This is a genomic window from Asticcacaulis biprosthecium C19 (genome assembly GCF_000204015.1).
Lineage (GTDB): Bacteria > Pseudomonadota > Alphaproteobacteria > Caulobacterales > Caulobacteraceae > Asticcacaulis > Asticcacaulis biprosthecius.
Genome location: NZ_GL883079.1, coordinates 128,296 through 173,684 on the forward strand (window position 1 = coordinate 128,296; position 45,389 = coordinate 173,684).

The 45,389-nt window shown below is 61.1% G+C and carries 46 protein-coding genes; 16 read left to right on the forward strand and 30 right to left on the reverse strand.

Features of this window, described 5'->3' with window-relative positions; all coding sequences use genetic code 11:
* Nucleotides 1-58: 58 nt before the first annotated feature.
* Nucleotides 59-1,219, forward strand: a complete 1,161-nt coding sequence (locus ABI_RS15715; protein WP_006274023.1) for a deoxyguanosinetriphosphate triphosphohydrolase — start codon at nucleotides 59-61, stop codon at nucleotides 1,217-1,219.
* Nucleotides 1,220-1,229: 10 nt separating this feature from the next.
* Here the strand turns inward: ABI_RS15715 and ABI_RS15720 are convergent, their stop codons facing one another.
* From ABI_RS15720 to ABI_RS23800, 3 genes are read right to left on the reverse strand one after another with little or no spacing between them, the layout of a single operon-like run.
* Nucleotides 1,230-1,679, reverse strand: a complete 450-nt coding sequence (locus tag ABI_RS15720; RefSeq protein ID WP_040309496.1) for a hypothetical protein — start codon at nucleotides 1,677-1,679, stop codon at nucleotides 1,230-1,232.
* Between the two features lie 21 nt (nucleotides 1,680-1,700).
* Nucleotides 1,701-2,096, reverse strand: coding sequence for a VOC family protein (locus tag ABI_RS15725; protein ID WP_040309497.1), 396 nt, complete (start codon nucleotides 2,094-2,096; stop codon nucleotides 1,701-1,703).
* Nucleotides 2,093-2,962, reverse strand: a complete 870-nt coding sequence (locus tag ABI_RS23800) for a GGDEF domain-containing protein (RefSeq protein ID WP_245531372.1) — start codon at nucleotides 2,960-2,962, stop codon at nucleotides 2,093-2,095. The genes ABI_RS15725 and ABI_RS23800 overlap by 4 nt, the downstream gene beginning before the upstream one ends.
* Nucleotides 2,963-3,223: 261 nt before the next feature.
* On the opposite strand from ABI_RS23800, the gene purE reads away from it, so the two are divergent.
* Genes purE through ABI_RS15750 form a run of 4 tightly spaced genes read left to right on the forward strand, consistent with a single transcriptional unit; the run spans nucleotide 3,224 to nucleotide 5,426 of the window.
* Nucleotides 3,224-3,715 carry a 5-(carboxyamino)imidazole ribonucleotide mutase gene (purE, locus tag ABI_RS15735; RefSeq protein ID WP_006274026.1) on the forward strand — a complete coding sequence of 164 codons (492 nt, stop codon included), beginning with the start codon at nucleotides 3,224-3,226 and terminating at the stop codon, nucleotides 3,713-3,715.
* Nucleotides 3,715-4,800: a 5-(carboxyamino)imidazole ribonucleotide synthase gene (locus tag ABI_RS15740; RefSeq protein WP_006274027.1), complete on the forward strand. Its 1,086-nt coding sequence runs from the start codon at nucleotides 3,715-3,717 to the stop codon at nucleotides 4,798-4,800. The genes purE and ABI_RS15740 overlap by 1 nt, the downstream gene beginning before the upstream one ends.
* On the forward strand, nucleotides 4,800-5,081 hold the full coding sequence (locus tag ABI_RS15745) for a YciI family protein (RefSeq protein ID WP_006274028.1): 282 nt from the start codon (nucleotides 4,800-4,802) through the stop codon (nucleotides 5,079-5,081). Before ABI_RS15740 ends, ABI_RS15745 begins: the two co-directional genes overlap by 1 nt.
* Before the next feature lie 27 nt (nucleotides 5,082-5,108).
* On the forward strand, nucleotides 5,109-5,426 hold the full coding sequence (locus ABI_RS15750) for a ribonuclease E inhibitor RraB (protein WP_040309498.1): 318 nt from the start codon (nucleotides 5,109-5,111) through the stop codon (nucleotides 5,424-5,426).
* Between the two features lie 93 nt (nucleotides 5,427-5,519).
* On the opposite strand, the gene ABI_RS15755 is transcribed toward ABI_RS15750, so the two are convergent.
* Nucleotides 5,520-6,173: a COQ9 family protein gene (locus ABI_RS15755; RefSeq protein ID WP_006274030.1), complete on the reverse strand. Its 654-nt coding sequence runs from the start codon at nucleotides 6,171-6,173 to the stop codon at nucleotides 5,520-5,522.
* 243 nt (nucleotides 6,174-6,416) lie between these two features.
* Between ABI_RS15755 and rpsU the strand changes: the two genes are divergently transcribed.
* From rpsU to ABI_RS15770, 3 genes are all read left to right on the forward strand, one after another.
* A complete protein-coding gene (gene rpsU, locus ABI_RS15760; RefSeq protein WP_006274032.1) occupies nucleotides 6,417-6,668 on the forward strand; it encodes a 30S ribosomal protein S21 in 252 nt (83 codons plus the stop codon).
* Nucleotides 6,669-6,758: 90 nt separating this feature from the next.
* The gene (locus tag ABI_RS15765) at nucleotides 6,759-7,136 is read left to right on the forward strand and encodes an acyl-CoA thioesterase (protein ID WP_006274033.1); all 378 of its coding nucleotides are present in this window, start codon (nucleotides 6,759-6,761) and stop codon (nucleotides 7,134-7,136) included.
* 90 nt (nucleotides 7,137-7,226) lie between these two features.
* A complete protein-coding gene (locus tag ABI_RS15770; RefSeq protein ID WP_006274034.1) occupies nucleotides 7,227-7,724 on the forward strand; it encodes a hypothetical protein in 498 nt (165 codons plus the stop codon).
* Between the two features lie 387 nt (nucleotides 7,725-8,111).
* On the opposite strand, the gene ABI_RS15775 is transcribed toward ABI_RS15770, so the two are convergent.
* The 12 genes from ABI_RS15775 to ABI_RS15825 form a co-directional block, all read right to left on the reverse strand.
* Entirely contained in the window at nucleotides 8,112-8,777 is a 666-nt protein-coding gene (locus ABI_RS15775; protein WP_006274035.1) for a hypothetical protein, read from the reverse strand.
* Nucleotides 8,778-8,783: 6 nt separating this feature from the next.
* Nucleotides 8,784-9,476, reverse strand: coding sequence for a Rossmann-fold NAD(P)-binding domain-containing protein (locus tag ABI_RS15780; RefSeq protein ID WP_006274036.1), 693 nt, complete (start codon nucleotides 9,474-9,476; stop codon nucleotides 8,784-8,786).
* Between the two features lie 104 nt (nucleotides 9,477-9,580).
* Complete coding sequence (locus ABI_RS15785) at nucleotides 9,581-10,012, reverse strand: DUF1801 domain-containing protein (RefSeq protein WP_040309499.1); 432 nt, start codon at nucleotides 10,010-10,012, stop codon at nucleotides 9,581-9,583.
* A complete protein-coding gene (locus ABI_RS15790; RefSeq protein ID WP_006274038.1) occupies nucleotides 9,957-10,733 on the reverse strand; it encodes a hypothetical protein in 777 nt (258 codons plus the stop codon). The genes ABI_RS15785 and ABI_RS15790 overlap by 56 nt, the downstream gene beginning before the upstream one ends.
* Before the next feature lie 30 nt (nucleotides 10,734-10,763).
* Nucleotides 10,764-10,925 carry a hypothetical protein gene (locus ABI_RS24550; protein ID WP_006274039.1) on the reverse strand — a complete coding sequence of 54 codons (162 nt, stop codon included), beginning with the start codon at nucleotides 10,923-10,925 and terminating at the stop codon, nucleotides 10,764-10,766.
* Between the two features lie 23 nt (nucleotides 10,926-10,948).
* Entirely contained in the window at nucleotides 10,949-12,358 is a 1,410-nt protein-coding gene (locus ABI_RS15795; RefSeq protein WP_006274040.1) for an NAD(P)(+) transhydrogenase (Re/Si-specific) subunit beta, read from the reverse strand.
* A gap of 2 nt (nucleotides 12,359-12,360) precedes the next feature.
* Entirely contained in the window at nucleotides 12,361-12,690 is a 330-nt protein-coding gene (locus ABI_RS15800; RefSeq protein WP_006274041.1) for a proton-translocating transhydrogenase family protein, read from the reverse strand.
* A gap of 40 nt (nucleotides 12,691-12,730) precedes the next feature.
* Nucleotides 12,731-13,864 (reverse strand): Re/Si-specific NAD(P)(+) transhydrogenase subunit alpha, encoded by a 1,134-nt coding sequence (locus ABI_RS15805; protein ID WP_006274042.1) that lies wholly within the window; start codon nucleotides 13,862-13,864, stop codon nucleotides 12,731-12,733.
* Nucleotides 13,865-14,104: 240 nt separating this feature from the next.
* Complete coding sequence (locus ABI_RS15810; protein WP_006274043.1) at nucleotides 14,105-14,359, reverse strand: aa3-type cytochrome c oxidase subunit IV; 255 nt, start codon at nucleotides 14,357-14,359, stop codon at nucleotides 14,105-14,107.
* Nucleotides 14,360-14,587: 228 nt separating this feature from the next.
* Nucleotides 14,588-15,559: a bifunctional helix-turn-helix transcriptional regulator/GNAT family N-acetyltransferase gene (locus ABI_RS15815; protein ID WP_083811535.1), complete on the reverse strand. Its 972-nt coding sequence runs from the start codon at nucleotides 15,557-15,559 to the stop codon at nucleotides 14,588-14,590.
* A gap of 64 nt (nucleotides 15,560-15,623) precedes the next feature.
* The gene (locus ABI_RS15820; protein ID WP_040309501.1) at nucleotides 15,624-16,886 is read right to left on the reverse strand and encodes a Xaa-Pro dipeptidase; all 1,263 of its coding nucleotides are present in this window, start codon (nucleotides 16,884-16,886) and stop codon (nucleotides 15,624-15,626) included.
* Nucleotides 16,887-16,945: 59 nt separating this feature from the next.
* Nucleotides 16,946-18,733, reverse strand: a complete 1,788-nt coding sequence (locus tag ABI_RS15825; protein WP_040309638.1) for a M3 family oligoendopeptidase — start codon at nucleotides 18,731-18,733, stop codon at nucleotides 16,946-16,948.
* A gap of 237 nt (nucleotides 18,734-18,970) precedes the next feature.
* On the opposite strand from ABI_RS15825, the gene ABI_RS15830 reads away from it, so the two are divergent.
* Together ABI_RS15830 and ABI_RS15835 are read left to right on the forward strand one after the other, a co-directional pair.
* On the forward strand, nucleotides 18,971-20,422 hold the full coding sequence (locus ABI_RS15830; protein ID WP_006274047.1) for a sigma-54-dependent transcriptional regulator: 1,452 nt from the start codon (nucleotides 18,971-18,973) through the stop codon (nucleotides 20,420-20,422).
* Between the two features lie 91 nt (nucleotides 20,423-20,513).
* The gene (locus tag ABI_RS15835) at nucleotides 20,514-21,572 is read left to right on the forward strand and encodes a hypothetical protein (protein WP_006274048.1); all 1,059 of its coding nucleotides are present in this window, start codon (nucleotides 20,514-20,516) and stop codon (nucleotides 21,570-21,572) included.
* Here the strand turns inward: ABI_RS15835 and ABI_RS15840 are convergent.
* The 6 genes from ABI_RS15840 to kdpF all read right to left on the reverse strand — a co-directional run bounded on the left by ABI_RS15840 (nucleotide 21,569) and on the right by kdpF (nucleotide 29,554).
* The gene (locus ABI_RS15840; protein ID WP_006274049.1) at nucleotides 21,569-22,246 is read right to left on the reverse strand and encodes a response regulator; all 678 of its coding nucleotides are present in this window, start codon (nucleotides 22,244-22,246) and stop codon (nucleotides 21,569-21,571) included. The two genes, ABI_RS15835 and ABI_RS15840, sit on opposite strands and share 4 nt — an antisense overlap.
* 82 nt (nucleotides 22,247-22,328) lie before the next feature.
* Nucleotides 22,329-25,019 carry a DUF4118 domain-containing protein gene (locus ABI_RS15845; protein WP_040309502.1) on the reverse strand — a complete coding sequence of 897 codons (2,691 nt, stop codon included), beginning with the start codon at nucleotides 25,017-25,019 and terminating at the stop codon, nucleotides 22,329-22,331.
* Nucleotides 25,016-25,582: a potassium-transporting ATPase subunit KdpC gene (kdpC, locus tag ABI_RS15850; RefSeq protein ID WP_006274051.1), complete on the reverse strand. Its 567-nt coding sequence runs from the start codon at nucleotides 25,580-25,582 to the stop codon at nucleotides 25,016-25,018. Before kdpC ends, ABI_RS15845 begins: the two co-directional genes overlap by 4 nt.
* 9 nt (nucleotides 25,583-25,591) lie before the next feature.
* The gene (kdpB, locus tag ABI_RS15855) at nucleotides 25,592-27,655 is read right to left on the reverse strand and encodes a potassium-transporting ATPase subunit KdpB (protein ID WP_040309503.1); all 2,064 of its coding nucleotides are present in this window, start codon (nucleotides 27,653-27,655) and stop codon (nucleotides 25,592-25,594) included.
* Between the two features lie 5 nt (nucleotides 27,656-27,660).
* Nucleotides 27,661-29,388 carry a potassium-transporting ATPase subunit KdpA gene (gene kdpA, locus ABI_RS15860; protein ID WP_211211182.1) on the reverse strand — a complete coding sequence of 576 codons (1,728 nt, stop codon included), beginning with the start codon at nucleotides 29,386-29,388 and terminating at the stop codon, nucleotides 27,661-27,663.
* A 73-nt stretch (nucleotides 29,389-29,461) separates the two neighbouring features.
* Nucleotides 29,462-29,554 carry a K(+)-transporting ATPase subunit F gene (kdpF, locus tag ABI_RS15865; RefSeq protein WP_023452306.1) on the reverse strand — a complete coding sequence of 31 codons (93 nt, stop codon included), beginning with the start codon at nucleotides 29,552-29,554 and terminating at the stop codon, nucleotides 29,462-29,464.
* A gap of 369 nt (nucleotides 29,555-29,923) precedes the next feature.
* On the opposite strand from kdpF, the gene ABI_RS15875 reads away from it, so the two are divergent.
* Entirely contained in the window at nucleotides 29,924-32,119 is a 2,196-nt protein-coding gene (locus tag ABI_RS15875; RefSeq protein ID WP_157138960.1) for a calcium-binding protein, read from the forward strand.
* Nucleotides 32,120-32,277: 158 nt separating this feature from the next.
* Here ABI_RS15875 and ABI_RS15880 read toward each other — a convergent pair whose 3' ends face one another.
* A complete protein-coding gene (locus ABI_RS15880) occupies nucleotides 32,278-33,531 on the reverse strand; it encodes an MFS transporter (RefSeq protein ID WP_006274056.1) in 1,254 nt (417 codons plus the stop codon).
* 378 nt (nucleotides 33,532-33,909) lie between these two features.
* Between ABI_RS15880 and ABI_RS15885 the strand changes: the two genes are divergently transcribed.
* Nucleotides 33,910-35,037 (forward strand): lactonase family protein, encoded by a 1,128-nt coding sequence (locus ABI_RS15885; protein ID WP_050808326.1) that lies wholly within the window; start codon nucleotides 33,910-33,912, stop codon nucleotides 35,035-35,037.
* Here ABI_RS15885 and ABI_RS15890 read toward each other — a convergent pair.
* The 7 genes from ABI_RS15890 to ykgO form a co-directional block, all read right to left on the reverse strand.
* Nucleotides 35,021-37,375, reverse strand: coding sequence for a GH36-type glycosyl hydrolase domain-containing protein (locus ABI_RS15890; RefSeq protein ID WP_006274057.1), 2,355 nt, complete (start codon nucleotides 37,373-37,375; stop codon nucleotides 35,021-35,023). The two genes, ABI_RS15885 and ABI_RS15890, sit on opposite strands and share 17 nt — an antisense overlap.
* Nucleotides 37,376-37,378: 3 nt before the next feature.
* On the reverse strand, nucleotides 37,379-38,743 hold the full coding sequence (locus tag ABI_RS15895; RefSeq protein WP_006274058.1) for an MFS transporter: 1,365 nt from the start codon (nucleotides 38,741-38,743) through the stop codon (nucleotides 37,379-37,381).
* Nucleotides 38,744-38,812: 69 nt separating this feature from the next.
* On the reverse strand, nucleotides 38,813-39,787 hold the full coding sequence (locus tag ABI_RS15900; RefSeq protein WP_083811536.1) for a glycoside hydrolase family 71/99 protein: 975 nt from the start codon (nucleotides 39,785-39,787) through the stop codon (nucleotides 38,813-38,815).
* Nucleotides 39,780-40,172 carry a hypothetical protein gene (locus ABI_RS15905; protein WP_006274060.1) on the reverse strand — a complete coding sequence of 131 codons (393 nt, stop codon included), beginning with the start codon at nucleotides 40,170-40,172 and terminating at the stop codon, nucleotides 39,780-39,782. Before ABI_RS15905 ends, ABI_RS15900 begins: the two co-directional genes overlap by 8 nt.
* A 506-nt stretch (nucleotides 40,173-40,678) precedes the next feature.
* On the reverse strand, nucleotides 40,679-40,951 hold the full coding sequence (gene gapR / locus ABI_RS15910) for a nucleoid-associated protein GapR (protein ID WP_006274061.1): 273 nt from the start codon (nucleotides 40,949-40,951) through the stop codon (nucleotides 40,679-40,681).
* A 102-nt stretch (nucleotides 40,952-41,053) separates the two neighbouring features.
* On the reverse strand, nucleotides 41,054-41,656 hold the full coding sequence (locus tag ABI_RS15915) for an HAD family hydrolase (protein WP_006274062.1): 603 nt from the start codon (nucleotides 41,654-41,656) through the stop codon (nucleotides 41,054-41,056).
* 85 nt (nucleotides 41,657-41,741) lie between these two features.
* Nucleotides 41,742-41,867 carry a type B 50S ribosomal protein L36 gene (ykgO, locus tag ABI_RS15920; RefSeq protein WP_006274063.1) on the reverse strand — a complete coding sequence of 42 codons (126 nt, stop codon included), beginning with the start codon at nucleotides 41,865-41,867 and terminating at the stop codon, nucleotides 41,742-41,744.
* Nucleotides 41,868-42,250: 383 nt separating this feature from the next.
* Between ykgO and ABI_RS15925 the strand changes: the two genes are divergently transcribed.
* From ABI_RS15925 to ABI_RS25740, 4 genes are all read left to right on the forward strand, one after another.
* Complete coding sequence (locus tag ABI_RS15925) at nucleotides 42,251-43,609, forward strand: lytic murein transglycosylase (protein WP_006274064.1); 1,359 nt, start codon at nucleotides 42,251-42,253, stop codon at nucleotides 43,607-43,609.
* 104 nt (nucleotides 43,610-43,713) lie between these two features.
* A complete protein-coding gene (motA, locus tag ABI_RS15930; protein ID WP_006274065.1) occupies nucleotides 43,714-44,586 on the forward strand; it encodes a flagellar motor stator protein MotA in 873 nt (290 codons plus the stop codon).
* A 308-nt stretch (nucleotides 44,587-44,894) separates the two neighbouring features.
* Nucleotides 44,895-45,086 carry a hypothetical protein gene (locus ABI_RS15935; RefSeq protein WP_006274067.1) on the forward strand — a complete coding sequence of 64 codons (192 nt, stop codon included), beginning with the start codon at nucleotides 44,895-44,897 and terminating at the stop codon, nucleotides 45,084-45,086.
* Nucleotides 45,087-45,171: 85 nt separating this feature from the next.
* Nucleotides 45,172-45,389, forward strand: a 218-nt coding sequence (locus tag ABI_RS25740) for a hypothetical protein (protein ID WP_040309505.1), incomplete at its 3' end; no start/stop codon positions are given.

Consider the following 45,389-nt stretch of genomic DNA (forward strand, 5'->3'; position numbering starts at 1 on the left):
CTCTATCCGAAAAGTGCGTCACACTTTTTGGGGTGCGCTCTGACGAAAGACGCGCCTGATGAGCCTGGCACCTTACGCCGAAGACGTCACCAAGAGCCTCGGCCGGCTTAACCCGCAGCCTGAAAGCCCGAGCCGTACAGCCTTTGCGCGCGACCGCGACCGCATCATCCATTCGACGGCTTTCCGCCGGCTGAAGGGCAAGACCCAGGTCTTCGTCGCCAACGAAGGCGACTATTTCCGGACACGTCTGACACACTCGCTGGAGGTGGCGCAGATCGCCCGCTCGCTGGCCCATTCGATGAAGCTGAATGAGGATCTGGCCGAGACGATCGCCCTGTCGCACGACCTGGGCCATCCGCCGTTCGGTCATGCCGGCGAGGATGAGTTGCACAAATGCATGGAGCCGTGGGGCGGGTTCGACCACAATGTCCAGACCTTCCGGGTGATCACCAAGCTGGAGACGCGCTATCCAGGCTTCGACGGGTTGAACCTGACCTGGGAGACGCTTGAAGGCATCATCAAACACAACGGGCCGGTCGGGCATCATATGGCGGAGCCGTCGTGGAAGGCGATCGTCGACTTTAACGAGCAATGGGATTTACGGCCGGACACGTTCGCGTCCATGGAAGCCCAGGTGGCGGCGATTTCGGACGATATTGCGTACAACAATCACGATGTTGACGATGGTTTGCGGGCGGATCTGTTTACCATAGCCGACTTGCTGGAGGTCCCGTTGATTGGGCCCGCCTTGCGGTCGGTGCAGAAGGACTGGCCGAATATCGACAACCGGATGCTGCGGCTGGAAGGCGTGCGGCGGATGATTGGCACGATGATCGAAGACGTCGAGGGCGAGACGGCGCGGCGGTTGGCGGCGGACGGGATTCAAACGGCGGAGGATGCGCGCCTTGCGAAGCGTCAGATGGTGGCGTTTTCGAAAGGCGTGTTCGATGATCTCACGCGGTTGCGGGCGTTTTTGTACGAGCGGATGTACAAGCATTACAAACTGAACCGGACGCGGTCGCATGCCCGCCGGACACTGAGTGAGATGTTTTTCCTGTTCATGAACGAGCCGGATACGCTGCCGACCGAATGGTTCCAGGTTGTCTGCGCTAAGGATTCCGAAACGGCGCGGGCTCGGGTGATTTGTGATTATATCGCCGGCATGACGGATGCTTTCGCCATCGAGGAACATCGGAGGCTGTTCAGCTTTATCGGCTGAAATACATGCGTCAAGTTTGTTTGAAACTCTCGTCTCTTCGTTGGTGATTGTCGAATATAATTCGGATGAATTTTCCGGTTCTTCTGTCAACAGATGCCGTAATGAGCGTCAAAGGAGATACCTGTCCCCTTTGCCCTGCCATTCCGGCTAGCTGAGGCAGTCCATAAAAGGCGTTTTTATCGTCTTTAAACTCAATTACCCATTTGCCGCCGAGATGCTTTCGGAACACTTGTCCTACGTACCTGGCTGCTCCGTCTAGCAACGCGGCTTCTGTCATGGGTCTGGTGTCCTCAATTTTCGCGTATCTGGCCAGAACGAAAGCCTCAACCGCTATTAACGATTCAGGCGAAAAGTCGAGGAGCGTAGAATTGGTTTGCGGTACGGTTTTTTGGAACCTTTCGATAGCGTCGTCCATGTCCATCAACCAGAATTCAAACTGATCGTGCTTATCGAAAGACATAATTATTCTTCTCATTTTTTTTTATGGATTGGCGGGCTCCAGCAGATCCCACAAATTCCCGAAACGGTCACGGAACACACAGACCTTGCCGTAAGGCTCCACCCGCGGCGCTTCGCGAAACTCGACCCCAGCCGCCGCATAAGCCGCATAGTCCCGGTCGAAATCGTCGGTAAACAGCACTAGGAACACCCGGCCGCCGGTCTGATCCCCTATACGCGCCGTCTGTTCTGGACCCGATGCCCGGGCCAGCAGCAAGCGCGTCTCCGAAGACCCCGGCGGGGCCACCAGCACCCAACGCTTCCCGCTGCCAAGGTCGCTGTCCTCGATCAGATCGAATCCCAGATCGCCGCAGTAGTGCGCGATCGCCAGATCATACTCCGGCACCAGCACCGACAAGGCCGCTATATGCTGTTTCAACGGGCCGACTTCTTGACCAGGAACATGGCCGCATCGGCCTCGCTCAGCCACGCCTCGGCCGTCGGCTGGCCGGCATAGGCGCGGACCCCGAACGAACCGCCGGTCTTCAGATAGAGGCCATTGTAGGCGAACGTGCCCATCATCAGCTCGGCTTCCAGCTTCATCGCCTTCACCCGCGACGACTTCAGATCCGCCCGCCGCAGCAGAATGGCGAACTCGTCCCCGCCGATACGCGCGACAGCGTCACCCTCGCGGACGCTGGCCTTCAACGTCTCCGCCACATAGATCAGCGCCGCGTCGCCAGCGCCATGGCCGTAGGCGTCATTGATCGCCTTGAAGCTGTCCATGTCGAGATAAATCAGGCACGCCTCTTCGCCATAGCGCTTGCAATCGGCCATGGCACGGTGAACCTCATTCAGGAAGGCGCGCCGATTCAGGGTTGGGGTCAGGACATCGTTGTCGGCCTGGTCCCGGGCGGATTGCAAGGCCAGGGTCCGCTGATGCAGTTGCTCGCGCAGCCGCTCATTCTCCATCATCAGCGACTCGATCAGAGCCTGAGCCGAGGCCGGCCATTCATTCTGCTCCGGTTCGACGCCTTGAACCACGACAGGTTCGACATGCAGGGCTGCCTCCAGCCGGGCAAACGAGGCCGCGATCGCGTCCTCAGGGCGCAGCCTGGGCGTCTCGTCCGTCACGCTCAGGGCATGGCGCACGGGTTCAGCCGGCGTGGGATCATTGGCCGCCATCACATCGTCGGCCGTCTGTGTCTCGAAATACTGGGCCAGCAGACTCTGCATCGACGCCGTGGTGGCGCGTCGAATAGGCTCATGATCCTGCGCGGGCAGGGGCGGTTGCTGATCTGGCATCATAAGACATAAAGGAAGGTTTTGGTGGGACGGGAGGTGTAAGAATGCGAGCTCTTACCGGCCCGTCGTAGGCTCTCATGAAAGCATACCCGCAGCCGCGGCGCAATGCGTTCGGCTGCGCAAATTCTGTTGATTTGAAGATCTGAAAAATCAAGCCACAGTAAGGTGGTTAACCCCCCATGAGCGGTTTCAAATCGGGGCTTGCAGACAGGGCCTTTTCACCTATATACGGCCCTTTTTGAGAGCCTGGAAAGGATCCCCATGGCCGCCTCCGTACCCGTCGCCATTATCATGGGGTCGCGATCCGACTGGAACGTGATGAAGGCTGCAGCCGCAGCGCTCGACTCTTTAGGAGTCGCTTATGACGCGAAAGTGGTGTCGGCACACCGCACGCCCCAGCGCATGGTCGACTTTGCAACCGGTGCCAAGGCCGCGGGCTACAAGGTGATCATCGCCGGCGCCGGCGGCGCGGCCCATCTCCCCGGGATGACGGCATCCATGACCACCCTCCCGGTGCTGGGCGTTCCTGTACCACTGAAGGAAGGCCTGAAAGGCATAGATTCGCTGCTCAGTATCGTCCAGATGCCGGGCGGTGTCCCCGTCGGCACCCTGGCGGTCGGTGAGGCCGGCGCCAAGAATGCCGGTCTGCTGGCGGCGCAGATCCTGGCACTCAATGATCCGGAACTGGCTGAGCGCATCGAAGCCTTGCGCGCCGCCCAGACCGACAGCGTTCCCGATACGGTGGAAGACTGATGCAGGCTCTCGGCTTAGGGGCGACGATCGGTATTCTGGGTGACGGCCAACTGGGCCGGATGCTGAGCCAGGCGGCGTCGCGCCTGGGATTCAAGGTGGTCATCTTCGGTCCGGACGCGGAATCGCCCGCAGCCCAGGTGTCGCTGGCTTCCAAGGTTGCCGCCTATACCGACGAAGCCGTGCTGGCCCGCCTGGCCGAACGCTGTGACGTCATCACCTTCGAATTCGAGAACGTCCCGGCGTCGAGCCTGGACTATCTGGTCGGTCTGGGCGCCACGGTGGCGCCGTCGTCGAAGGCGTTGCGCATCACCCAGGATCGCGTGCTGGAAAAGAGCTTTGCCCGTGAGCAGGGTATCGGCACGGTCGATTTCCGCGCCATCGACAGCCTGGAGGACTTTCAGGCGGCCGTCGCTGAACTGGGCCCGCCGTCGCTGCTCAAGACCCGCCGCGAAGGCTATGACGGTAAGGGCCAGGTGTGGATCAAATCGGCCGACGATATCGCCGCGGCGTTTGACAGCCTGAATGGCCGGCCCTCGATCCTGGAAGCCCGGGCGGATTTCACACAGGAAATCTCGGTGGTGGCGGCGCGCGGATGGGACGGGGCGGTCTCGACCTTCCCGATCGGCGAGAATCACCATGTCGGCGGTATCCTGTCGACCACCCTGGCGCCCGCCCAGATCGCCGCAGCGACGGTTGCCGAGGCGCACGCCATTGCCCGCAAGGTGCTGGAAGGGCTTGACTATGTCGGCGTTCTGGCCGTGGAATTGTTCGTTTTGCCGACCGGCAAAGTGCTGCTGAACGAGATTGCGCCGCGGGTTCACAATTCCGGCCACTGGACCCAGGACGGCTGCCTTTGCGACCAGTTCGAACAGCATATCCGTGCCGTCGCCGGCTGGCCGCTGGGGGATAGCTCGGCGCGCTGTACGGTAGAGATGACCAATCTGTTGGGGGCGGACATACTCGACTGGCGGCGCCTGTCAGCGGAAGCCCGCGCAAGACTGTATGTTTACGGCAAGGACTTTTCCGTGAAGGAAGGGCCGCGCCCCGGCCGCAAGATGGGCCATATCAACCGGATCAAGAGCTGATGATTATCGTACTTCTGACCTACAAGGTGTCCACTGAAGAGTTGGATACATCCATCGACGCCCACCGCGACTGGCTGATGGCCAGCATCGAGGCCGGCCGTTTGCTGGCGGCGGGTCGCAAGGTGCCGCGCACCGGCGGCATGCTGCTGGCGCGCGGCGATCTGGACCAGGTCAAGACCTGGGCCGCGACCGATCCTTTTGCGGTCAATGGTCTGGCTGACTATGACTTTACCGAGGTCGCCGTGACCCTGACGGCGGATGGCCTGGACGGGTTGAAATAGACGTTTTCGTTTGGTTGTTGGGCAGTGATGTCAATCTTTGATGAAAATGCCGAGATCTTACGTAGGATAGCATCCCAGGGTGTCGATCTCACCATTCCGCGCTCAATTGACTTTGCGCACGCTTTCGCAAGCTCCGAGTCAGCCGAAGCATTCGCGCGAGATGTTAGGGCACAAGGGTTTGATGTGATCGTCGCTATGGCGGGAGAAAACGACAAGACACCTTGGGATGCCGTCGCAAGCAAATACATGATCCCGACCTGCGAAAACATCACTGAAGCGGAACGTGAGTTGGGCGCTATATCCCGAACCTACGGCGGATTTCCGGATGGTTGGGGGTTCTTTTGATCTCGGCGGGATATGACTTTACCGAGTCAGCCGTGGCCGGAACGATCACGCCGAGCAATTGCTACACAACGGCAAACAGGATGCGCACCACTGTCACAGAGGCGCTTCGTGGCCGAAGCGCAAGCGACCCAGGGTCTGGGCCAGGTCCAGCACGACCTCTTCCGGCTTGGCCGGCAAGTTGGCCTTGAACTTTTCGTAGGCCATGACCGATTCGATATTACGGCGGATCTGGTCCAACTGCGCGTCGCGGCCCTGGCTCAACCGTGTCATCAGCGCCGTCGACAAAATGCCGCAGACGATGATCCGCTTGGAATAGTGATTCTCGTCCAGCGCCTTGTCACCGGCCAGACGCCAGATGCTGTCGGCTGTGGCCCACAATAGACGGTGGAACAGGGCGGCATGGTGGGGCAGGGCGAAAAAGCCCATCAAACGCCGGGCAAGTCGTTCGTCCGTGGCCGCCGCATCGAGCCGCAAATTGAGCAGGTGAGCGATCTTCTCGCGAATCTTAAGGCCGTCGACAACGGCATCGTCCAGAGCCGCGTCGTGACCGCGCCACAGAATGGCAGCGATATCCGAAGCGCCATTGGGCGCGATCAGGTCGCGCAAGCCTTCGTCCATGTTCAGCGCCTGGGCGCCGGCCTCAACACTGCCACGGTTCAGGCCCATATCCGGCACGAAAGGCGCCACCGCCTGGGCCAGGCGGTATTCGGCTTCCTTGAGGTCTGAGAAGGGTGTGTGTGCGCTCATCGTGTCAGGATAGTCCCTGTCTCCCACCGCGCCAAGGGGTGGAAATGTCGCAGGCGGGGCGAAATCCCGGAAAAACGCCGGCGAAACTCCCTTTTAACGTAAGCTTCGTATGGACATGCCCCAGGCTCTGATGTATGGGCATGCGACCTTCCCGCAGACCGCCCGGTTTGCGGGCTTAACTTTTTATTCGACTGAACCGGCAGGTTCCCCAGGTTGGGGCGGCCACGATCTCAGTCCCGAACTGTGAATGGAGAGAGACCTCTGGTACAGATTTTCGTCCGTGACAACAACGTCGATCAGGCTCTGAAGGCGCTGAAGAAGAAGATGCAACGTGAAGGCTCCTTCCGTGAAATGAAGCGTCACGTGCATTATGAAAAGCCCTCCGAGAAGCGCGCTCGCCAACAGGCGGAAGCCGTGCGCCGCGCCCGTAAGTTGGCTCGCAAGCGCATCCAGCGTGAAGGCGGTATCACCGCGGCCCGTCCGGCCAAGCCCTAAGTCACGGCTTACCAGGTCTTTCTGTCTTGAAAGCCAGTTTAAAAAGGCGTTGAAGGATAACCTTCGACGCCTTTTTCATGTGGATTCGCAATGGATACTCCCGACCCCGCCGACATCGCCATCCTGACTACCGCCATGCCAGCCGACACCAATCCGTCGGGAGACATCTTCGGTGGCTGGCTGATGGCCCAGATGGACCTGGCGGCCGGCAATGTTGCCGCGCGAACCTCACGCGGCCGCGTCGCCACCATTGCGGTCGACGGCATGATCTTCCTCACTCCTGTCAAGGTCGGCGACGAGGTCAGCGTCTACGCGAAAATCCTGTCGGTGGGGCGCACCTCAATGAAGCTGAAGGTCAAGGCCTACCGCCGCCTGCGTGACAGCGACACCCGGATTCCGGTGACCGAAGCGACCTTCACCTTCGTCGCCATTGACGCCAATGGACGGCCACGGCCGGTCGAAGCATGATCCCCCTTTCGCGTGCCTAAAATTGTGTTAAGAATGCGTCAAACTCCCTGCGTGGGAGATAAGGCGACAACAAGCCCCGGGGTAGCATACATGGTGAAATCGACCTTCTTCAGCCGTTTCCAGGAATGGCTTTCCGAGTGGGACGAAACCAAGACCCGTCAGGTACTGGTCGTTGTTTTGGCCGTTCTTGTCGGACTTCTGGTCGGACTGATCATCGATACCGCCATGCGGCTGCTGGGGGATTTCACCTTTCCGCCGCCCCCCGTGCTCAACATGGCTGATGAGGCGCAACTCAAGGAGTTGTACGCGACAATGCCGGCCGAAGCCTTTGCCATCAAGGTGTTCTCCTGGGCCTTGGGTACACTGGCCGGCGGCTATACAGCCGTCCGTGTTGCCAAGATGGGGCAATTCCCCGCCTGGATCGTGGGTATTCTGCTGTATGCCGGTTACCTGATCGGCATGGTGGGCCTGCCGGTCCCGCTTTGGGTGCACATTGTCTGCCCGCTGCTGGTGGCGGCCTGCGCCTACGGTGCCGGCTGGCTGGGGATGTACATAACCGTCCAAAAAGAAATCAAAGCCCAAGCTTGAGCCACGCTGGTGGGCTGCAACCCGCCGTCTGGCTGCGATGCGGTGCTCACGTACAAGCGTACGCTCCGCTCCGCGTCTCGCCAGCCAGCGTCTTTCGCCTCACCATCGTGGCTCAGCTATGGCGTGTCTTTACTGGTGGGCTGCAAACCGTCATCTTCTTGCGATACGGTGCTCACGTACAACGTTTTTGGTTGTGCTAACGCTTCGCTCGTTGAGCACGAAACGCTCCGCTCCGTTTCTCAGAAGCCAACGGGTTTCGCCTCACGATAAGCGCTCAGGTTAAAGCGCTTCCCTAGTTGAGCACGAAGAACTCCGCTCCGCGTCTCGCCAGCCGGCGCGTTTCGCCTCACCATCGCGGCTCAGCTTAAGTGCGCTCATTCTACAGAGTTATTTGGCTTTCGGGACGATGTACATGGCCGTGGGGGCGCGGTCGAGATTGATCCGCGTGGCATCGGGGATATCGGCCGGGAAGAAGCAGGGGGCCTTCGTCTTGCCCGAGGTTTGTAGTTTCAGGTTCACGGTCTTGCCCGCCTTGGTTGCCACCGTACCGCTTTGGGCGCCTTCGAAACACACTGCCTTGTAGTCAGGGACGGCCAGGCTCATCAAACCCGCCGCCCTTTTGGCGCCATCGTGGGCCTGTTTTACGGCCGCGGCCAGGGGGCTTGCCTCCATCGACGCCGAAGGCGCCACATTGGGCATCAGCCGGATATCGATGCCGATCTTGCCATCCTTCGGGCCGGTCAGGGCAATTTCGCGCTTCCCTTTAAGGTCAGCAGCGGTTGGCAATGGCAGGACCCGACCATTGGTCGCAATATTTAGCGGCCGATCGCCGGCCTGGCTTTTCATAACCAGAGAGACACTGTTCCTGTCGACGCCATCGAACAGAAGGAAATAGCCCATCGTGAAATGATCACGCTGATTGGCTTGCAGGTCATAATAGGCTTTCAGAAACGGAAACAGCTTTTCCGCCGGAACGTTTTTTGTTTCTGCCAGCGCCGCCGTTGCCAGCAGTACGAAAGGAAGTGCCGCCGCCGCGGCCTTTGCAAATGTCATGGTAACCTATTTCGGAGGGGTGTCGAACAGGGCGGTGGAAGCCGCTTTTGTAAGGGTGATACGGGTAGCGCCGGGGAATTGCGACGGCACGAAATACGGCGTTCCGGCCGGATATTCCCCGCCCGCGGCCGTTTTGGGCATTGGTTTCTTCTGGTCGCCGACCTCGACCGTGCCGTCGCCGCCACCGACAAAGTAGACGCGGTCCAGCTTCTTCAGGGCCAGCGCCATGGCGCCGGCAATCTTGCCCATGGCGGCATTACCCTGCTTGATGCCGAGCGCCAGGCCGGCAGCATCGTAGGACTTGCCGGCCGCCTGGGTCGAATGCACCTTGATCTTGGGACCAATGGTGCAGGTCTGGGGCATGTTCATGGTGATGGTGGCGCCGGCGTTCAGCTGATCGCGGGTCGGCAAGGGCGTGATGCGGCCGTCACCGGCGATACGCAGGGGCGTCGTCTTGCCACCAGCGTTCAGAGTGGCCGTCACCTTGGAGGTGTCGCAGTTCTTGATGCGCAGGTTATAATAGACATTGACCTGGCTGCGTTCACCGGCCGGCAGGTTCAGGAACTTTTGCAGACCGGGCAGGGCTTCGGACGCCTTGCCGGTCTGACTGATCATGTTCTGCGCCATGGCGGGCGCAGCAGACAGCAACACCGCGGCCGACACAGCCATCGAGGCCGTTTTGACAAGATTACGCAGCACCTTTGGATCCCTCGATCATCGCCCCGACAAGAGCGTTGTATGTAACATAGTGGGGTGATTGTGCCAAATTGTGGCTGAACGGCGGGTGAATGACGGCCGGTCCATCAAGCCTTGTAACGAAGTTTGGCCGTTTCATAGCTCCATTTGATCAGGGTTTTGAGCTTGTCCAGGTTAAGGTCGGACAGCCTGTTGAAATAGAGACACGCCACGCTGGTCTTGAACCTGCCCAGCCCCTCCAACAGATCCGGACGGTCGGAAAATCCCGCCATGAGATAGACGGTCATCTGCGCCTTGCGCGGAGAAAAACCGGCCAACGGCCAGTCGGACGCTTGTTTCTTGCCGTTGATCGACGTGTAGCGGTCGAAGCCGATGATAGCGTCACCCCACATGACGGGCTGTTGGCCCGTGATGTCTACATGCAGATCGAGCAGAGCCAGGCTATCGGCGCGCCGGTTCTCAGGCGCTATGGCCGTGATGTAATCAATAGCGCTGGCGTCGGTGGGTTTGGTTTTCGGCTCGTTCTTGGAGTCTGGCATGGGCTACCTCAAGAGGTTTGGGCGCCGGCAGGAACAGTTCGCTGATAGCGGCGCGCCGGGCAGGATCCAGTTGTTCCATATAACCGGCCATGCAGTCCATATAGCTGTGGTCGGAATGCCATTCCGAAATGAACCGTTTGACGCCGCGGTGTTCCAGATCACGCTGGAGGCCCTGAATCGCGGCGTACCACACCCTGGCTTGAGGCGCGGATGTCAGGCCCGTGGCCAGGTTAACCGTCTGGCCGCCCGAAAATTCCACGACATAGTCGACAGCGTAGGTGTTGGCGCTTTGGTTGCATGAGACCTGTATCGATGTTGCTTCGCCAAGGTCGAAGCTCCGGTAGATAGGGCTCAACTGGCTGGGCGCGCGGGTGACGATCCGGTCGCGATAAAGGGCTGTGCCACCGGTCAGGTCCAGGGCGAGGGCGCAGACGATCAGAGCTGCAGCGAAGACGGTATGTGTCTTCATCCAGGCGTTGCTGTGCGCCAACCGGGTAAATCGGATCAGAGCCAGGAACACCGCCGCATACATTGCGAGGGCGAGCGCGCTGTACAACGACAGGCTCGGCCACCAGAGCAACGGATCTGCTGGCAGGGTGCGGGGGAAGACGGAAAGTTGGCCCAGGACATGAAACGGTCCCACCAACAGATAGGCGGCATAAAGCGCGAGGACGATCCAGAATCCCCAAATGGTGAAGAACTGTCGCGGTTGAGTTGCCATCGCCGTTTCCCTGCAGGAAACGGACCATGTTCAGTCTTCGGGGAAATGGTCGTCCTCGTAGGCGGCGACCAGGTCCAGAAGGGCCTGCAGTTCATCGCCTTCGGGCGAGCCGGGAGGCGCACCGGTGAGCGTATCAAGCCGCCTAAGGGCGTCCTGGTACTCTGACTCTGTCCGTAGGAATTCGTACTGCATGTTGTGGCGTCCAGGGCGCTTTTCTAAAGCCCTTTGACGATGCCCTCGACCATCTTCTTGGCGTCGGCGAAAAGCATCATCGTATTGTCGCGGAAGAACAGCTCATTTTCGACACCGGCATAGCCGGCGGCCATGCCGCGCTTGACGAACAGAACCGTGCGGGCCTTTTCGACGTCCAGGATCGGCATGCCGTAGATGGCCGAGGTCGGGTCGGTCTTGGCGGCAGGGTTGGTGACGTCGTTGGCGCCGATGACGAAGGCGACGTCGGCGGTGGCGAACTCGCTGTTGATGTCTTCCAGCTCGAAGACCTCATCGTAAGGGACGTTGGCCTCGGCCAGCAGCACGTTCATGTGACCCGGCATGCGTCCGGCGACGGGGTGGATGGCGTACTTCACCTCAACGCCTTCTTCCTTCAGCTTGTCGGCCATTTCGCGCAGGGCGTGCTGGGCCTGGGCCACGGCCATGCCATAGCCCGGCACGATGATCACCTTGGAGGCATTCTTCATGATGAAGGCGGCGTCTTCGGCCGAGCCCGTCTTCACCGGGCGGGCTTCGACCTTGCCACCGGCAACGGCGGCTGTATCGCCGCCGAAGCCACCCATGATGACGCTGAAGAAGTTGCGGTTCATCGCCTTGCACATGATGTAGCTCAGGATCGCACCCGACGAACCGACGAGGGCGCCGGTGATGATCAGGGCGATGTTCTCCAGCGTGAAGCCCAGGGCGGCGGCTGCCCAGCCGGAATAGGAGTTCAGCATCGAGACGACGACGGGCATGTCGGCGCCGCCAATGGGGATGATCAGGGTTATGCCCAGGATCAAGGCCAGGGCGAAGATGCCCCAGAAGGCCCAGCTCGCGCGGCCGTCAGTGGCGATCATGATGCCGATCAGGACGACGATCCCAACGCCGAGGGCGATGTTGAGGAGGTGGCGGGCCGGCAGGATAATGGGGGCGCCGGACATATTGCCGTTCAGCTTGGCGAACGCAATGACCGAACCGGTAAAGGTGATGGCACCGATGGCGCATCCCAGGGCCAGTTCGATGATCGACTGCAGCTTGATCCCGTCCAGACCGTTGTCGATGTGGAAGGCGCGCGGGGCATAGAGGGCGCCGATGGCGACCATACAGGCGGCCATGCCGACCAGGGAGTGGAAGGCGGCGACCAGTTGCGGCATGGCCGTCATGGAGACTTTGCGCGCCACGACGGTGCCGATCGTGCCGCCGGCGGCGATGCCGACCAGGATCAGGACGATGGTCACCGGATCGAGGGCATTGTTGATCAACAGGGCGATTAGGGTGACACCGACAGCGATGGCCATACCGACCATGCCGTACAGATTGCCCTGACGCGAAGTTTCAGGTGACGACAGGCCGCGCAGGGCCAGGATGAAAAGAACGCCGGAAACGAGGTAGGCGAGAGTAATGAGTTCCATGATTAGTGCGCTCCCCCTTCAATTTTCTTTTCTTTTTTCTTGTACATGGCCAGCATCCGTCGGGTGACCATGAAGCCGCCGAAGATGTTGACGGCGGCCAGGGCCGAGGCGATGGCGCCTGCGCCCTTGGCGATCCAGGTATTGATGTCGGCGCCGGCTGGGCCTGCGGCCTGCGACGCCGCGGCGATCAGGGCGCCGACGATGATGACCGAGGATATGGCGTTGGTGACGGCCATCAGCGGTGTGTGAAGGGCCGGTGTGACGCTCCACACGACGTAGTAACCGACGAAGATGGCCAGAACGAAGATGGCGAAGTGAAATACGGTTTCCATGGCTTATCCTTTGCCCTGACGCGTTGCTGCGTGAGGGCAGTTACCCCTTGAGATTCGGATGGACGACGGCGCCGTCCCGGGTGACCAGCGACGCCTTGAGGATATCGTCCTCGTAGTCGGGCGCCAGATTGCCTTCCTTGTCGATCAAGAGACCAACAAAGGCCTGCAGGTTCCGGGCGTACAGGGCCGAGGCATCGGCCGCGATCGTGGCGGCAATGTTGGAGAAGCCGATGATCCTGACGCCGTTGACGTCGACGACCTGATCCGCGATGCAGCCCTCGACATTGCCCCCCTGGGGCGCGGCGAGGTCGATGATGACCGAGCCGGGCTTCATGGAAGCCACCTGTTCTTTCGTCACCAGGATCGGCGCGGCGCGGCCGGGAATCAGCGCCGTGGTGATGACGATGTCCTGCTTGCCGATATGGGTGGTGATCAGTTCGGCCTGCTTGGCCTTGTATTCCGCCGACATTTCCTTGGCGTAACCGCCGGCGGTCTGAGCGTTCTTGAACTCTTCGTCCTCGACGGCGATGAACTTGCCGCCCAGGGACTCAACCTGTTCCTTGGTGGCCGGGCGGACGTCCGTGGCCGTCACCACGGCGCCCAGGCGACGGGCGGTGGCGATGGCCTGGAGACCGGCGACGCCGACACCCATGATGAAGGCCTTGGCGGGAGCGACCGTGCCGGCGGCCGTCATCATCATCGGAAAGGCCTTGCCGAAGGCGGCGGCGGCTTCGATGACGGCGCGGTAGCCGGCCAGGTTGGCCTGGGACGACAGCACGTCCATGACTTGGGCGCGGGTGATGCGCGGGACAAATTCCATGGCGTAGCCATTGGCATTCGCCGCGGCGAGGCCGTTCAGAGCGTCCTTGTCGCGATAGCCGTCAAGTTGGGCGATCACCGAAGCGCCGGGCTTCAGCGCGGCGATTTCGGAGGCCTGGGGCGGGCGCACCTTCAGGACGATATCGGCGCCTTCGAGTGTTTCGGCAGTGGTACCGGTGAGCGTCGCGCCGGCAGCGGTATAGGCCTCGTCGCTGATCGAAGCGCTGAGGCCAGCGCCGCTTTGGACGCGGACCGTCTGGCCGGCGCCTGTCCATTTCTTCACCGTATCCGGCGTTGCGGCGACCCGCGTCTCACCGGCGTGCGATTCCTTGAGAATTGCGATGGTAACAGCCAACTTGTTTTCCCTTATATGGCAAGGCGGTACGCAAGATTACCCGCAGCGACTCTGAAGGCCGCTTAACTGAATTATGGCTTGTTATGGGCAAACGCAGCGGGAGTCAAAGGACGGTTGCGTGATATATCGTGCCGGTTGGCGTTACCGTTGCTAAACTGGCGGCATTCTCTGGCTGAAGCACGCAAAAAGCCGGAACGAAGGCTGTCGTTCCGGCTTTGGCATTGTGAGCGCAAATGGCGCTTAGTGGGCCGGGTCGGCCTTCTTCTTTAGCAGGAACCAGCCGACGACGGCGACGACGACAGCCGAAACGCCAGCTGCGATCAGGCCCAGCTTGGTGCAGGTCAGGATGATGATAAAGGTAAGGAAAACGGCGAGGTTCAGGCTGCCCCACTTGGTGAGGGCTGCGAACAGGCCATAGGTGCCGCGGTGCTGATGGATATCCATTTCGCCGCGGACATAGTCGCTGTGGCTGTCGTGATCGTGATGGTCGGCCATGAGGGTCCTCGAAACATATGCATAATCAGCAGATTCTCTTCGCTCTTACAAAAGCGCAAGGCTTTGGTCAATCAGGCTAGTGTCGTGATTTCGAAGTTCGCCAGCTTCGATATCAGCCAAGAGCGCGAACTTCGAAATCTCAACGACACTAAAATGATAAGTTGCTGGTGTCCTTTTGATTCTGAAATTCGCATAGAGCTTGATATCGGACAGGGGCGAATTTCAGAATCAGGACACCAGGACCTTTTCCAGCGAGATGTCGGAGCGCTGATACAGTTCGTGCAGTCCCGTGGCGCTGTCGACATAGCCCAGTTTGCGATAGGTCGGCACGGCGTGCGGTAGTTTCACCGATGAGACCAGGTAGAGCTTGGTGAGGCCCAGTGACCGGGCATGGTCCTCCACGGCGGCGACCAGGGCAGTGCCGATGCCCTTGCCCTGGAACACCGTTGACACCGCCATTTTGGCCAGTTCGTACATATCGTCCGAGCGTTTGACCAGGGCACAGGTACCGACGATCTGGCCATGGACGGCGGCCATATAGATGGCGCCGCCGGGGGCGATGATCAGGCCAACCGGGTCGGCAAACATCTGGCGATCGACGGGCTCGACGGTGAAATAGTGTTCCAGCCATTCGGTGTTCAATGCTTCGAAATAGCGTTGATTGTCAGGCATGGCCGGGTCGTAGGGGCGGATTTCGAGCCCTTCCAGAAGACGATCGCGCTTCAGAACAGTTTTCAGTCCCCGTGGAATGGCGCGGTCGTCGACGGCTTCCTCAAGACGGGCCAGCAGTTGTAGCGTTTGGTCGGCGGTCTCGCCAGGAAAGGCGGTTTCAAGGGCCTGGCGCAGGACGAACCAGGCTGGCTCCAGCCGGGTGTGCAGGACCTGGCCCGAGGCGGTGAGGGTGACCTGTTTGATCCGCCCGTCGGTCGGTGCCGGGGTGAGTTCGATCAGTCCGGCTTCGACCAGTTGTTTGCAGAAGGCGTTGACGGCGGCATGCGACACGCCGAGTTGCTGCGACAAGGCCATCATGCCGATACCGGGCTGCTTGTGGACCGTGCGGAAGAGGGGGAACCAGCGCGGTTCAAAGTCGAGCTTGTGCTCGTCGTAGAAGGCCTTGACGGTGGCCATCATGTTTTCGCTAAGCACGCGGAACCGTGTGCCAAGGGCGAGGATACCGAGGTCTTGCAGGGCTTGTGTCATGAAGTACGTAATATGTTACGTAAATTATCACGTCAAGCGACGCCGCAGAATTCTGTAGCCGTGGCTATTCCTTCCTTACGACCTCGCCGCCCTTCATGACAAAGACCGGCTTTTCCAGCACGGTCACGTCGCTGAGCGGATCGCCGACAACGCCGACCAGGTCGCCATAGTGGCCGGGCTTCAGGCTGCCGACATCGCTCTCCCAGCCCAGGGCCTGCGAAGCTGTGACCGTGGCTGACTGGATGGCCTGCAAGGGTGTCGCGCCATAGCGCACCATGATGGCGAACTGTTTGGCGTTGTCGCCGTGCGGATAAATACCGGCATCGGTGCCGTAGATCATCTTGACGCCGGCTTTCAGGGCCTTTTTGAAGTTCTGGCGCTGGGCTTCGGCCAGTTCCAGATCCTTGCGCAGATTGTCCGGCAGGACGCCGTTCTTCGCGCCTTCGGCCTGGGTGTAGTCGGTGTTGTAGATGTCCATCGACAGGTAGGTGCCGTGCTGGATGGCCAGTTTGATGCCTTCGTCGTCAATCAGAGAGGCGTGTTCGATCGTGTCGACTCCACCGATGATGGCCGCCTTGATGCCCTCAAAACCATGGGCATGGGCGGCGACGCGCAGGCCGTCCATATGGGCTTCCGTGGTGATGGCGGAGATCTCAGCGACGCTCAGCTGCTGGGCACCCGACGACTTGCCGCGCGAGAAGACACCGGCGGTGGCGCAGATCTTGATCACCGTGGCGCCATATTTGCGCAGGGTGCGGACCGCTTTGATGCCTTCGGCCGGGCTGTCGGAATTGAACGGTTCCTTGGCGTTGAACGAGGCAGGAAAATAGGTGTCATCGCAATGGCCGCCGGTGGCGCCAAAGGCAAAGCCGGCCGTGTCCATGCGCGGGCCCGGGACATAGCCGGCGTCGATGCCTTCGCGCAGGCCGACATCGTTCCATTCATAGGAACCCACATTGCGGATGGTGGTGAAGCCGGCATTGAGCGTCTTTTCGGCATTGGCGACGGCGACCGTCATCCAGAAGCGATCGGAGAACTGCAGATAGGTATAACCGCTGAACCGCGGATCGGCGTCGATATGGACGTGCATGTCGATCAGGCCGGGCAGCAGTGTGACGCCGGGCAGGTCGACACGCTCGGCGCCGGCCGGGATGGCGACACCGGAGCCGGCAGCCGTAATACGACCGTCGGTGATAACGACCACAGGTTTGGAGATGACCTTGCCGGTCTCGACCTCGATCATGCGGTCTGCCGTGACCGCGATGGTCTTGGCATGGACGCCGGTGGCGGCGAGGGCCATAGCAGCGGCAACAACAAGGATTTTCATGATCCGGCTCCTGATGATTCAGGTCACCGGATCACAAATTCGTCCGCAGGGCAAGTTAACTAAAGCAGAGCTTCGAAACCGTCGATCAGCCCTTCCAGGCGGGCACAGCCCATCTTCCAGAAGGCCTTGTCGCGCGGGTTCATGCCGAAGGGGGCCAGGGCCTCGGTGTAGGCTTTGGTGCCGCCGCCCGACAAAAGCGTCTTGTACAGCGGCGTGAACCCTTGCGGATCCTGGCGGCGCTTTTCCATCAGGGCCGAGACCAACAGGTCGCCGAAGGCATAGGCATAGACATAGAAGGGCGCGTGGACGAAGTGGCTGACATAGGCCCACCAGTATTCGTAGCCGTCATTGAGCTTGATCGCCGGGCCCAGGGACTCGCCCATGACCTCCAACCAGATGGCATTGATCTGGGGAACGGAGACTTCGCCGTCCAGACGGGTGGCGTGGAAACGCTCTTCGAAGCGGTGGAAGGCAATCTGGCGAATAACGCTGTTCAGGCAGTCTTCGATCTTGCCGGCCAGCAGCGCCTTCTTGTCCTCGGCCGAGGCGTCGGCGACCAGGTGTTCGAACACCAGGCCTTCGGCAAAGATTGACGCCGTTTCGGCCAGGGTCAGGGGCGTGTCGGCCAGGATGGAGCCCAGGGGCTGGCACAGAGTCTGATGGACGGCATGACCCAGTTCGTGGGCCAGGGTCAGGACTTCACGGCGGTCGCCGGTGAAGTTCAGCATGACATAGGGGTGACGATTGGCGGTTACCGGGTGGGCGTAGGCGCCCGACGACTTGCCTGGCCGCGGGGCGGCGTCGATCCATGGCCTGTCGAAGAAGACCTGGGCGCGATCGGCGAACTCGATTCCCATCTGACGGAAGCTGTCGAGTACGATCTTTTTCGACTCGTCCCAGCCGTACTTTTTCTGCACCTCCTGGGTCAGAGGTGCGTTGCGGTCCCAGAAGTCGAGTTGCTTCTTGCCGAGGATCCTGGCCTTTAGCTTGTAATAACGGTGCGACAGGGCGGTATAGGATTCCGCCACGGCATCGGCCATGGCGTCGACAGCGTCCTTGTCGACCTCGTTGGCCAGGTGGCGTGAGGCCGCGGGGGCTTCGTATTTGCGCCAACGGTCTTCGACTTGCTTTTCGAAAGCGAGCGTATTGAGTGCCAGGGCCAGGACCGGAGCATTCTCTTTCAGGGCTTCGGTCAGGCCGCCGGCCGCGGCCTTGCGAACCGCCGGTTGCGGTGACGACAGGCGGGTCAGGGCTTCGTTCAGGGTCAGCTGTTCTTTTCCGACCTTGGCGCGCAGCCGCGTCAGGGTTTCGTCGAATAGCCGTGTCCACTGGCCGACGGCCGGGGCGCGTTCCAGCATCAGCCGTTCCAGTTCGGCGGACAGTTCGTGGGGCCGCGAAGCGCGGATACGGCGCAGCCACGGCCGCCACTTCTGGGCCTTGTCAACGGCCTTCAGCGCCTGTTCGATCTCCCAGTCGTCCAGCTTGTTCAATTCGAGACTGAGGTACAGGCTGTCGGATGAGATCATCGACGCCTGCGCGCCCAGGTCCGATTGCAGCTTGGCGATCTGCGGGTTTTCGCGGTCGATGGTCGAGGCTAGGGTGGCGTAGGCAAGGGCGCCGCCCATATCGTCCATGGCCTTTTCGTACAGGGAGGCTGCCTGGTCGATCAGCAGGCCCAGGCGTTCCGGGTTGCCGCGCGCCGACAGGAAAGAGCCCTGCAGCTTGGCCAGTTCCTTGATGTGGCCTTCGCCGGACGCGAAGTCCTGGGCGATCTTCGGATCTTCCGGTCCGGTGTAGAGGTCGGTGAGGTCCCAGACGGGAAGGGCGGAATCGAGGTTGGTCGGCATCTGTGTCATGCATCGGGCATAGCCAAAACCGCGTATGAAATCGAGAAGGAATTTCTTGCCGCTGTGGATGAAGGCTGTCTCACTTTTTGGCTTCGCCTCGCTGGGGATAAGCGTCCGGAAACGGGACATTAACCCTCTCCTTCAATCCGATGTTCAACCTCTTTGGCTACAACTGTCTCAAAACAAACGTACCTCGCCTTCGCGGGGCGCGTCTCAAAACGAGATGGTGTGCTGAAAATGGCCAAGACGATCCTGATCTGTGACGACGATCCGACGCAACGCCGCCTGATCCAGGCCGTGCTCGAACGCGAAGGCTTCATGGTCATGCACGCCGAGAACGGCGCTCAGGCCTATGATCGCCTGACGACCCTGCCGGGGATTGACGCTGTCATTCTCGACCTGGTCATGCCGGGCCAGTCGGGTATCGATACGCTAAAAGAGGTCCGTGCTGCCGGCATCCGTACCCCGGTCGTGGTGCTTACGGCGTCAGGCGGGATCGACACGGTGGTCAAGGCCATGCAGGCTGGCGCCCAGGACTTCTTTATCAAGCCGGCGTCACCCGAGCGCATCCTCGTTTCGGTCCGCAATGCCCTGCAGATGGGCGACATGGCCGCCGAAGTCACGCGCCTCAAAAAGCACGTCGGCAACCGGATTTCGTTCGACGACCTGATCGGCACCTCGGGCACCATGCAGATGGTCCGCCGCCTGGGTGAACGCGCCGCCAAGTCGTCGATTCCCGTCTTGATCCTGGGCGAAAGCGGCGTCGGCAAGGAACTGATCGCCCGTGCCATCCAGGGCTCGTCGGAGCGCGCCGGCAAGCCGTTCGTCGCCGTCAACTGCGGCGCCCTGCCGGAGAACCTGGTCGAATCCATTCTGTTCGGTCACGAAAAAGGCTCGTTCACGGGCGCGTCGGACAAGCATCTGGGCAAGTTCCAGGAAGCCAATGGCGGTACCCTGTTCCTCGATGAGGTCGGTGAACTGCCGCTGGACATGCAGGTCAAGCTGCTGCGCGCGCTGCAGGAAGGCGAGATCGATCCGGTCGGCTCCAAGCGTCCGGTCAAGGTCGATGTCCGCATCATCTCGGCGACAAACCGCAACCTGTCCGACCAGGTCAAGACCGGCCAGTTCCGCGAAGATCTGTTCTATCGCCTCAATGTCTTCCCGGTCGAAGCCCCTTCCTTGCGCGAACGCCGCGAGGATATCCCGGCCTTGATCGAGCACTTTATTCGCCGTTTCAATGTCGAAGAAGGCAAGCGTGTCACAGGCGTCTCAAGTGAGGCTCTGCAACTGCTGTGCGCCTACGACTGGCCGGGCAATGTCCGCCAGTTGGAAAACACCGTCTACCGCGCCATCGTCCTGGCCGACAACCCGTACCTGCAGGCCTTCGACTTCCCGGCGATCAGCGGCCAGGCCATGCCGATGCCGGCAGCCGAAGCCCCGCGTCTGGGCATGGTGGAAGCCCACCATGAGGCGATCAATGCCTTGCCGGACGCCCCGGTGCGGATCCTGGATGCGGCCGGTCACCTGCGCAAGCTGGAAGACATCGAACGCGACCTGATCGAGCATGCCATCGGCGTCTATGCCGGCCATATGTCGGAAGTGGCCAGGCGCTTAGGGATTGGCCGCTCGACCTTGTACCGCAAGGTTCGTGACTGTGGGCTGGAAGGCCTCGTCAAGGAAACGGGCTGAGTTCGCGACGCGGTTCCTAACCGCGGCGGCTGCTCCCCGGTAGCGCCCACACGCGATTGCGATTATGGTGTGGGCTGAGGGGGATGCCATCATGCATTATTTAAAATCTGTAACGCTCCTGGGCCTGGTAATGGCCATGGTTCTGGCCGGGCCTGCCGTGGCCAAGGGCCAGCCGAACTGGTTGCGCGAGGCGACTCCGGCGCAACGCGGTCAGGCAGAGATGTCTATTCGCGACATTGCCTTTCGTAACGGCCTGGGCGACGACGCGATCATTGCTCTGGTGACCATGGTAGACGCCCCGGCCGGGACGTCGCCGCAAGACCGGATTGCTGGAGCCTCCGGCCTGATCGACCACGCCCGCCACATCCGTAACATGCTCCACAGTCAGATTTCTGGCTTCTCCTATAAGCAGGACAAGGCGGTCGTCGCGGGATTGGGAAAGGTGCTCAAGGCTTTCAATCAAGGTCGTTTCGACAAGGCTGTCGCATATCTCGACGATCTCGTTCCAGTTGACGGGCGACCGACGATCGTGCCCGATCCGGAATGGCGGTTCCTGATCCAGATTCGCATGTCGATCGCCACCCTTATCGGCGACTACGACACGGCAATTTCCGGATTGCAGGCCGCACGCCGGGTTCGTGCCGACGCTGATCGTCCGCTGCGCTACTATCTCGCCTCGCTGGAAGCTGGCACTTGGTACAATAAGGGGCGGACGGACCGGACGGCGCTGCTGAAGTCGATCCAGCTCTATACCGATGAGGTTCTGCCGCTGGCGCCGCGCGATACGGCACCGCAGGATTGGGCGGCGACGCAAATGGCGCTGTGCATCGGCGGGCGCGTGCTGGGAAAAAGCGAAGACGGAACGGAGTCGCTCGACCATGCCATTGTGGCCTGTGATCGAGCGCTCGAGGTTGTGAAGCGCGAGGGGCAGTTGTTCGTGTGGGGCGAGCTTCAGGCGAACCTAGCCGAGGCGTGGGAGGCGCGTATGCAGCGCCAGATAGACCCCGTGGCGCGGAAGCAAGATGCCGCCAAGGCTTTGGAGCATTTCCGGCTGGCGCACCAGGCGTTCGGCCCGGAAAAGCACCGCCGCGATGGCTATGTCGTGGACCGGATTGACGCCTTGGAAGACTGGCAGAACGCAAACCCCTAGTCGGCGAAGCGATAGCCGATACCGGGTTCCGTCAGGATAAAGCGCGGGCTCAAGGGATCGTCCTTCAGCTTCTCGCGCAGATGCTGGGTGTGGATGCGCAGGTAGTGGTTCTGCTCGGTCGAGCGCCGGCCCCAGACGGCGTTCAGAAGCTGGGCGTGGGTCAAGACCTTGCCAGGGTGCTGGATCAGCGCGGTCAGCAGGCGGTACTCGATCGGCGTCAGGTGGACATCCTCGCCGTCCAGCCACACCCGTCGCGCCGACAGGTCCAGCCGCAAACCGTTGCGCTCGAAGATCTCCATCCTGGGGCCGGCGTCGCGGGCAGCGTGACGCAGGGCCACCTTGATCCGGGCCAGCAGTTCGCGCGGTGCAAACGGCTTGGTCAGGTAATCGTCGGCGCCGCTTTCCAGCGCCTCGATCTTGTCGGCCTCCTGCTCGCGCGCGGACAAAACGATGATCGGCACCTGCGACCATTCCCGCACCGCACGAATAAAGTCCTGACCGTCCTGGTCCGGCAGGCCGAGGTCGAGCAGGACCAGGTCCGGTTGGTTCAAGGTCAGGTTCTGCACGCCTTCCTTCGCTGTGGCGGCTTCCAGGACAGCATAGTCCTGAGCCGTCAAGGTGGCGCGCAGGTAACGGCGGATATCGCCTTCGTCTTCGATGATCAGGATTTTCATACGGTTGGTTTAGACTCTTAAGGAAGGGCCCCGCCCGGCGCTTCGCGCCACCCTCGCCGTAAACGGGGTGGGCAAAGAATGGTTAAGCCGATCGGCCAATGGTATTAGCCACCGGAAGGGTAAAGATAAAGCTGGCGCCGCCGGTGGGGTTGTTTTTGGCATAGATCAGCCCGCCATGGGCTTCGACAATGCCCTTACAGATGGCCAGGCCCAATCCCGTTCCGGAATTGCCGCGGTCGGATTTCAGATCGTTGTCGGTGTGAAACTTGTCGAAGACCTGGTCTTCCGTGCCCGGTTTCAGGCCCGGACCGTCGTCACTGATGCGCACGCGGACGCGGTCGGCGTCGGTTTCGAAGTTCAGGGTGATGATACCGTCTGCGGTGGTGTGGGCGATGGCGTTTTCGAGCAGGTTGATCAGGACCTGTTCGATCAGGGCACCGTCGATCGTCACCATGGGCAGTTGGCCGGCGGTGACGGTTCGGATCTGGCGGGCGCCCTTCTGCGCCTCGATGCGCTGGATGGCGGCACCGGCGATTTCCTGGATCAGATAGGGTTCGAAATTCAGCTTGAGCTGGCCCGATGTGATGGCCGCCATGCGCAACAGGTTGGAGACGAACTTCTGCAAGCGGGTCAGTTGCCCCCACAGGGCCGTCAGTTCGTCGACCGCCTCGCGCGGCAGCTTCTTGCGCATCTTCAGCAAGGACGACACCGCCCCGCCCATGACCGTGAGGGGCGTTTTCAGGTCGTGCGACAACGAGGCCAGCAAGACGTTGCGCAGCTTTTCGTTCTCGCTTTCGACGCGGGAGGCCTCGGCGTCCGCCCCCTGACGCGCGCGTTGGAAGGCGCCGGCGATCAGCGAGGCCACGGTCTCGAAAACCAGTTGTTCGGCGCTGGTAAACTGGCGAACGCGATCGCGCGGCGTCAGGGACAGCACACCGAGGTCAGCCGCTTCGGCCGTCAAGGGCAGGTAAAGTCCGCTGGCCGAGGGCAGGGTGTCGGTATGGCGCCCGGCAATCTGATGATTGTGCATCACCCAGTGCAGGACGCCCAGTTCGCGCGGATCGTCCTCCGCCGGGCCGGTGACCTGGCGGCCGCCGCTCCACAGGCGAACCTCGACGTCGAAGGCCGGCTCCAGGCAGCGGGCGGCGACGGTGGCCATGGCCTCGACTCCGCGCGCCGCCGACAGGTGTCGCGACAGGTCGTACAAAAGCCGGGTCTCGGTTTCACCCTGGCGCGCCAGGCGCACATGCAACGATAACCGCGCTGTCAGCGAGCCGACGATCAGCGAGGTCGCCAACATGACGGCGAAGGTCACGGCATAGCTGATATTGTCGAAGGTGAAGCTGTAATAGGGTTCGATATAGAACCAGTTGAACGTCGCGACCGACAGGACCGACGCCAGGACGGCGGGGCCGATGCCGAAGCGCGCCGCCACGATCACCACGCCGGTCATGTACAGCATGATGAAGCTGTCGGGATCGATCAGGTGGCGGAAGGGCAGCCCCATCAAGGTGCACACCGCCACCGCCAGCACCGCCATAAGGTGGTCGCGAGGGCGGGCGACCAGGGCGGACCATCGCGGGGGCTCGCGTTCGACGGTGGGGTCCGCTACGGCGTCGGCGTTCAGCGTGGTGATTTCCAGTCCCGCGGCCTGGGCGATCAGCTTCTGGGACAGGCCCTGTTGACCCGTGGCGCGCCGCCACCACGGTTGGCGGCTGTGGCCCAGGACCAGGCGGGTAAAGCCGTTCCTGCCGGCATAGTCGAGGATGGTGGCGGCTGCCGCGCCCGCGTTTAGTCGCACGACCCGCCCGCCGAGCTTTTCAGCCAGGCGCAGATTGTGTTCCACCCGCAACCGCGCCTTGGGCGACAGGGTCTCATGCCGGTCGGTTTGAAGGTACAGGGCGAACCAGGGCGCGCGCGAGCGGTCGGCCATGCGTTTGGTATGGCGGATCAGGCGCGACGACAGCGAATCCGCGCCCACCAGGACCAGGATCTTGTCACCGGTTGCCACCTCGCTTTGGCCGTGCGCAGCGTTGAGTTGGTCGTTTTGGGCGTCGACCCGCTCGGCGGCGCGACGCAGGGCGATTTCACGCAGGCGGCCGAGATTGGCTTTCTTGAAAAAGTTGTCGGCGGCGCGTTGGTGGGCGCCATCGGCGACATAGACCTTGCCGGCGGCCAGGCGTTGCAGCAGTTCGTCCGGTGGGATGTCGATCAGGGCGATCTCATCGGCCGCGTCGAACACCGTGTCGGGGACAGTTTCCTTGACCCAGACGCCGGTCAGCTTGGCGACCACATCGTTTAGGCTTTCCAAGTGCTGGACATTGAGCGTGGTAAAGACGTCGATGCCGTTGTCGAGCAATTCCTCGACGTCCTGCCAGCGCTTGGGGTGGCGTGAACCGGGGGCATTGGTGTGGGCGTATTCATCGACCAGGATCAGGGAGGGGCGGCGCGCCAGAGCAGCATCGAGGTCGAACTCGGTGACCTGGACGCCGCGATGATCGATGACCTTGCACGGCAGAACCGGCAGGCCTTCGATCAGAGCCAGGGTTTCCGGCCGGCCATGGTGTTCGACGATGCCGATCTCGACGTCTCGGCCGTCCTTGTGCAGGCGGCGGGCTTCGCTCAGCATGGCGAAGGTCTTGCCAACCCCGGCCGAGGCGCCGAAGAAGATTTTCAAGCGTCCGCGCGCGTCTTCGCCCCCGTCACTGGTGACGAGGGCGAGGAGCTTGTCGGGGTCGGGGCGCCCCTCGTTATGTTTAGTGTCAGGGTTCACTTCTGCTTGCCGTCGAGTCGGAGATTGACCTGTAACACATTGACGCGCGGTTCGCCGAGAAGGCCCAGGGTCGGTTGTTCGGTGGAGGCTTCGATCGCCGAACGGACCTTGGCCTCGGACAGTCCGCGTGCCTGGGCGATGCGGGGGACCTGAAGGTCGGCCGCCGCCGGGCTGATATGCGGGTCGAGGCCTGAGCCCGAGGCGGTGATCAGGTCGACCGGGACGGGGCCTGAGACGCCCATGGCCTCGCGTCGGGCGGTTGCCGCTTCGATCAGGGCGGGGTTGTTGACGCCGTAGTTGGAACCCGACGAGGCACCGGCATTGAAGGGCGCTGGTCCCGTGGCGGAAAGGCGGCCCCACAGATACTGCGGCTGGGTGAAGTTCTGGCCGATGAGGGACGAGCCGATCACGGTATTGCCGTTGCGGATCAGGGAGCCTTCTGCCTGACTGTGGAAGGCGGTCTGGGTGATGGCCAGGGTGGCCAGGGGATAGGCGCCACCGAACAGCAGGGTGAAGAAGGCCAGCGAGGCGAGGGTGGGTTGGATGTGTTTGAGGAGGGACATTTTGAGATCCTAAACCAGACCGACCATGGTCAGGCCCATGTCGATGATTTTGATGCCGATAAAGGGCGTGACGATCCCACCCAAGCCGTAGATCAGGGCGTGGCGCGTCAACAGGGTCGAAGCCGGTTCGGCGCGGTACTTGACGCCTTTCAGGGCCAGCGGGATCAAGGCGATGATGATCAGGGCGTTGAAGATGACCGCCGCCAAAATTGCGCTCTGGGGCGACGACAGGCCCATGATGTTCAGCAGGCCGAGCGCCGGGAAGGTGGTGGCGAAGGCAGCCGGGATGATGGCGAAATACTTGGCCAGGTCGTTGGCGATGCTGAAGGTGGTCAGGGCGCCGCGCGTCATCAGCAGTTGCTTTCCGATTTCAACGATCTCGATCAGCTTGGTCGGATCGGAGTCGAGATCGACCATGTTGCCGGCTTCCTTGGCCGCCTGGGTGCCGGAGTTCATCGCCACCGCAACGTCGGACTGGGCCAGGGCCGGGGCGTCGTTGGTGCCGTCGCCGACCATGGCGACCATTTCGCCGCCTTCCTGCATTTTGCGGATATATTTCAGCTTGGTCTCCGGCGTGGCCTGGGCGACGAAGTCGTCAACCCCGGCTTCAGAGGCAATGGCCGCGGCGGTCAGCGGGTTGTCGCCGGTGATCATCACGCTCTTGATGCCCATGCGGCGCAGTTCGGCCAGGCGCGCCTTGATGTCCGGCTTGACGATATCCTTGAGGTGGATGACGCCCAGGACCTTGGGGCCTTCGGCGACCATCAGCGGCGTGCCGCCCTTGCGGGCGATGTCGTCGATGGCGGTCTTGGCTTCCGGGGGAACCAACCCGCCCTTGAGGTTGATCAGGCCGGAAATGGCGTCACCGGCGCCCTTCATGATGTGGCGTTCATTGATGACCACACCCGAAACGCGCTGTTCCGCCGAGAAGGGGATAAAGGTGGCCTCGACGTCTTCGGCTTTGCGTTCGGGCAAACCGAACTGGCCGCGCGCCAGGGCGACGATGGAGCGGCCTTCCGGGGTTTCATCGGCCAGGGATGACAGTTCCGCAGCCTCAGCCAGTTGCTGGGCGCTGACATTGAGCACCGGCACGAATTCTACGGCCTGGCGGTTGCCGAAGGTGATGGTGCCGGTCTTGTCGAGCAACAGGACATTGATGTCGCCGGCGGCTTCGACGGCACGGCCCGAGGTGGCGATGACATTAGCGCGGATCAGCCGCTGCATGCCGGAAATGCCGATGGCCGACAACAGCCCGCCGATGGTGGTCGGGATCAGGCAGACCAGCAGGGCGATCAGAACCGTAATTGTGATCACCGAACCGGAACCCGCCCGCTCGACGCTGAACAGCGAGAAGGGCAGGAGGGTGGCTGTGGCCAGAAGGAAGACCAGGGTCAGGGCCGCCAGCAGGATCGACAGGGCGATCTCGTTCGGCGTCTTCTGGCGCTTGGCCGATTCGACCAGGCCGATCATCTTGTCGAGGAAGCTTTCGCCCGGATCGGCGGTGACCCGGACGATGACCCAGTCGCTGAGGACGCGGGTGCCACCGGTGACGGCGTCGCGGTCGCCGCCGGATTCGCGGATCACCGGCGCCGACTCGCCGGTAATGGCGCTTTCGTCGACGCTGGCGATACCTTCGATGACCTGGCCGTCGGCGGGGACGACGTCGCCGGCCTCGATCCGGACGACGTCGCCCTTGCGCAGGGAGGTGGCCGCGACGACAGTCTGGTTTTTCGACTTGTCCAGTTTTTTGGCCGGGACGTCGCGGCGGGCCTTTTTCAGGCTGTCGGCCTGGGCCTTGCCGCGGCCTTCGGCCATGGCTTCAGCGAAGTTGGCGAACAGGAGGGTGAACCACAGCCAGAAACAGATCAGGCCGACGAACCACACCGGTTGACCACCGCCGATGATATTACCGGGATCGGCCAGCATGACGGTCAAGATGACGGTGGTGATCACCGACCCGACCCAGACGAGGAACATGACCGGATTGCGGACCTGATAACGCGGGTCAAGGCGCGCAAAAGCCTGGAGAACGGCTGACATCAAGTCGGATTTGGATTTTACTGTCGTGGACATGGAGATCAGCCCTTGATCATGTTGAGGTGTTCGATGACCGGACCCAGGGCGAGCGCCGGGGCATAGGTCAGGACGCCGACCAGGACGATGGTTCCGATCAGGACGACGACGAACAGGGGGGTATGGGTGGGCAGGGTGCCGGCTGAGGCCGGTACGGTTTTCTTGGCGGCTAAGGAACCGGCGATGGCCAGGACCGGCAGCAGGACGAAGAATCGCCCGAACAGCATGCAAAGACCCAGCAGGCTGTTGTAGAAGGGGTTGTTGGCGCCGAGGCCGGCAAAGGCCGAACCGTTGTTATTGGCCGCCGAGGTGAAGGCATAGAGGGCCTCCGAGAAACCCTGCGGGCCAGGATTGTACAGGCCCGCCTGGCCCGGGGCGGTCAGGACGGCGGCCGCGGTGCAGATCAGGACCGGGGCGGATGGGAACAGGACGGCGATCGAGGCCATCTTGATCTCAAAGGCGCCGATCTTTTTGCCGAGATATTCCGGCGAGCGTCCGACCATCAGCCCGGCGATAAACACCGTGAGAATGACGAAGATCAGCATGCCGTAGAGGCCGGAACCGGCCCCGCCATAGATGACTTCGCCGAACTTCATCAGCAGCATGGGGATGGCGCCGCCCAGCGGAGTGAAGCTGTCGTGCATGGAATTGACGCTGCCGTTGGACGCGGCGGTGGTGGCGGCGGCCCAGATGGCGGAGTTGGCTATGCCGAAGCGGGTTTCCTTGCCTTCCATATTGCCGCCTGCTGCATCGGCGCCGGCAGCGATCAGGTGGGGATTGCCCGCCTGTTCCAGGCCGATGCAGGCGATGGTCATGGGTACAAAGACAAGAGTCATGGCGGCGAAGATGGCAATGCCCTGGCGTTTGTCGCCGATCATGCGGCCAAAGGTGAAGCACAGGGCGGCCGGGATGATCAGGATGGAGATCATCTCGATGAAGTTGCTGAACGGGGTCGGGTTCTCGAACGGGTGAGACGAGTTGGTATTGAAGAAACCGCCACCGTTGGTGCCCAGCATCTTGATGGCTTCCTGCGACGCCACGGGGCCCAGCGCAATCGTCTGGTCGGCGCCTTCCAAGGTCTTGGCGACGACGTAAGGTTCCAGGGTCTGGATGACGCCCTGCGAGGCCAGCAGGACGGCAAGGATCAAGGACAGGGGCAGCAGGATGTAGAGATTGACCCGGACCATATCGACCCAGAAATTGCCGAGTTTGTCGGTGGCCAATCTATCACTGGAGTGACGCGACAGGCCGCGGATGAGGGCGGTCAGGACGGCGATGCCGACGGCGGCAGAGACGAAGTTTTGCACCGTCAGGCCGGCCATCTGGCTGAAATAGCTCAGGGTGGTTTCACCGCCATAGGATTGCCAGTTGGTGTTAGTGACGAAGCTGACCGCCGTGTTGAAGGCCAGATCCGGCGTCAGACCGGGCAGGTTCTGCGGGTTGGGTGGGATCGAACCCTGCGCCAGCAGCAGGCTGAATAGCAGGATAAAGCCGCCGAGGGAGAACAGGATGACGGCGGTGGCGTAGTCCTTCCAGGTCATTTCTTGTTCTGGGCGGACATTGCAGGCGCCGTAGATCAGCTTTTCGACCGGGGCGAGGATGGGGGTGAGCAGGTTGCGCTCGCCCGACAGGACGCGCGCCATGTAGAGGCCCAGCGGCACGGCCACAGCCGTGAGCACAAGCATGTAAAGCGCAAGCTGTAGCCAGCTTGCGGGTGTGATACCGAACAGCATGCCGGTAGCTCCTTAAGCCTCATGCCAAAAAGTGGATGGCCGCTTTTTGGATAAACATGAGGCGTTGCTAAGATTAGGGGAAAAGTTCGGGTTTGATCAGGGCGACGATCAGGTAGCCAGCGAGGCCCAGAGTGATGATGCCGGCGGCGATGTAGAGGGCAGTCATGATCCCTCCCTCAGGCTGTCAGCAAAGGCGACGAAAGCCAGGCACAGGCCGAAGAAGCCTGCCCCGGCCAGAAGATAGACGATGGCCATATGGGCCCTCCGTTCGATCAATGGGAACGGTGGGTGGTTTAGGCGCGATCGCATATGGCCGGCGTATAGATGCGAAAAGTGCGCGTATAGATTCCGTATAGGCCGTGATCGGCGGACACCGTTGGTGCTGCGAAGTGCAATCGATGTCGTTGCGGGTTATGGCTTCACGCCTGGATGACATTGCCGTCATAAGGCGGACTTGCGGTAGCCGCGCTCTGTGATCCTGTTTAGATTCGCCGCCAGCGATAAGAACAGTGGAAACGACCCAAAGGAACTGACCATGACCAAAGCGTTCAACCGGTTCAGTGCGTTCGCAGGCGGGATCAACCAGGCCATCTATTACGGCACCATCGCCAATGACACCTATGTAGGCACCTCCGACAACGACCAGGCCGACGGAAATAGCGGTGACGATTACCTCGACGGCGCCGGCGGCAATGATTTTCTCGTCGGGGAGCGTTACTGGGAGCTTGTCGGCAACGACACCCTGATCGGCGGGGACGGCAACGATAATCTGAGCAGCCTGGGCGGGATCGACGTTCTGGATGGCGGCGCCGGCATCGACTTCGTCGAGTATGTCCAGACCTATGCGACCGTGTCCTATCTGTTCGATGTCACGGCCATGGCGACGACGACCGGCGTGACCCTGGCGGACGGCACCATAATTCGCAACGTCGAGCGCGCGCATTTCGACGCGGGGCTGGGCAATGACACCTTTATCGGCGGTTCCGGAAGTGACACTTTTTTAGGCGGTGGCGGCAACGATCTGGCGACCGGCGGTTCCGGCGAAACCTATCTGTCGGGCGGCGCCGGCAATGATACGCTATCGGGCGGCGGCGGCGTGGACCGGCTGAGCGGCAACGAGGGCAATGACAGCATCACCGGTGGCACGCACAACGATTTCCTGCATGGCGATTGGGGCAATGACACGCTGTTTGGCAATACGGGCAACGACCGCCTGGAAGGCAGTGATGGCGACGATCTGTTGAACGATACCTCCGGCGCCAACATCCTGCAGGGTCATTCCGGCAATGACACCATCACTGCAGGTAACGGCAATGACAGCATCTGGGGCAACGCCGGTGCCGACTTGATCGAGGCCGCTGGTGGAAACGACACTATTTATGATGACGACAGTGTTTCCACGCGTGGGAATGACACCATCAGTGCGGGTGGTGGCGACGATATCGTCAGCCTCTGGGGCGGCGCGGATGCGATCGATGCCGGCGCAGGCCAGGACAGTTTCACGCTGTGGTATGGCGGGCTGAGCGATGATTTCCTGATCGATGTATCCCAGGCGCACACCAGTGCCGGCTCGATCTTCTCGACCGGTACGGTGATCCGCAATGCCGAATTCTTCAAAATCTATACCGGTAGTGGCGACGACACCCTGGTCGGGACGGCCCATGACGATGTGATCGAAACCGGCTCAGGCGATGACTCGATCACCGGCGGCGATGGCAACGACAGCATAACCGGTGGGTTGGGCTATGACTTTATTGATGGCGGCGCCGGGAACGACACGATCTGGGTGGCGCAGCCCGATATCTCGGAAGGCGATACCCTGTACGGCGGCGATGGAAATGACGCACTCTACGGCACGCGGACCGGCGACGATGTCCTGATGGGCGGGGCGGGGAATGACTCGATCTACGGCCATTTCGGCAATGACACGGTCTCCTATGCCGACGCCACGGCTGGGGTGACGGTCGATCTAAATCTGGCGACGCAGGCGACGGGTGGCAGCGGGACGGACTGGCTCGACGATATCGAGAACCTGATTGGCTCGGAGTTAAACGATAACCTCTTGGGTGACGGCGCTGATGGGGTGATGCAAGGCCTCGGCGGCAATGACACGGTGGCGGGCAGTTCCGGCCACGACACGATCAGCGGCGATGATGGCAATGATAACCTGTCGGGTGGAACGGGTAACGACGTGCTTATGGCCGGTGACGGTGACGACCTGATCCAGGCGGGGGCCGGTGATGACTCGATCGACGGCGGGCTGGGTTTGGATACGATGAGCTACTCCACCGCCACGGCGGCGGTCACGGTCGACCTGGCGCTGGCGGTGTCACAGGCGACCGGCGGGGCGGGGTCGGATATGTTGCAAGCGATCGAAGGGCTCATCGGGTCCGGTCACAATGACACGCTGTCGGGGGATGGTGGTGACAACAACCTGGATGGGCGTGCCGGCAATGACATCCTGAATGGCGGTGCAGGCAAGGATATCCTGAGCGGGAAGGCAGGGCTGGATATCTTCCTGTTCGGAATCGGCAGTGGGCTGGACGTGATCAACGATTTCAGCGCGACCGATGGCGACCTGATCAATGTCAATGCCTATACCGGCGGGGTGGCCAGTCCGGGAGCGGTTACTCAGACAGGCTCCAGTGTCACCATCGACCTGGGTGGGGGGAATGCGATCACCGTTTTCAACGCCAGCCAGGCCGATGTGCTCAGTCATATGGTGTGGTAAGAGACTGCTTGCAAATTCGCCAGGCTGGCCTGCAAAGTGCTGTTTTCTGCGCTTCCGGTGCTCACGTACTTGAGTATGCTCCGCTCCGGTTCTCGAAACCAGCCCTTTTCGGCTCAGCCTTGAAGGCAAGCCTGACCCATTTTCAAAGCAGTCTCTCGTCAGACTTCGGTCTTGATGCCGCCGACGATCTCGGCCTGGACGCGGATGACCTTGTCAGCCTTCAGATCGTAGAAGCCGATAATGATAGCGCCGAGCGCCGCCATGCCCGCCGGAACCAGACCGATCAGGATCCGGATATGGTCCAGCAATTCGGTTGAGGCCTCGGTATTGGCGGTGTAGCCCTGCGCTGTCAGGGCCCAGGCGATCAGGGCGACGGCCACGGCGGCGCCGATCTTGCGCGCCACCATGATCATCGAAAAGGTCATGGCGGTGGCGCTTTTGCCCGTGCGCCAGGCGTTGAAGTCGGCGACGTCGGCGTACATGGCCATAGTGATGGCCCAGATCGGACCAAGGGCCAGGCCGCTTATCAGTTGGCAGAAAAGAATCATGCCCAGTTGATCGTTCGGCGCGAGGTAAAGGCCTAGGCTGGAGGCGGCGACGATGCCCAGCATGATGGCGATCAGGCTGGGGCGGCTTAGCCAGCGCGTCAGGGTCGAGGTGGTGGCGGCGCCGGCGGCGAGGCCCAGGCCGAACAACATGGTGAAGCCGGTCACCAGGTCAGGATCGCCGACATAGTATTTGATGTAGTAGGGCGCGACGCCTGTATGCAGGGCAAACGCTACCATCTGGACGAACCCGAGCCCGAACAGGGCAAGCCACGGCCGGCAAGTGAACAGGTCGCCGACGTCGCGCAACGGATTGGCGTGCGGCGCCGACTGGGGCGTAAAGCGTTCGTGGGTATTGAGGAACAGGTTGATGAAGACGCCGGCGGCCAGGACACCGAAGATGGTCATGGCGAACTGCCAGCCCAGGGCCTCCTGTCCAGGGCCGGTAAAGCCGACCAGTTTCGGCGTCAGCCAGGTCAGGAAGACCATGGCCAGGAAGCCACCGCCGAAGCGAGCGCTCATCAGGTATTCGCGCTGGCTGGAATCGGGGGTGAGGGCGCCCGACATGGCGTTATAGGGCACCATTATGGCGGTGTAGATCAGGTTCAGCAGGCAGAAGCTGACATAGACGGCGGGTAGGCGGGTGTCTTCGGTGAAGCTGGCCGTCGAAAATGCCAAAACGCCCGCGGCTGCCAGGGGCAGGGACAACCAGAGGAACCACGGGCGATAGCGGCCATAGGCTGTGCGGGTGCGGTCAGCAATGGCAGCGAAAACGGGATCGGCGATGGCGCTGGTGATGCGCATGGCGACCAGAAGGCCACCAACCGCCGCGGCGCTGAGGCCCACAACGTCGGTGAGATACAGCATCAAAAAAAGCTGTCATCGGCGCCCAGTAAAGGTTAAAGCCGATATCGCCCAGGCTGTAGCTCACGGTTTCGACGGTGCCGACCCGCTGATAGGCCGCAACGTCAGCCCTGGAAGATGCAACTTTCGCCATGTTTGTTTCACCCACTCCGATTGGGGAGTATGGCGGAATTATGTGAGGAAACCGTAAAACCAGCGCCGTAAAACGCGAGTTATGACGTTTTTTGCTTCGAAAAATCATAGGTTTACCAAATTGATCGCCCGTGAAGGTTGTGCAAACAGTTGGGGCGATGTTTGTAAAACCGAAATGGCGGTGAGAAATTGCTGGCGAGCCCGCACCAAGGTGGCTACGACTATCGCCAAAGATTGAAAGGAAAGCTGATGACGACGTCCATTTTGAACCGCCGTACGCTGATGGTCAGTGCCCTGGCGATTGCCACCGCACCAGCTTGCGCGCAGACAAAGGAAGGCGCCGCTGCTGCGGGTAATTTGAACCTGTTTGTCGGCACCTATAATGGCGACGATGCCAAGGGCGTCTATCCGCTGACGTACAGCGCTTCGGCGGATTCCTGGACGGTTGGCCAACCGGCGCCTCAGGTTGAGAATGTCTCATTCGGTGCCTACAGCCCGAAGTTCAAGCGGCATTATCTGCTCAACGAAAAGGACGACGGCAAGGTCGGCGCCTGGACCGTGGCGGAGGGTGTGTGGACGCTGACCAGCGAACAGTCGGCGGAAGGTTCGTCGCCATGCTACGCCGCCCTGTCGAAGGACGAAAGCGTCCTGGCCGTGGCCAATTACGGCGGCGGCAATGTCGTGGTCTATCCCTTGAGCGACAAGGGCGAATTGCTGGCGCCGATGGCCAACCGCAAGAATGCTGGTTCGGGGCCCAACAAGGACCGCCAGGAAGGCCCGCACGCCCACTGGGTGCAGTTCTCGCCGGACCAGAAGCACATTTACAGCGTCGATCTCGGCACCGATCAGGTCCTGGCCTACGCTTTCGACGGCAAGACGGTTGGTGAACCGGTCGTGGCCTTCCAGGCACCGCCGGGTTCGGGGCCGCGCCACCTGGCTTTCCACCCCAACGGCGAGGTTGCCTTGCTGGTCACCGAGCTCAACAACCTGTTGATCAGCTTGAAGAAAAATTCTGATGGCAGCTTTACCCAACTCCAACAGGCTCCGCTGTTGCCGGCGGATTTTGCCGGCAAGAGCCAGGCCGCGCATATCGCCGTTAATGCTGCCGGCACGCGCGTCTATGCCTCCAACCGCGGCCATCACAGCATCACCGTGTTCGAAACTGACGGCTCTGGCGCGTTGAAGCTGCTGCAGATCGCGCCGACTCTCGGAGACTGGCCGCGCTTCTTTGCCCTCTATGAAGCCCAGAAGCGCGTTATCGTCGCGCATCAGCGCAGCAACGATATCGTTGTCTTCACGCTCAATGATGACGGTACCTTGACACCGAAGGACCAGAAGATCGCCGTGCCGCGGCCGGTCTTTATCGGCGCGGCGTAACCACTTCGATTTTATAGGTTTTTCCGGCCTCAAAACCGCTGACCAGATCGCCATCAACCGTTGCTGTCGGGCAGGTGACGGTGGTCTTGGCGGCGGTGTCGTGGCTGCGGATGTCGATGTCGAAAACGGCGCCGCGGAAGCACCGGGTGATGCGCGCCTGCGGCCACTGCGACGGCAGTTGCGGCGAGATGCGAAGGCCCTCGCGGCAGCCCTTGAGGCCGAAAAGGCCTTCGATGACGCTGCGATAGATCCAGGACGCCGTGCCGGTGTTGAACAGGTGCGACGAGCGGCCAGACGCATCTGGAAACTGGCGGTGGGCACCGCGATAGTAGTTGGGCACGAAGACAGGCATTTGACCGCGGCGCAGATAGTCGGCTTCGTCCGGTCCGACCAGCATTTTGCGTAACAGTTCGAAGGCCTTGTCGCCTTCGCCGACCTGGTAGAGGCTGTAGATGTAAAAGGCGGCGGCGTGGTTGTAGACCGAGCCGTTTTCGGCGACGCCGGGGAACTTCTGGGTCAGCCGGCCGACGTCTTCGCGCATGTGGGTGTAGGCGGGCGCGATCATCTCAACGCCGTAGGGCGTCTCAAGCTGTTCTTCGATCGCCTTGATCATCAAGGTTTTTTTGCCGTTGCCCGCAAGCCCGGCCATAAGCGCGAAGCTTTGCGGGTTGAGATAGATGCGGCCTTCTCCGTCAGCCTTGACGCCGAAGATGACGCCGTCATCGGTGATGCCGCGGCCGTACCAGTCGCCGTCCCACAGATGGGTATTGGCGGCGTCGCGAAACTGCTCAATGGCGGCTTCGAATAAGGTCGGATCGCGACCGTCGCGGGTGAGGATCTGCGCCCACAGCTTCAGGCCATAGGCGGTGGCAATGGTCAGCCAGCCCGAGACGCCCTTGCCCTTCCAGCCGACCATGTTCATCGGGTCGTTCCAGTCGCCCTGCTCGATGAAGCTGAGGCCGCGTTGGTCGACCTTTTCGATCAACCATTGCATAGCCCAGGAAACCCGGTCGCGGACGGTTTTGGACTGGCCGGTTTCCTGGTCGGTCACGGTTTCGTCGAGGACGGCATAGTCGCCGGTTTCGTCGAGATAGGCTTCCAGCAGCATGGGCAGCCAGACGCAGTGATCGGTGTGCGGAACCTGGTTGATATATTTCAGTTCGGCGCCGTCATAGAGGGTGATGCCGTCAGGCATGGATCCATTGGCATGCTGTTGCGACAAGGCTTTGAGCAGTGTGGCGCGGGAGGATTCTGGTCGGACATAGACATTACCCAGTGCGTCCTGAAGGAAGTTTCGCGTCTGCGGATCTGTGGTCAGGCGGTTGGTGTCGCCGTGGTAATAGACCTGGCGTGGCAGCCAGGTATTGACGAAGTATGTAAGGTGATTGTCGCCAAAATCAATATTGATCGATCCGCGGCCTTGCGCCATGTAGGCGGCATACTCTGTTCGGGCGCGTTCGAAGCCTTCGGCCGACAGCCAGGTGTCTTTGACCCGCTGAATCTCGGCATGATCGAACGCCGGCCCGAACAAGAAGCGATGGGTAACCGTTTCGCCCGGCGACAGGTCGTGATCGAATTGTAGGGCGGCGATCGGATTTTCGTAACGCGAGATGCCATTTGCCAGTCGATCCGCGATCAGGGCGTCGGGATGGTGAAGACCGCCTTCGCCTTCAAACGGCCGCTGACGGGTCTCAAACGCCACCGGTGTCTGTTCGCTTAGGAGGAAGACCTTGTCCTTCAGGTCCTTGTTCTTGAAATAGTCGGCGACCTTTTGATAGGGCGTGACGCAATCGCCGACGATGGCATTCAGGCCGGGATCGTATGCGGCCGACTGGCTCATCCAACTCATCAGCCCCAGGGGAAAGGCCGGGTAAAGGCTCAGACGACGCGGTGCTTCACCGTTGATCAGCCGCAGTTCCCACAGTTCGACGGCTTCGTCGACCGGCAGGCTAAGTTCGAGTTCCAGCCGCAGACCGTTCTGTTCCAGGACCCAACCGATGCTTTCGGGCTTTGCCTCGAAGGCGAACCGGTCCCAGGCGCTGCGGACCGGTTCATAAGGCGCCGAACGCAGATCGCCGCTGTCACGGTCCTTCAGGTAGAAGAAGCGGCCGGGGTGGTGGGCGTAGGTGCCCTGTTCCGGGAGCATGAAGTGCTTCTGTTCCAGGATTTGGGCGCGGGCGTATTTGGACGGTTCCGGCTGCATAAACTGGGCGGTGGCGTAGCCGCGGGCGTTCATATGGATCATCATCCGCTTGTTCCACAGGTAACCTGCGGCCAAGGGGAGGGCGGTCGGGCTGTTGAGACGGCACAGCCGGGCTTCGAAATCGATCAGGGACATGGATTAGTTTTGGGCTTTGCGCGCGTCCAGGTCGGCCTGGATGGTTTTCAGCCTGGTATCGTCGAGATTATAGAAAAAGAGGACGGCGACGGAGATGAAGGCGACAGCGCCGGGAACGAAGCTCATCAGCAGGACGATGCCTTCTTGCGATGCGCCGGTCTGGGCCTGTTTGGCGACGTAGCCCATGGAGGCGAGAACCCAGCCGATGACGGCCGAAGCCAGGGCGGCGCCCATCTTTTGCGAGAAAGTAGCGGCGGCAAAGGTCATGCCGGTGGCGCGGCGGCCGGTCTTGTGCTCGTTGTAGTCGGCTGCATCGGCATACATGGAGAAGGTCAGCGGCGATTTCGGGCCCAGGCACAGGCCGATGGCCGCCTGCAGCCCGTACATCAGGACAATATCGCCCTTCGGTACGAAATAGAAGGCGCAGGACAGTATGCCGACCAGGGTCATAAGGATGATCAGCAGCCGTTTCTTGTCGATAAACCGCGTCAGAACGGGGGTAAGTAGCGAACCGAGCGCCAGGGCCATGCCGTAGACGGTCAGGAAGGTGGCGGCATCTGCGTCGCTGCCGCCGGCAAAGTATTTGATATAGTAGATGCTGGCGCCAGCACGGGTGCTGATGGTGACCATGATGATCAGGGCCAGGATGAACAGGATCACCCACGGGCGGTTCTGCATCAGGTCGCCGATGTCCTTGAACGGGCTAACCTTTTCTTCCGAGCCGGGCTGGATACGCTCACGCGTCACCACGGCCAGGACGGCAAACAGGAAACAGGCCAGCAGTCCATACAGCCCCATTGTGGCCGGCCAGCCGTCGACGACGCCCTGCTTGTCGAACCAGGCGACGAATTTCAGGGTGAAATAGTTGACGAAGGTGGTGCCCAGGAAGCCGCCGACGAAACGGAAGCTGTTGATCTGGGTGCGGATCTGCGGATCGTTGGTTATCACCGCCGACAGGGCGCCATAAGGTATGTTGGCGACCGAATAGAGCGCTCCCAGGGTGCCGAAGGTCAGGGCGGCATAGACCAGTTTCGCGTTCAGCGACAGGTCAGGGGTGATGAAGGTGATGACCCCGAACAGGGCCAGCGGCAGGCTGCCCCACAACAGCCAGGGACGGAAGCGGCCCCATTTCGATTTCGTGCGATCGGCGATGGCGCCCATGACCGGGTCGACGCAGGCGTCGATCAGCTTGACCACCAGAAGCATGGTGCCGGCGGTGGCGGGGGCCAGACCGAAACTGTCGGTATAGAAGTACAGCAGGAAGGACGAAATCGTGGCCCAATAGAGGTTGAACCCAAAATCGCCGAAGCCATAGGTAATGCGTTCCAGCCACGAAGGCTTGCCGCCGCGTTGCGTCGTTTGTGTCATCTTCCCAACCGTATTGTTTTCTTCGTTGGGAAAGGTGTTAGCAGCCGAACGCTGTTTTGGCCAGCGCTGTCACCTCAAAAAGCGTGCGCTCTTTTGCCGGCAGGTGAGCAGTTCGCGGTCGCCATTACGTTGTGAGGGTTCGATTTCCGATCCTTCGTGCCATTCGTTGAACGACACAATCAGGATCCAGTCGGGATCGGCGGCGATGGCGGCGTCCCACAAGGCGCGGAACAGCTTGCCGTTGTCACGGGCGACGACCGGGCGGGGTTTGGGGCGGTCGGGGACGAGCCGGTCGTCGAACCCGGGCAGGATGGTGGCGGTCTTGACCTTGAGGCCCGCCTGGTAGCCGATCCAGCCGCTATAGAACTGACGCTGCCACAGCCATTCGAAATCATGTTTTTGACTGAGGTAGAAGGCCATGTCGTAGATGTGGACGCCGTCGACATGGGGGGCGCGTTCAGCGATTTGATTGCGGCCATTCCCGGTCGTGATAAAGGCCAGGGCCTTCGGTGCTTTGGTTTCGATGAGTTTCCGGGCGCGTTTCCAGCCGTCCAGGCCAATCGTCTGCAGGACGCGGTCGTAGAGGAAAACCACCTTTCGGCCGTCCAGAGTCAACCATTGTTTATGGCCGGTGTGCTTGGCGTGGAGATACAGGACCTGCTCGGCCAAGGCTTCGGGCGTCGTGGCATTCTCGACATAGGCACAGACCTTGAGGTCGGTCTTGGTGGCCGCATCAAGCAGCTTAGGCAATTGTTGATCAGTCGGATCGCCCGGTCCCCACCACGAGGCGATGAAACCGGTGATGCCGTTGGTTTTCGCCTGCTGGACATGGCGGGCGATGACAACGTCGTCCTGGCTGTCATAGGGGCCCGTGACCGGCGTGTTGGGTGAGCCGGGATTTTGCCAGTGGGCCTGGGGGTCTTTGGTGCGGTACCAGCCGTAATAGAAGGCCAGGACCTCTTTTCTCGATCGCGTTGCGGCCACAGCGCGCAGCGGCGCGAGCACCAGGGCCGACATGGCCGTAAGCAGACTACGCCTAAGCATCAGGTTTGGCCTTTCGCGCCTTCTTGCGGATTTCGTTGAGCTTTACGCCCTGTCGCAGGGACAGGGTGCCGTTCATCGCGCCCTTGTCGGGATCGGCGAAGGCCCGGCCATAGGTTTTGACGCGTTCGGCGACGCCTTCGATGAAGTCGCTTTCCCAGGGCGACAATTCGACGCCGGAGGTGGCGGCGTCGTGTCGGGCCTTTTCCAGGGCGCGCAGGGTCGCGTTTTGCAGGGACTTTTGCTGGGCCTTGCGTTGTTCGGCCGGCGAGGGCGGGGCGGTCTTCATCCCGCCACCCTGCTTCATGCCTGAGGTCTTCAGGGCCGTGTTGGTCTGAAACGCCTTGGTGCGCTGGAGCGGCTTTCCGGGTTTGGAGGTGAAGGCCATGGCAGGGATTTGAGCATCCCGTGACGAGGCGTCAAGTCTGGATTGCATTGGGCCGGTGGAATTAAACCACGGAAGGCACGGAAACGCCGCTACGCGGCGGCACGGAAAACACTGAAACGTGGCGCTGATCGGCGCGAAGCGCATTCCTTATGATGCACGCATTGAAGCGCTTTGCGCCGTCGGTGTTGACACCCTGAATTCCGTTTTTTCAGTGTCGCCGCGCAGCGGCCTCCGTGTGGTCCGTGTTCCCATTCTTTGTTCCAGAGAACTCCCAACCCGTCGGCCCGCCGCTGACATTTGAGGGGAACACGGACAACACTGAAGCGCCGCTTTGGCGGCGTGCTCGGAAGTCACGGAATTCAAGGCTGCAATTCTGCCGGCGCATGAACTTATGCACCAGGCGAGGAAGGCGCTTCGCGCGGGAGGTACAGACACCGGAATTCCGTTTCTTTCCGCTTTTTTCTGGGGGTTCCGTCGTTTGATTCCACAAACGGCCGACGAATATCTTACATCCCGATGGCGGACATGTAGAGGTCCAGAATCGCTTCTTCCTCGTCGCGCTTGGCCTTGTCCTTCTTGCGGATCGATACGACCTTGCGCAGGATCTTGACGTCGAAGCCTTCGCCCTTGGCTTCGGCATAGACTTCCTTGATGTCGTTGGCGATCACAGCCTTGTCTTCTTCCAGACGCTCAATCCGCTCGATAATGGTGCGCAGGCGTGTCTGGGCGGCGCCGGAGATCACGTCGTTGGAGGTAATGGAGGCGGCATCATCGGCCATGGTCGTAATCCTGATACAAAAAAGGGATGGGCTTAACCATAGCCAAGGTGATTCGCGACCTCAACGCCCAGTTTGCTGGCAGGGCCGATCGCCTGTGGATAGTTATAGGATGCCGGCCGCTACCAGGGCCGGACGCAGGGCCTTCGGATCCTGGAAGAGATGGGTGAGGAAGCCCATGTTTCGGGCGGCATCAATATTGACGCTGCTGTCGTCTATGAAAAAGATATCCGCCGCTGGCAGGCCCAGCCGCTGCAGGGTGATGTCGTAGATGGCCGGATCGGGCTTGATCACCCCCTCTACACCGGAAATGATGATGTCGCGGAAATAACCAAAGACAGGGCTTTTCGAGAAGACCATGGCCGATTTTTCGACAGGCATGTTCGTCAGGGCATATAAAGGCACGCCCTTTTGGTGCAGATCTTCGATCGTGGCGACGGATTCGGGTACCAGATCGCCCAGCATCTCTTCGAAACGTTCGTCGAAGGCCTGGATTTCCGCTGCATAGGACGGGTGGGCCAGCAAGCGTTCCTTGCGGTTCTCGGCAAAGGTCACACCGGCATCGTGGGCGGCGTGCCACGACATTGGCACCACGGTTTCCAGCACGAAGGCGCGGCGGACCGGGTCGGCGACCATCTTGTTGTAGAGATTGGAGGCATGCCAGGTGATGATGACATTGCCGATATCGAACAGAACCGCCTTAACCATAATTCTCATCCGGGCGTGAAAAAACGCTTGAAATCCAGGGACTTCAAGCGTTCGTTTCAGCTAATGAAAGCGAAGGGCGTAAGGCTTAGCCTTGCTTGGCCTTGAAGCGCGGGTCGGTCTTGTTAATGACATAGACGACGCCTTTGCGGCGCACGATCTTGCAGTCGCGATGGCGACCCTTGAGCGACTTGAGCGAGCTGCGGACTTTCATGGTTCTACCCGAAAATGAATGTGTTATGTCAACCTGGCGCGACGCGGGGCATGACAAGAGCGGAGGTCTCTAGGGGAGCGCCTCAATTTTGTCAACGCGATAAAGCAGGGTGAATTCAGAATTTCCTGCCCCAGTGTCCTAAATTCTGAAATTCGCTTGTGTTTGATATCGGCCTCAGGTGAATTTCAGAGTTTAAGGGACTCTCGTGATTATTAAGTTTTAGTGTCGTTCAGATTTCGAAGTTCGTTGCGCAGGCTATATCAAAAACGTACGAACTTCGAAATCACGACACTAGGGCGTTATTTTCATCACGTGTGTGGCCTTTAAAGCCTTGGAAAGGGAATCGCAATCGGGGTAAACTTGCCTCAAACCCGGGAGCTTCTATGCGTCTTCGTTATGTCAGCCTGTTCGCCCTGTTGAGCGCCTGCGCCACCGACACGCAGTCGCCGGCGCCTGTGCCGCACGCGCCCGTTGCCCCGCCTGCTGCCGCAGGTGAGCCTGCGCCGGCACAAGTTCCAGGGGCGGGGAGTTCGGCTTCATCAACGCCTGCCGCGGCGGAGCCGGCACCGGCGCCTGTGCCGACCATAAGCTACAGCAACTTCGACCAGTGGAAGCAGAACTTCATCAGCAAGGCGGCCTCGCGCGGCTTCGACCCGGTCTTTACGTCGCAGGTTCTGGAAAACGTCCAGCCGCTGCAGAACGTCCTGTCATCTGACAATCAGCAGCCGGAATTCTCCAAACCAGCCAGTTCCTATATGCGCCAGGCCGTCAGTCCGACGCGTGCCGCAGCGGCGCGGACGAGACTGGATGCCAACTTCAATGTCCCCGTGATCGTTACCAAGTTCGGTGTCCCAGCGCATCTTCTGGGCGGAATCTGGACGATGGAAAGCGACCTGGGTCGTGTCCAGGGGAATATAGACGTTATCTCGGCCCTGGCGACCCTGGCCTATGACGGTCGGCGCCGGGTGTGGGCGGAGGACGAACTCATCGCCTGCCTGACCATCCTGCGCGACCATAAGATCAGCCGCCAAACCCTGAAAGGGTCCTGGGCCGGGGCGATGGGCCAGACCCAGTTCCTGCCCGACAACTATCTGCGCCTGGGCGCGGACGGTGACAATGATGGGGTCGTCGATATCTGGAAATCCGACTCGGACGCCCTGGCGTCGTCGGCGAACCTTTTGTCGAAGGCTGGCTGGAAACCCGACCAGGATTGGGCCGTTGAGGTGCTCTTGCCGGCGGGCTTTGACTATTATCTCGGTGAGACAGCCAAGAAAACGCCCGCCGAATGGGCGGCGCTGGGCGTAAAGCGCGCTGACGGCGGCTACTGGCGTGCGTCAGAGCAGGCGGAGGCGACGACCCTGCTGTTGCCGTCGGGGGCCAAGGGGCCGGCCTTCCTGGCCTTGCCGAACCATTACGCTATTCGAAAGTACAATAATTCGACCAGCTATGCCCTGGCCGTTGGACTGATCGCCGACCTGATCGCGGGCAAACCGGCTCTGACGACGCCGTGGCCGACGGAACCGCCGCTCAGCCTGGAGCAACGCAAGAAGTCGCAGGAAGCCTTGAAGGCGGCGGGCTACGATATTGGCACCGTCGACGGCGTCATCGGCGTCAAGACGCGCCAGGCGGTTCGTGAATGGCAAAAGGCGCGCGGCGAGGTGGCGGACGGCTATCTCAGCTTCGACCTGGCCAACCGGTTCGTTGTCATGCAGGGCGGTACGCCGGCAACACCACCTTCCTGACCGGCGCATCCGGTAAAGATTCACGGTTAAAACGTTCCGTTAAGAAACCGGGCCTTAAGGATTAACCACGATAGTGACGACAAAGAATCGTTCGTGGGCCCCTTATGTTTCAGATCATCGGTATTGTTCTTCTGTTTGGCATGGTGTTCGGCAGCTATATGCTGGCCGGGGGCAATTTTGCGCCCATCATCGAAGCCGCCCCGCACGAACTGATGGCCATCGGCGGTTCTGCCGTGGCGGCCAGTCTGATCGGCAATTCGCTGACGACCCTGAAAGGCATGGGCGGCGGTATGGGCAAGGTCTTCGGCGGTCCCAAGTGGAAGGCGTCCGATTACCGTGACCTGTTGTCGCTGCTGTTCCTGCTGACCAAGACGATGAAGTCCAAAGGTGTCATCGCTCTGGAAAGCCACATCGAAAAGCCCCACGATTCCAGTATCTTCAAGCGCTTCCCCAAGATCGTGAAAGATCACTTTGCCGTCGATTTCATCTGCGACACGCTGCGCATGATGACGATGAACCTCGAAGACCCGCATCAGGTCGAAGACGCCATGGAAAAGCAACTCGAAAAGCACCACCATGAGGCGCTGCACCCGGCCCACGCGCTGCAGAACATGGCCGATGCCTTGCCGGCCCTGGGGATCGTCGCCGCCGTTCTGGGCGTTATCAAGACCATGGGCTCCATTACGGAACCACCGGAAGTTCTCGGCGCCATGATCGGTGGCGCTCTGGTTGGTACCTTCATGGGCGTGTTCCTGGCCTATGGCCTGGTCGGTCCGTTCGCCACACGCATGTCCGGCGTGATTGAGGAAGAGAGCGCCTTCTACAAGATCATTCAGTCGGTGCTGGTCGCCCACCTGCACGGCAATGCTGCCCAGATTTCGGTCGAAATCGGCCGCGGTTCGATCCCGACGCCGTCGCAACCCTCCTTCCTGGAGATGGAAGAGGCGCTCAACAATATTCCGGCCGAAGCGGCCTGACCGGCGATATCCGCGCCACCACCGCAGCGCGAATCACGAGCCTTGCGGTGTCATGCCGCGGTTCTGGCGACCCATTCATGCTGCCCTGCAGCACAGCCCCGGTGGGTTTCGCCCTATGACGGGGGCTTTGCGGGTTGGGGACAGCCCAATTTTCATCCTTTCTGTTGAAAAAGGCGATCACAATCGCATCTTCGATCACAGTTTTGTGAAATAGCACTTGCGGGACTCAGGCGTTTTGAGTATGACTCGATCCGTGGGCGTAGGCTTCAAGGTCCTGACGCTCTAACGTTAGAATTAAGGATCTGATCATGACCTCCAAAATCGTCCGCGTCGCCCTGATCGCCGCTGTTGCCGCTGCTTCGCTGTCCGTCGCTGCTTGCCAGCCGAAGGCCGCTGAAGAAGCTGCTGAAGCTTCGGTCGCCGCTTCGGAAGCCGTTGTCGAGTCGGCTGAAGCCGTTTCGGCCGCTTCGGTCGAAGCTTCGGAAGCTGCTTCGCACTAATCAATTCGCCTCAGGGCGATATGATGAAGGGCCGCACCTATGGTGCGGCCCTTTTTCGTGCCGTAATCCTGAGCTAGGAAGAGCCATGCGCCCGATTCTGATTCCCTTGATGTTCGCTGTACTGAGCCTGGCCGCCTGCGGTGAAAAGGCCGAAGATGGCCATGAGGCCGCTGAAGCCGAAGCCCCGGTGGATATGCCGATGGACGCGGCCAGCGCCGACGCCCAGGCCGCTCTGGAAGCCGCCGCGGCCGCTGAGCCTGTCGCTGTGGAAGCCGGATCAGCCTCCGCGTCGCCGGCGTCGGC

Coding starts and splice junctions, on each gene's coding strand:
- ABI_RS15715 (WP_006274023.1), top strand. CDS start 59: ATGAGCCTGGCACCTTACGCCGAAGACGTCACCAAGAGCCTCGGCCGG.
- ABI_RS15720 (WP_040309496.1), bottom strand. CDS start 1,679: ATGTCTTTCGATAAGCACGATCAGTTTGAATTCTGGTTGATGGACATG.
- ABI_RS23800 (WP_245531372.1), bottom strand. CDS start 2,962: ATGCCAGATCAGCAACCGCCCCTGCCCGCGCAGGATCATGAGCCTATT.
- purE (WP_006274026.1), top strand. CDS start 3,224: ATGGCCGCCTCCGTACCCGTCGCCATTATCATGGGGTCGCGATCCGAC.
- ABI_RS15740 (WP_006274027.1), top strand. CDS start 3,715: ATGCAGGCTCTCGGCTTAGGGGCGACGATCGGTATTCTGGGTGACGGC.
- ABI_RS15745 (WP_006274028.1), top strand. CDS start 4,800: ATGATTATCGTACTTCTGACCTACAAGGTGTCCACTGAAGAGTTGGAT.
- ABI_RS15750 (WP_040309498.1), top strand. CDS start 5,109: ATGTCAATCTTTGATGAAAATGCCGAGATCTTACGTAGGATAGCATCC.
- ABI_RS15755 (WP_006274030.1), bottom strand. CDS start 6,173: ATGAGCGCACACACACCCTTCTCAGACCTCAAGGAAGCCGAATACCGC.
- ABI_RS15765 (WP_006274033.1), top strand. CDS start 6,759: ATGGATACTCCCGACCCCGCCGACATCGCCATCCTGACTACCGCCATG.
- ABI_RS15770 (WP_006274034.1), top strand. CDS start 7,227: ATGGTGAAATCGACCTTCTTCAGCCGTTTCCAGGAATGGCTTTCCGAG.
- ABI_RS15775 (WP_006274035.1), bottom strand. CDS start 8,777: ATGACATTTGCAAAGGCCGCGGCGGCGGCACTTCCTTTCGTACTGCTG.
- ABI_RS15785 (WP_040309499.1), bottom strand. CDS start 10,012: ATGCCAGACTCCAAGAACGAGCCGAAAACCAAACCCACCGACGCCAGC.
- ABI_RS15790 (WP_006274038.1), bottom strand. CDS start 10,733: ATGGCAACTCAACCGCGACAGTTCTTCACCATTTGGGGATTCTGGATC.
- ABI_RS24550 (WP_006274039.1), bottom strand. CDS start 10,925: ATGCAGTACGAATTCCTACGGACAGAGTCAGAGTACCAGGACGCCCTT.
- ABI_RS15795 (WP_006274040.1), bottom strand. CDS start 12,358: ATGGAACTCATTACTCTCGCCTACCTCGTTTCCGGCGTTCTTTTCATC.
- ABI_RS15800 (WP_006274041.1), bottom strand. CDS start 12,690: ATGGAAACCGTATTTCACTTCGCCATCTTCGTTCTGGCCATCTTCGTC.
- ABI_RS15810 (WP_006274043.1), bottom strand. CDS start 14,359: ATGGCCGACCATCACGATCACGACAGCCACAGCGACTATGTCCGCGGC.
- ABI_RS15815 (WP_083811535.1), bottom strand. CDS start 15,559: ATGACACAAGCCCTGCAAGACCTCGGTATCCTCGCCCTTGGCACACGG.
- ABI_RS15820 (WP_040309501.1), bottom strand. CDS start 16,886: ATGAAAATCCTTGTTGTTGCCGCTGCTATGGCCCTCGCCGCCACCGGC.
- ABI_RS15825 (WP_040309638.1), bottom strand. CDS start 18,733: ATGCCGACCAACCTCGATTCCGCCCTTCCCGTCTGGGACCTCACCGAC.
- ABI_RS15830 (WP_006274047.1), top strand. CDS start 18,971: ATGGCCAAGACGATCCTGATCTGTGACGACGATCCGACGCAACGCCGC.
- ABI_RS15835 (WP_006274048.1), top strand. CDS start 20,514: ATGCATTATTTAAAATCTGTAACGCTCCTGGGCCTGGTAATGGCCATG.
- ABI_RS15840 (WP_006274049.1), bottom strand. CDS start 22,246: ATGAAAATCCTGATCATCGAAGACGAAGGCGATATCCGCCGTTACCTG.
- kdpC (WP_006274051.1), bottom strand. CDS start 25,582: ATGTCCCTCCTCAAACACATCCAACCCACCCTCGCCTCGCTGGCCTTC.
- kdpB (WP_040309503.1), bottom strand. CDS start 27,655: ATGTCCACGACAGTAAAATCCAAATCCGACTTGATGTCAGCCGTTCTC.
- kdpA (WP_211211182.1), bottom strand. CDS start 29,388: ATGCTGTTCGGTATCACACCCGCAAGCTGGCTACAGCTTGCGCTTTAC.
- kdpF (WP_023452306.1), bottom strand. CDS start 29,554: ATGACTGCCCTCTACATCGCCGCCGGCATCATCACTCTGGGCCTCGCT.
- ABI_RS15875 (WP_157138960.1), top strand. CDS start 29,924: ATGACCAAAGCGTTCAACCGGTTCAGTGCGTTCGCAGGCGGGATCAAC.
- ABI_RS15880 (WP_006274056.1), bottom strand. CDS start 33,531: ATGCTGTATCTCACCGACGTTGTGGGCCTCAGCGCCGCGGCGGTTGGT.
- ABI_RS15885 (WP_050808326.1), top strand. CDS start 33,910: ATGACGACGTCCATTTTGAACCGCCGTACGCTGATGGTCAGTGCCCTG.
- ABI_RS15890 (WP_006274057.1), bottom strand. CDS start 37,375: ATGTCCCTGATCGATTTCGAAGCCCGGCTGTGCCGTCTCAACAGCCCG.
- ABI_RS15895 (WP_006274058.1), bottom strand. CDS start 38,743: ATGACACAAACGACGCAACGCGGCGGCAAGCCTTCGTGGCTGGAACGC.
- ABI_RS15900 (WP_083811536.1), bottom strand. CDS start 39,787: ATGCTTAGGCGTAGTCTGCTTACGGCCATGTCGGCCCTGGTGCTCGCG.
- ABI_RS15905 (WP_006274060.1), bottom strand. CDS start 40,172: ATGGCCTTCACCTCCAAACCCGGAAAGCCGCTCCAGCGCACCAAGGCG.
- gapR (WP_006274061.1), bottom strand. CDS start 40,951: ATGGCCGATGATGCCGCCTCCATTACCTCCAACGACGTGATCTCCGGC.
- ABI_RS15915 (WP_006274062.1), bottom strand. CDS start 41,656: ATGGTTAAGGCGGTTCTGTTCGATATCGGCAATGTCATCATCACCTGG.
- ykgO (WP_006274063.1), bottom strand. CDS start 41,867: ATGAAAGTCCGCAGCTCGCTCAAGTCGCTCAAGGGTCGCCATCGCGAC.
- ABI_RS15925 (WP_006274064.1), top strand. CDS start 42,251: ATGCGTCTTCGTTATGTCAGCCTGTTCGCCCTGTTGAGCGCCTGCGCC.
- motA (WP_006274065.1), top strand. CDS start 43,714: ATGTTTCAGATCATCGGTATTGTTCTTCTGTTTGGCATGGTGTTCGGC.
- ABI_RS15935 (WP_006274067.1), top strand. CDS start 44,895: ATGACCTCCAAAATCGTCCGCGTCGCCCTGATCGCCGCTGTTGCCGCT.